Here is a 41,513-nt window from a genome sequence, read left to right on the forward strand (position 1 = left end):
CCCACCCACCAACCCACCCGACACCGCGCCCGACCAGTGGAAGAGTCCATCACCTCAGGCGCCGCACCTCAACCTCAGCATGAATCGTTTTAAGTTTGTGTAGAACCAAGACCGGAACCGGCGCGGACACGACTCTCCGAGCGACTTCCCCTTGCCCTCCCCCGCAGGACTCCCCACCTGCCGTCCCACACGACTTCCAGGTCAGGGCCGATGCGCCGCCGTCGACCCCCGCAGGACGATCTCCGGGGTGAACAACCGCCGCTCGTGCCGATGCTCGGGGTTGTCGAAGTGTCCCTGGAGCAGGCTCATCGCGGTGCGTCCCAGCTTGTACTTGGGCTGGGCGACCGTGGTGAGCCCGGGGTGCACGAGGGCGGCGACGTCGATGTCGTCGTAGCCCATCACCGAGATGTCGTCGGGGGCGCGCAGGCCACGTCGTCCCAGGCCCTTGAGGAAACCCAGGGCGAGCTGGTCGTTGGCGCAGAACACCGCGGTGCAACGCTGGCGCGGCCCACCGGCCAGGACGGCGTCGACGGCCTTCTCGCCCTGCTCGGGGTTGAGCTGGGGCACGTGCACCAGGTCGAGGGCGGTGTCCGGGTCCAGACCCGCCTCGCTGACGGCCTGGGTCAGGCCCAGGTGGCGGCGGTGGACCTGGTCGATGGAGAAGGGGCCGGTCAGGAACGCGATCCGTTCGTGGCCGAGTCCGATGAGGTGGCGCCCGGCGGCCAGCCCGCCCGCCTCGTTGTCGACGCTGACGCTGCATCCTTCCTCGGTGGGCACGTCACCGCGGTCGAGAGCCACCCAGGGGATCCCCTGCTTGCTCAGCCAGCGCAGGTCGGACAGGTCGTCGTCGATGGGCATGACCACCGCGCCGGCGGCGCGCTGTCCGGCGAGCAGGCGGAGGTTGCGCTCCTGTCTGGTGTGCTCCTCGGCGGAGTTGAGCAGCAGTACCGCCAGTCCGGCGTCCACGGCCTCGTCCTCGACCCCGCGCGCGACCTCCGTGAAGTAGGGGTTGGTCACGTCCAGGACCAGCAACCCCACGCAGTCGCTGCGTCCGGAGCGCAGGCTGCTGCCGGAGGAGTTGCGCACGTAGTCGAGTTCGCGGATGGCGGCTTCGACGCGTTCCCTGGTCTCCGTCGCCACCCGTTCGGGCCGGTTGAGGACGTTGGACACCGTCCCGGGCGAGACCCCCGCGTGGCTGGCGACCTGGGTGATGCCGACGGAACGCCGGGTCGCGGTGGGGTTCGGGTTGTCGGGCACGTGCGGTACTCCCAGCCTGAGGTGTGGAGGATGAGCTCATGGTCACACCGTGATTGAAACGTGTCAATGACAATCGTACAAGCGGGTCCGGTGCCGTGGGCGCTCTTCTCGGTTCCGAGCGGTGCCGGTTGGCGTTCGGAGCCTGCCGCTCGTTTTATCAGGTTGTTTCCTGGATGCCTTGACGGCTGTCTGTGTTCTAAATAACATCACCCTCACCTTAAAACGTTTTGTTCGTCGGTCCGATCCGGCGTGTCGACCTCAACGTAAGTCCTCAACGGAAGGAGGACAGCATGGCGGTACGAGGCCCCACCGGTCCGCCCGTCCTCTCCCTCGCCGACGTGAGCAAGGCCTTCGGTAACGTCCGCGCCCTTCGGGACATGTCCCTCGACCTGCACGCGGGAGAGATCCACGCCCTGGTCGGGGAGAACGGGGCCGGTAAGTCCACCCTCGTCAAGATCCTGGCCGGGGTGCACCGCCCCGACAGTGGACGTCTCTTGGTCGACGACGGCCCCGTCGCGTTCACCGCGCCCGTCGACGCCCAGCGTGCCGGGGTCGCGGTCATCTACCAGGAACCCACCCTCTTCCCGGACCTGTCCGTCACCGAGAACATCTTCGTTGGTCGCCAGCCCCGCACCCGTTGGGGCACCATCGACAAGGCCCGCATGCGCCGACAGACCAGAGAGGCCTTCTCCCGTCTGGGTGTGGAGGTCGACCCCGAACGTCCCGCCCGCGGGCTCTCCATCGCCGACCAACAGCTCGTGGAGATCGCCAAGGCCCTCACCCGCGACGCCCGGGTCCTGATCATGGACGAACCCACCGCCGCGCTGTCCGGTGTGGAGGCCGAACGTCTGTTCCGGGTCGCCCGTTCCCTGCGCGACGCCGGGGCGGCGCTGCTGTTCATCTCCCACCGCTTCGACGAGGTCTTCGCCCTCAGCGACCGGGTCACGGTCGTGCGCGATGGAGCCTTCGTCTCCTGCGACCCCACCGATGACCTGGACGTGGACATCGTGGTGCGCCGCATGGTCGGCCGCGACGTCGACGACCTCTATCCCAAACAGGAGGCGTCCATCGGCGACACCGTCCTGGAAGTGGAGGGACTCACCCGGCAGGGGGTCTTCGCCGACGTCTCCTTCACGGTGCGCGCCGGCGAGATCGTCGCCTTGGCCGGGCTGGTGGGCGCCGGACGCAGCGAGGTCGTACGCGCCGTGTTCGGGGTGGACCGCTACGACCTCGGCTCGGTTCGCGTATACGGTCGGCGGCTGCCCGCGGGCCGGCCCAAGGCCGCCATGGCCGCCCACATGGCCCTGGTCCCCGAGGACCGCCGCCAGCAGGGGCTGGTCATGGAGTCCTCCATCGCCCGCAACGCCACCGCCACCCGTCGCCGTCCGCTCAGCCGCGCCGGCCTGCTGACCTCGCGGGCCGAGAACGAGGCGGCCCACCACTGGGGTGAGCGCCTGCGCCTGAAGTTCGGCGACCTGGCCGACACGGTCTCCACTCTGTCCGGCGGCAACCAGCAGAAGGTCGTCCTGGCCAAGTGGCTGTCCACCGAACCGCGGGTCCTGTTCGTGGACGAGCCCACCCGCGGGATCGATGTGGGCACCAAGGCCGAGGTCCACCGCCTGCTCACCACCCTGGCGGGGGAAGGGGTGGCGGTGGTGATGGTCTCCAGCGAACTCCCCGAGGTCCTGGGCATGGCCGACCGCGTCCTGGTGATGCACGAGGGCCGCGTCACCGCCGAACTCGACCGTTCCGAGGCCACCGAGGAGTCCGTCATGTACGCGGCCACCGGCACCACTTCCGGGAAGGGGGCGACGTGACGGTGTCCGACACCCAGACCCCGGCCGCCACCACCACGACCGAGCGCGTCCGACGTACCCGCAGGGTCCGTGAACTCGGCGTGCTCCTGGCCGTGGTCCTGCTCATCGCCGCCACCTGGCTGAACAACCCCGGGTTCCTCTCCAGCCAGGGCGTACGCGACCTGTTCCTCGGCGCGACCGTGCTGTCCGTCCTGGCCGTGGGCCAGGCCCTGGTCTTGATCACCAAGAACGTCGACCTGTCGGTCGGTTCGGTCATGGGTTTGGCGGCGTTCGGCACCGGCACCCTCTTCGTCGCCTTCCCCGGGCTCCCCATCCCCGTGGTGCTCTTGGCCGGGGTGGCTCTGGGCGCTCTGTGCGGCCTGGCGAACGGCTTCCTCGTCACCTTCGCCCAAGTGCCGGCCCTGGTCGTCACCCTGGGCACGCTCTACGCCTTCCGCGGGATCGGCCACTGGTGGGCGGACGGCGGCCAGATCAACGCCCACGACATGCCCTCGGCGTTCCTGAGCCTGGGGCGCGTGAGCGTCCTCGGCGTGCCGCTGCCCGCCGCCGTCGCCATCGTCGTGGTCGTCGGTGTGGGTCTGTTCCTGTCCCACTACCGCTCGGGCCGCGAGCTGTACGCCATCGGCTCCAACGGGGAGGCCGCACGCCTGTCCGGCATCCCCGTGAGCCGTCGGGTCCTGGCCGCCTTCGTCGCCAACGGCGCACTGGCCGGCCTGGCCGGGGTGCTGTTCGCCGCCCGCTACGGCACCGTCGACTCCACCGTCGGTTTCGGCATGGAGTTGCAGGTCGTGGCCGCCGCGGTCGTGGGCGGCGTGGCCATCGCCGGGGGCGTGGGCACCGTCTACGGCGCGGCCCTGGGCGCCATCCTGCTCACCACCATCACCGCCGCCCTGCCCATCTGGCAGATCGACCAGTTCTGGCACCAGGCCGTCGTCGGCGCGCTGATCCTGGCCGCCATCGGCCTGGACCGGCTGCTGGCGCTGCGCTCGGCGCGCAGGCTCCGAGGAGGTCCCCGTGGCTCTTGAGACCATCGCCAAGAGGCTCCGGGCGCGTGAGGCCCCCGTGGTCGGCGCGTTGCTGGTGGCGCTGCTGTGCGCGTCGATGTTCGTCGACGTGTTCGCCACCGGACGCAACACGAGCTTCCTGTTGCTGAGCGTGGCCGCCATCGCCCTGATGGCCCTGCCGATGACCCTCATCGTCATCACCGGGGAGATCGACCTGTCGGTGGCCTCCACCTTGGCCCTGACCAGCGCCACCCTGGGTCTGCTGTGGGAGTCCGGGGTCCCGATCGAGACGGCCCTGGTGATCTGCCTGGTGGTCGGCGCGCTGTTGGGCGCCCTCAACGGGGTCCTGGTCACCGTGATGGGGTTGCCCTCCCTGGCGGTCACCATCGGCACCATGGCCCTGTACCGGGGTCTGGCCTATGTGCTGCTGGGCGATCGGGCCGTGGCCAGCTATCCGCAGAGCTGGGTGAGCGGGGCCCGCGCACCCTTTCCCGGCGTCGAGGGATTGCCCTGGATCGCGGTGGCGATCCTGGTGCTCGCCCTGCTGTTCGCCGTGTTCCTGCACGCCACCGGGGCCGGCCGTTCCCTGTTCGACATCGGCAACAACGACGAGGCCGCCCGGTTCTCCGGGGTCCCGGTCAAGTGGACCAAGTTCTGGCTGTTCACGCTCAGCGGCGTGGTCGCCTCCTCCGCCGGGGTCTTCTGGACCCTGCAGTACGGCACGTCCCGCGCCGACACCGCCTTCGGCCTGGAACTCCAGGTCGTGGCCGCCGTCCTGCTCGGCGGGGTGTCCATCTTCGGTGGGGTCGGGTCGATCCTGGGCGTGATGAGCGGCGTGCTGTTGCTCGGCGTCCTGCGCAACGCCCTGCAGCTGTTCGGCATCAGCAGCGACGTCCTGCTCATCGTCACCGGCGCGATCCTCATCGCCTCCGTCGTCACACCCAATCTCGCGGCCCGGGTCCGATCCCGGCGCGCACGCCCGCTCACGTCCCGTACCTCCAAGGGAGACACACCATGACCGATCCGCGACGCCACCTGTTCCTCGCCGCGACCGCGGCGGCCGTGTTGCTGGCCACCGCCTGCGGCGGCACCACCATCGACGACGCCCAGGACGAGGGCGCCCAGGGACCCACCGGTACCGCCGACCCGGACGCGGAGATCCCCGAGGGCCTGGCGATCGACTTCCTGCCCAAGCAGCTCAACAACCCGTTCTTCGACCTGGTCAACGCCGGGGGAGAGGAAGCGGTCGAGGCGGTGGGCGGTGTGGCCACCGAACGCGGCGGCACCGAGGCCACCGCCGACTCCCAGGTGGAGTACATCAACGCCGCCAGCCAGGCCGGCAGCGACGTCATCGTCATCGCCGCCAACGACCCCGACGCCGTGTGCCCGTCCCTGAACGAGGCGCGCGACAACGGTGCGGTCATCGTGGGCTACGACTCCAACGCCAACTGCACCGACGTGTTCGTCAACCAGTCCAACAACCAGCTCATCGGGCAGACGCTGGTGGACATGGCCGAGGAGCAGCTCGACGGCGAGGGCACCTTCGCGGTCCTGTCGGCCACTCCCAACGCCACCAACCAGAACGCGTGGATCGAGGAGATGGAGCAGATCCTGCAGGAGGACGAGTACGCCGACCTGGAGTTGGTGGACACCGTCTACGGCAACGACGACGACCTGGAGTCCTTCCAGGAGATGCAGGGGCTGATGCAGTCCCACCCGGACCTGGACGCGGTCGTCTCGCCCACGACCGTCGGTCTGGCCGCCGCGGCCCGTTACGTCAGCGACTCCGAGTACCAGGGCGAACTGGTGGTGACGGGCCTGGGCACGCCCAACCAGATGCGCGAGTTCGTGCACGACGGCACCGTCGGGCAGTTCGCGCTGTGGAACCCGCACGAGCTGGGCTACCTGGCCGGGTACACCGGTGCCGCGCTCAAGGCCGGGCAGATCACCGGCGCGCAGGGGGAGACCTTCACCGCCGGTGACCTGGGCGAGTTCACGTTCGAGACCGACGGCGAGGTCGTGCTGGGCCCGCCGCTGGTCTTCGACGCCGACAATGTGGACGACTTCGACTTCTGACCCGGGAAGGGGACGCATGCGACGAGTGTGTTTCGTGCTGAAGGTGCGCCAGGACCGGTTGGCGGAGTACCGCGAGCGTCATGCCCAGGTGTGGCCCGAGATGCGTCGGGCCCTGTCGGAGAGCGGTTGGCACAACTACTCGCTGTTCGCCGATGAGCGGGGCATGGTGGTCGGCTACCTGGAGACCGAGGACTTCGACGCGGCCCGTGCGGCCATGGCGAAGACCGAGGTCAACGCCCGCTGGCAGGCGGAGATGGCGCCCCTCTTCGAGGGCCTGGACGGTCGCCCCGATGAGGGGATGCTTCCCCTGACCGAGCTCTTCCACCTTCCCTAGACAGCCGTACGCCCCGGTCGGGCCCGCCCGACCGGGGTTTTCCCGTGTCCGTGGCGTGAGCGCTAACAAGCCGGGTGGAGAACCCATACTTCCAGACCTTCCCGACCATTGCCCCGGGAAAGGCGGTGGAGTATGTTAACGCCCACCAACCCCGGCAAGGAGTTTTTGGGTGGACCATACTTCCCCGCCCGTCCGGGTGAACCGCGACCCCGCGATGACGGACGTCGCTCGGCTCGCCGGTGTCTCCCACCAGACGGTGTCCCGTGTGCTCAACGGGCACCCCAACGTCCGTGAGCAGACCCGGTTGCGTGTGCGCGCCGCCATCGAACAACTCGGTTACCGCCCCAACCGGGCCGCCCGCACCCTGGCGACCGGGAAGTCCCAGCTCCTGGGTGTGGTGGCGCAGAACTCCACGCTCTTCGGGCCCTCGTCGCTGCTGGCCGCCTTCGAACTGGCCGCCACCGCGCGGGGGTTCGTGGTCAGCGTGCGCCGGGTCCGGGTCCTGGACCACGGTTCCATCGCCGCCGCGGTGGAACACCACCGCGAACAGCGGGCCGCCGGGATCGTGGTGATAGCCCCCACCGGCGCGGCGGACGAGGCCCTGGCCGAGGTGCCCACCGACGTTCCCGTGGTGACGGTGGACGGCGACCCCGAACGTGACGGCACCCTGGTGACCGTGGACCAGGAGGCCGGGGCGCGACTGGCCACGCGGTGTCTGCTGGAGGCCGGACACGAGACGGTCTGGCACGTGTCGGGCCCGGCGGACTGGTTCGACGCCGCCGGGCGACTGCGCGGCTGGCAGCGGACCCTGGAGGAAACCGGCGCGGAGGTTCCTCCGGTCAGCCAGGCCGACTGGAGCGCCGCCTCGGGCTACCGGGCGGGGCTGATGTTGGCCCGAATGCCGGAGGTCACGGCGGTGTTCGCGGCCAACGACCACCTGGCCCTGGGGATCCTGCGAGCGATGCACGAACGCGGTCGTTCGGTGCCCGGCGACGTCAGCGTCGTGGGTTTCGACGACGTGCCCGAGGCCGCCTACTTCATTCCGCCGTTGACCACGGTGCGGCCCGATTTCGACACCGTGGCCACCGAGGCGCTGAGCGTGTTGTTGTCCCGGGTCTCGGGTGAACGGACCGGTTCCACGCGAAGCGTCATCACCCCCACCCTGGTCGAACGCGACAGCGTGGCGGCGCCGCCGCCGACTGCCTAGGGCGTGTTCCGCCCCTCGCCGGCTAAACTGAGCGCCGTCGAACGCAGGAGGCGGCCGGGGAAGACGCCGCCAGGGGCACGGAGGCGTGAGGATGGTCGAGGGCGCGGAGACCGTGGCGGGGGCGCGACGTCGTGGCGCCCGGGTCTCCATGGCCGATGTGGCCCGGCTGGCCGGGGTCTCCTCGCAGACCGTCTCGCGGGTCTCCAACGGCAGCACCAGTGTGGTGCCCGAGACCCGTGAACGGGTGTTGGCCGCCATGCACGAGCTCGGTTACCGGCCCAACAGCGCCGCGCGCGCCCTCAAAAGCGGCGAGTTCCGCACGCTCGGGGTCATCGTGTTCACCTTGTCGACCACGGGCACGCTGCGCACCCTGGAGGCGATCGCGGGCTCCGCCGCCCAAGAGGGATACGCGATCACGCTCATCCCGGTGGCCGTGCCCACCCAGGACGGGGTTCTGGGCGCCTTCACCCGGTTGGGCGAGCTGGCCGTGGACGCCGTCATCGTCATCATGGAGGTCCACCTGATGGACGCGGCCGACGTCCGGTTGCCGCCGGGGTTGCACGTGGTCGTGGCCGACTCCGACGCCGACGACCGGTACGGCATGGTCGACACCGATCAGAGGGGCGGGACGTGGACCGCGGTGTCGCACCTGCTCGACCTGGGACATCGGACGGTGCACCATCTGGCCGGTCCCGAGGAGTCCTTCTGCGCCGAACGTCGGGCCCGGGCCTGGCGGGAGGGGCTCGGGGAACGGGGGTGCGCCGTCCCCGCACCGGTCTACGGCGACTGGTCGGCGGAGAGCGGGTACCGGGCGGGGCTGGCCCTGGCAGCCGACCCCGAGTGCACGGCGGTGTTCGCGGCCAACGACCAGATGGCGTTGGGTCTGCTGCGCGCGCTGCACGAGCGGGGCCGGTCGGTCCCCGAGGACGTGAGCGTGGTGGGGTTCGACGACATCCCGGAGGCGGGATCGTTCCTGCCGCCGCTGACCACCATCCGGCAGGACTTCCACGAGGTGGGGCGCCGACTCGTGGCCCGTGCGCTGCGTCGGCTGCGCGGAGAGGCGGACGGACCCGGGGCCTCGCTGGTGCCCACCGAACTGGTGGTACGCGCCAGCACCGCGCCGCCCCCGAGGTGAACCCCGAAGGTTTCCCACCTCCGCCCCCTTGACCCCCGGGCAACGCCGGTGCAACACTCCCGACATCGCAATGTTTGCGTAAACATCGCTCGGTGTCCACCCTCCGCCCCCACCCACCAGGGGCGTCGCCGCGGTCGACACGGAGTGCTCGACGAGGGACCCCCATGACGCCGACGACCGCACCCACCTCACCCTCACCGAACAGGCCGTCGGCGCGCGGCCGACCCCGACGACGCTGGACAGGGTGGGGTTTCCTCGCCCCGTTCATGACCGTCTTCGCGTTGGTCTTCGTGGCACCGATCCTGTACTCGCTCTACCTGAGCGTGTACCGCGACCAACTGGTCGGCGGTACCTCCTTCGTGGGTCTGGAGAACTACCGCGGCGCCCTCACCGATCCGGTGTTCTGGGACTCGGTGTCCAGGGTGACGCTCTTCCTCGCCGTTCAGGTGCCGATCATGCTGTTCCTGGCGCTGCTCCTGGCCTTGGTCCTGGACAGCGGGCGACTCTACGGGCGCGACTTCTTCCGCATCTCGATCTTCATGCCCTACGCCGTCCCCGCCGTGGTGGCCACCCTGATGTGGGGCTTCATGTACGGCACCCGGTTCGGGCTCGTGGGCAACGTCAACGACCTGCTGGGCGTGACCCTGCCCGACCCGCTCGCCCCCGGGGTCATCCTCGCCGCCATCGGCAACATCGTCACCTGGCAGTTCGTCGGCTACAACATGCTCATCCTCTACTCGGCCCTGCGCACGGTCCCGCACGACCTGTACGAGGCGGCCGAGGTCGACGGTGCCGGCCAGCTGAGGGTGATCGCGGCGATCAAACTCCCCGCCCTGCGCGGGGCCATGGTGATCGCCGCGATCTTCTCAGTCATCGGCAGCTTCCAGCTGTTCAACGAACCCAGCATCCTGCAGAGCCTGGCGCCCAACGCCATCACCTCGGGCTACACGCCCAACCTCTACACCTACTCGTTGGCCTTCTCGGGCCAACAGCAGAACTACGCCGCCGCGGTGGCCATCATCATGGGGCTGTTGACCATGGTCATCGCCTACGCGGTCCAGCTGTTCGGCATGCGAAAGGCCGCGTGAACCATGGGCACCCCCACCCCGATCCGCTCACCCCGGCTCCGCCGCCCCGCGCCCGGCCCGTCGCGTTCTCGCCGCAGCATCACCCTGACCCTGGTCACCGGGCTGGCCCTGCTGTACTCCCTGGTGCCCCTGATCTGGTTGTTCGTCAACGCCACCAAGGGCCGGGAATCGTTGCTGGACAGCTTCGGTCTGTGGTTCGGCTCCGACTTCGCGTTGCTGGACAACATCGCCGCCACGCTCGCCTACGACGACGGGGTGTTCGTGCGCTGGCTGCTCAACACCGTGCTGTACGTGGTGCTGGGCGCGGGCGGAGCCACCCTGCTGGCGATGCTCGGCGGCTACGCCCTGGCCAAGTTCGACTTTCCCGGGCGCCGCGCCGTCTTCGCCGTGGTCCTGGGCGCGGCCGCGGTACCCGGCACGGCGCTGGCCGTGCCCACGTTCTTGATGTTCAGTCGGATGGGCCTGACCGACACCCCGTGGGCGGTCATCGTGCCCTCCCTGATCTCACCCTTCGGCCTGTACCTGATGTGGGTGTTCGCCGCCCAGGCCGTGCCCACCGAACTCATGGAGGCCGCGCGCATCGACGGCTCCGGGGAGCTCCGCACCTTCTTCACCGTGGCGTTGCCGCTCCTGGCCCCCGGAACCGCCACGGTTCTGCTCTTCACCATGGTGGCGACCTGGAACAACTACTTCCTGCCGCTGATCATGATCCGTGACCCCGACTGGTTCCCGCTCACGATCGGCCTCAACGCCTGGAACGCCCAGGCCGCCACGATCGGGGGCGAACCCGTCTTCCACCTGGTCATCACCGGATCGCTGTTGACCATCGTGCCGTTGATCGCCGCCTTCCTGATGTTGCAGCGCTACTGGCGGTCCGGTCTGACCGCCGGAAGCCTCAAGGGTTGAACACCGACCACCACGACCGAGGAGACCCCCCATGAACAGCAGAGCACCCCGAGTCGCCGCCGCGGCGGGCGCCTTGTGTCTGGCGTTGACCGCCTGCGGCTCCGGTGACGGAACCGACCCCGACATCGGCGCCGAGGACGTCGAGGCCGCATTGGAGGAGGGCGGAGAGATCACCGTCTGGGCCTGGGAACCCACCCTGGAACAGGTGGCGGAGGACTTCGAGCAGGCCCACCCCGGGGTCACCGTCGACGTGGAGAACGTCGGCACCGGAGACGACCAGTACACCGCGTTGCAGAACGCGCTTTCCGCCGGATCGGGGTTGCCCGACGTCGCCCACATCGAGTACTTCGCGCTGGGTCAGTTCACCATCGCCGGGAACCTGGTCGACCTGGCCCCGCTGGGAGCGGCGGAGCTGGAGGGGGATTACACCCCCGGCCCGTGGGAGGCCGTCCAAGGCGAGGAAAGCGCCATCCACGGTCTGCCCATGGACTCCGGACCCATCGCCCTGTTCTACAACCAGGACGTCTTCGACGAGCTGGACGTGGAGGTCCCCACCACCTGGGAGGAGTACGTCGAGGCGGCCCGGGAGATCCAGGAGGCCGACCCCGACGTGTACGTCGCCGCCGACAACGGTGACGCCGGCGCCACCACCACCGGGATCTGGCAGGCGGGCGGACAGCCCTACCAGGTGGAGGGGGAGGAGGTCACCGTCGACTTCACCGACGAGGGCACCGCCCGCTACGTCGACACCTGGCAGCGGCTCATCGACGACGAACTGCTCCTGCCGGTGACCTCCTGGAGCGACGAGTGGTACCAGGCGTTGGGCGACGGCAGTGTCGCCACCCTGGTCACAGGCGCGTGGATGGGACTGAACCTGGAGTCCGGGGTCCCCGAAGGGGCCGGCTCCTGGCGTGTGGCCCCGCCGCCCGCCTGGGAGGAGGGCGAGACCTCCAGTGCCGAGAGCGGCGGCAGCGCCCTGGCCGTTCCGGTGGGCGCGGAGAACCAGGCGCTCGCCTACGCCTTCATCGAGTACGCCAACTCCGGTGACGGCGTCCAGGCCCGGATCGACCAGGGCGCCTTCCCGGCGACCGTTGCCGACCTGGAGTCGCAGGAGTTCCTGGACAACGAGTCCGAGTACTTCGGTGGGCAGACGGTCAACCGGGTCTACGCCGACTCCGCCGCCAGTGTGCTCCAGGGGTGGACCTACCTGCCCTACCAGGCCCACACCAACTCGCTGTTCAACGACACCGTCGGTCAGGCCTATGTCTCCGACACCACCCTCGCCGAGGGGCTGGCCGACTGGCAGGACGCCTCGGTCCGCTACGGCGAGGAACAGGGCTTCACCGTCACCACCGGCGACTGACCGCGCCGCGACCCGTAGGGGGGCGGCCTCGGCCGCCCCCCCCCCCCCGTTGTCCTTCGAAGGGAACCATCATGACCGACGCCGGTTCGCTCGACTGGCCGCGTTGGCCCGACGAGCCCGCCCGCCCCCGCTTCGGCTACGGCGCCGACTACAACCCCGAGCAGTGGCCGCGCGGGGTGTGGGAGGAGGACCTGCGCCTGATGCGCCGCGCCGGGGTCAACATCGTCACCCTCGGGGTGTTCTCCTGGTCCCGGCTCCAACCGGCATCCGACATCTGGGACTTCGGCTGGCTGGACGAGATCATGGACCGGCTGCACGAGAACGGCATCGCCGTCGACCTGGCCACCGCCACCGCGTCGCCGCCCGCCTGGCTCACCACCGCCCACCCCGAGATCCTGCCGGTCACCCGCACCGGCGAGACCGTCTGGCCCGGTGCCCGCCAGCACTGGCGCCCCACCTCACCGGTCTTCCGTCGCCACGCGCTGGAGGTGACCACCGCCCTGGCCGAACGCTACGGCGGCCACCCCGCTCTGGCCGCCTGGCACGTGTCCAACGAACTGGGCTGCCACAACGTCCACGACTACTCCGAGGACGCCGCGACCGCCTTCCGCGCCTGGCTGCGCGAGCGCTACGCCACGGTCGACGGGCTCAACCACGCCTGGGCCACCGACTTCTGGTCCCAGCGCTACACCGACTGGGAGCAGGTCCTGCCGCCCCGGTTGGCCGCATCGCACGTCAACCCCACCCAACAGCTCGACTTCGCGCGCTTCTCCTCCGACGCCCTGCGGGACCACCTACGGGCGGAAAGCGCTATCCTGCGTCGCCTGTCGCCCGGCGTCCCCATCACCACCAACTTCATGGTCATGGGTCACGTCGCGGAGATGAACTACGCCGACTGGGCCCACGAGGTCGACTTCGTCTCCAACGACCACTACGTGCGTCCCGAACCCGGCGGCGCCGACGAACTCTCCTTCAGTGCGAACCTCACCGGGGGTCTGGCGCGCGGGCGCCCCTGGTATCTGATGGAGCACTCCACCGGTGCCGTCAACTGGCGGACCGTCAACCCGCCCAAGGCCCCCGGCGAGATGGCACGCGACTCCCTGCTGCACGTGGCGCACGGCGCCGACGCCGTGAGCTTCTTCCAGTGGCGCCAGTCGGCGGCCGGTGCGGAGAAGTACCACTCGGCGATGGTGCCGCACACTGGAGCCGAGAGCCGGATCTTCCAGGACGCGGCCGAGCTGGGGCGGGTCCTGGCCCAGGACCTGAGGGAGGTCGCCGGATCACGCCGGCTGCCCGCCCGGGCCGCCATCGTCTTCGACTGGGAGTCCCGATGGGCGGTGGGTCGCGACTCGCTGCCCAGTTCGCTGCTGGACGTGCACCGCGAGGCCCTGGACTGGTACACCGCGTTCCTGGAGGCGGGCGTGCGCGTGGACGTGCTGCCCACCGACGCCGACTGGGAGGCGTACGACCTCGTGGTCGCGCCCCTGCTCCACGTATTGCCCGAGACCACCGCCAAGCGTCTGAACGACTACGCCACGGGCGGCGGCCACCTGGTCACCACCTACTTCTCCGGGATCGTCGACGAGAACGACCACGTGTACCTGGGCGGTTATCCCGGGCCGTTGCGCGACCTGTTGGGTCTTCGGATCGAGGAGTTCGCGCCCCTGCCCGAGGGAGCCCGCGTGAGCCTGGACGACGGTTCCACCGGAACGGTGTGGTCGGACCGGATCACCGTCACCTCGCAGGAGACCGAGGTCCTGGCCCGCTACGCCGACGGTCCCCTGGCGGGGGGAGCGGCGCTGACCCGGCGTCCGCTGCCCGGCGGTGGTGGCGCCGCCTACGTCTCGACCCGTCTGGACGAGATCCACCGTGTCTCCTTGCTGGGCCGGTTGCTGGCCGACGCCGGGATCGACGGCGAACTCCCCGAGGAGCTGCGCGGCCGGGTGGAACTGGCCGTGCGCGTCGACGAGGACGCCCAGTACCGTTTCCTGACCAACCGCACCGACGAACCCGTCGAGCTCCACGGCCTGCCGGGCAGCCCGTTGACGGGGGCCACCACGTCCGAGGAGGGGACCCACGTCCTCCCGCCGCACGGCATCACCGTGTGGCGCTTGTCGGCGACATGAGGAACAGACTCAGTAGGAGATGTCGGGGACGAGCAGGCCGAAGGACACGGCGAACCAGCCGCAGCCCGCCAACGCGGCCAGGACCAGCACCCCGCCCGCGCACCGGAGCCATCCGGCCCGGCGGCGCACGTCGTCGAGGACCACCATCGCGGCGGGGACGACGCCGAGCACGCCCACCGCCTGAGCGACCTGGACAGCCCTCAGCGTCAGCGGGGACACGTCCCGCAGGTCCATGATCGTCATGATGGCCAGGACCCAGCCGGCGCAGGCGGCCACCGTCGCCGTCACCGCGATCCGGGTGATCACACGTGCCGGGCGTCCGGCTCGGTCCCGCCCGGGCAGGGACAGGCGCCACCGTGTCAGCGCGCCGATCGACCAGGACAGCAGGGCCAGGACCAGCACTCCCACGGAGAGGAACAACACCGGCAGGGCTATCGCCGCCGACCGCTCGGGTTCGACCGGCAGCAGGCTGAAGGCCGAACCATAGCCGAGGGCCTCGACCTCGCCCTCCGCCACCCGGGCGGTCAGGATCCGCTGGCCTTCGACCTCGCGCCACACCCAGGGCTCGATCTCCTCGTAGGCGGTGGGCCGCCCGGTCTCGGGGCCGGGGGAGACGAGGATGCTCAGGTCCATGCGAACCGTCACCTCGGTCTCCTGGAACACGTCGAGGGCCTTCAAGAAGGTGCTCCGCGTCGACCCCGAACCGTTGTAGGAACCCGCCACGGCTCGGGCACGCTCCTCCGGCTCCGGGGAGACCAAGCCTCCGGCCGGCGGATCCTCCTCCTGTTCCTCCTCGGGGAAGTAACGGTCGGCGAAACCGAACATGAGGGCCTCGCGCAGCCGCAGCGTGGAGGTCTTCTCGTATCCACTGCTGTTGAAGGCGACGAAGATCCCGGTGCCCTCCTCCGGGTAGATCTGCGTGTGGGTGTGGAAGGGGCCGATGTCGCCACCATGGCCGATGATCCGCTGCCCGTTGCGGTCCTCTTCGAAGAAGCCCAGGGTCATCCGCGGACCCTCGGCCAGTCCGCCCAACGTGTCCTCGTCCAGGGCCGGGGCGTGCATGAGGTCCAGGGTTCGCCGTGACAGCACGGAGGGATCGCCGTCGTCTCCCGCGTCCAGGTGGGCGAGCATGAAACGGGCCATGTCGGTGGCGGTGGTGGACAGCGACCCGGCGGGTGCGTTCGCCATGGTCTCGAACCCCTGGGGCCTGCTGTCGTCGGTGGCGTAGCCCACGGGCATCGACTTCAGTTCGTCGAGGAGCGGATACCAGGTGGTGGAGGTGTCCATCCCCAGTGGGGCGAGCACGTTCTCGTCGACGTACTCCTGGTACGGCACACCTCCGGTCGCCTCGACGACGTATCCGGCCAGGGCATACCCGTAGTCGGAGTAGGAGGGGACCGTCCCGGGCTCGTAGACCTGTTCGGGGGGAGCGTCGACGACGTCGGCGCGCAGGTCCGGTTCCGACCCCGAGGGCACGACCGTGTCCGCGACCGTCTCCTCGAACCCGGCGGTGTGCGTGAGCAGGTGGCGCAGGGTGACGGGTTCGTCGAAGGAGGTGTTCAAGGAGAAGTCGACGTACTCGTTCACGTCGGTGTCCAGATCGAGCTCACCGGCCTCGACCAGCCGCATCACCGCGGTGGCGGTGAAGAGCTTGGTGACCGCCCCAGCTCGGAACATGGTCTCGTCGGGGTCGACCGGTGTGGTCACGATGTCGGCGGCCGCGGTCTCCTCGTACTCGTAGCCCACCCCGGTGTCGGAGTTGCCATAACCACGGCTTGTGAGGATCTCGCCGTCGTGGACCACACTCACGGCGGCGCCCGCGATGCCCTCCGTCTCCAACGCGGCGGGCACGAGCCCATCGAGCCAGGCGTCGACGTCCGTCTCGGTGAGTTCTCCCTCGGAGGCGGGACCGGTGACCGGGGGCGCGGGGGAGGTTCCGGGCATGGTGTCGCCGCAACCGGTGATGAGGGCGATGACCGCGCCGGCGGCGGCGAGGAATCGAAGAGACGGCAGCCCCGCCCGAGAACGTGCACGGGCGGGGCTGGAGGCCGTTGCGTCGAAGGTCAAAGAGGTCCTTATCGGATTCTTCCGGGAGCGAGAGTGTCAGGCCTGGACATTCTCCTCGGTTTCCTTCGTGGTCGGGTCCTCGACCGCGGGCACGTACCCGAGCCTGCCCTTGGTGGTGATGAGGATGACGACGGCCGCGATACCGAACGCGAGGAGCATGACGTGGGCGCCCAACACCCGGGTGTCGATCGAGGGGAACATGGGGCCGTAGGCGATCGACATGAAGTTGTTGACACTGGCGTGCAGCAGGATCGCTACCGGCAGGCTCTCTCCGGTGCGGTTGAACACCCAGGTCATCACGATGCTGATGGCCACGCACGAGATGGTGAACTCCACGGGGGAGAGCCAGGTGACCTCGTCCGGGTAACCGGCCCACTGGGTCAGGAACAGCGGGAAGTGCCACAATCCCCAGATCAGACCGAGGATGACGGTGCCGAGCAGCGGACCGAAGAGGGGCTGCATCCGGGGCAGGGCGAAGTCGCGCCAACCCGGCTCCTCGGCGATACCGGTCGTCAGGAACTGCAGCACCAGGCCGGGAATGATCATCAGGAACATCATGGTCGGCGGTGCCTCGATGGCCCCACCGGAGAACACGAGGCTGCGCAGGATGAGCGCGGCCGGGACGCCCAACAGGGCCAGCGCGTACCAGCGCGGACCGACCCGCCACTTGAACAGGCGACCCACCCACTTGCGGACACCCTCTCGTCCGTCGGCCACGGCGGTGACGAGGAAGGCGGAGAAGATCGGCCCGAGGTAGGCGCCGGGCAGCATCAGCAGGATCTGAGCGGTCCCTGGGTCGCCGACTCCGATGTTCTCGATTCCCAGACCGTGGCGTCCTTCCTGACGCTCGCGCTCCAGTTCGTGCACTGCCTTCCGCAGACCAAACGGATGCGCGGCCTGTGGACACTCGCGGCCCAAGCGGCATTGTTCCCCTGGAGCGAACCGAAGGCCTTCCTGGCCGCCTCGGTGTTGCTGCTCGTCCCCGGTCGCGTGCGCTGGGTCCTCTTCGGGGCCGTGGCCGTCGCGGCCGGAGCGCTGTCGTACACCGACTTCTACGTCGCCGTGAGCGCCGCCGGGAACACCCTGATCCTGGGGCTGATCATCTTCGGCCTGACCCGGCTCAACGACCTGCACAGCGAGTTGCACGCGGCCCGCAGGGAACTGGCCGCGCAGTCGGTGGCCGCCGAACGCGAACGGATCTCCCGCGACCTGGACACCGTTCTCGGCACGGCCCTGTCGAAGGTGATCGACCTGGCCACGAAGAGGAGCCCCCAGGAGATCCTCGACGTGACCCGCCGGGCGAGCGAACAGGTCCGACGCATCCCCACGACCTCACCGCAGGACGTGCCCCGCGCCGACATGACGCCCAGGCCCGCCCTACCGATCGTCCTCAGCGGACTGGCCATCCGGATGTCCGGAGCCGTGGTCTTCACGATCGTGGATCCCACCCCGACCACCACCATCGGCTGCGCGATCGCGCTGTCCGTCGTGGGTCTGTACGTCCACCACCTGTTCCCTCGAAAGGGGGAGGACACCCGCGGTACCTGGCCCTGACCCTGCCCCTACAGCTGGGGCTGGCACTGGTGCCCCTGGTCCGAGCCGAATTCGATCTCGTCCACAACCTGGCCAGCCTCGTGGTGGCCTCGGCCCTGAACACCGTGTCCCACAGGGTGATCCGGTGGGGCCTGGTCGCCGCCATCGTTCTGATCGAGTTCCTTGTGCTCGTGGCGGTCAAACCCGACCCCGTCGTCGTCATCATGGTCGTCTCGGTCGTCAACATCTCCGTCGCGGTGATGTTCTACGGCCTGGCGCTGCTCACCAAACTCGTCGCCCAGGTGCACGAGACGCGACGGGCGCTCGCGGCGATCGCCGCGACCAAGGAACGCCGCCGCATCACGGCCGACGTCCACGACCTGCTCGGCTACGGTCTGGCCGCCATCACGGTCAAGGCCGAACTCTCAGAGCCAGCCCGCCTCGGTCGCGATACGCACCGCGTCCAGGCGGTTGCGGGCGTCGAGCTTGGTGACGACCGTCCCGAGGTAGTTGCGCACGGCACCCCGGGCCTCGGGGTCCACGACCCGCTCCCCGGCCGCCACCCGCCGAATCGCCTGGGCCAGTTCGGCCGGGGGAGCGTCCTTGAGCATGAACCCCGAGGCCCCGGCCGTCAAAGCGCGGCGCAGTACCTCCGGGCGTGCGAGCCGGGTGAGGATCAGGGTTCGACAAGCGGGTACGCGGCCGAGGATCCGCGCCGCCGCGTCGGTCCCGTCCATCCCCGGCATCTGGACGTCCAGGACGGCGACGTCGGGACGGTGTTCGAGCGCGACGGGAAGCACGTCGTCGCCCGTGCACACGTCCGCGACCACCTCGATGTCCGGCTCCATGCCGAGCAGCGCCCGCAGCGCCCCCGGATCATGTGCATGCCCTCGGCCAGGAGAACTCTGATCATGCCACTTCCTTCACACCTTGCTCACGAACCACGACATGTTATGGCTCCGGTGAGGGTCGGCGGTGCGAGCGCAGCTTCGGCATGATCGGCGTCGAACCGCCTACGCGGCGCTTGTTGTAGATGTCGAAGGCCACCGCCAGCAACAACACCAGGCCCTTGATGAGCTGCTGCCAGTCCACGCCCAGCCCGATCAACGACATGCCGTTGTTGAGCACGCCCATGACCAGGGCGCCGATCACCGCGCCGACGACACTGCCCACCCCGCCTGCCGCGGAGGCACCGCCGATGAAGGCCGCCGCGATGGCGTCCAGCTCGAACATGGTGCCCGCGCCGGGGGTCGCGGCGTTCAATCGCGCGGTGAAGACCAGCCCGGCCAGGGCCGAGAGCACACCCATGTTCACGAACACCCAGAACGTGGTCCGTTTGGTGCGGATCCCGGAGAGCGCGGCGGCTCGCTCGCTGCCGCCCACGGCGTACACGCGCCGGCCCATGGTGGTGGAGCGCATCACGAACGCGTAGCCCACGATGAGCGCGATCAGCAGCACGCCCACCAGCGGAAGCCCGTTGTGATCGGCCAACACGTAGGTGAACGCCAGGATGGTGGCGACCATCAGCGCCGACCCGACGGCGGTGACCGTGACCGGTGCGACCGGCAGGTCGCGGGCGCGTGAACGGGCCCGCGAACGCCACTGGATCCACACGATCATGGCGGCTCCGGCTACCCCGAGGAGGAGGGTGGGAAGGTGCGGCCCCTCGCTTTGGCCGGGCAGGAAACCGCTGGCGATCACTCGCAGCGACTGCGGCAACGGGGCGATGGACTCTCCGCCCAGCACCGCGAGCGTGGCGCCGCGGAACACGAGCATTCCGGCCAGAGTGACGATGAACGCCGGCACCCCCACGTAGGCGACCCAGAACCCCTGCCAGGCGCCGATGAGAGCGCCCAACAGCAGCGCGGCCGGCACCACCACGACGGTCGGTAGCCCCCACGAGTTGAGCATGATCGCGGCCATCGCCCCGGTGAAGGCCACCAGTGAACCGACGGAGAGATCGATGTGTCCGGTGATGATCACCAGCATCATCCCGATCGCCAGGATCAGGATGTAGGAGTTCTGCATGATCAGGTTGGTGACGTTGAGCGGGGTGAGCAGCAGCCCGCCCGTGAGGACCTGAAACAGGATGATGATGGCCACCAGGGCGATGGCCATCCCGTACTGGCGGGTACGGCCCTGGAGCAGTCCCCGCAGGCGGGGGAGAGAGGAGGTCGTTCGGTTCACTTCTTTTCCCCGGTTCGGGTCATGAGTCTCATGAGGGTCTCCTGGTCGGCGTCGGCCCCGGCGACCTCGCCGGTGATGCGTCCCTCGCACATGGCGTAGACGCGGTCGCACATGCCGAGGAGCTCCGGCAGCTCCGAGGAGATGAGCAGCACGCAGGCCCCCTCGGCCGCCAGGCGACGCACGATCAGGTAGATCTCGTACTTGGCGCCGACGTCGATGCCACGGGTGGGCTCGTCGAGGATCAGCAGCTCGGGCCGGGTGAACATCCACTTGCCCAGCACGACCTTCTGCTGGTTGCCGCCGCTGAGGGTGCGCACCGTCTGGTCGACCCCGTGGCTGCGCACCCGCATGTGTTCGCTCATCCATCGGGCCTCCACCGTCTCCAGGCCCGGGTCGATGACCCCCCGGGTGGAGATCCGCCCGAGCGCGGCCATGGTGGTGTTGTGGCGGATGTCGTCGTCCAGGACCAGCCCCAGGGACTTGCGATCCTCGGGCACGTAGGCGACCCCGGCGGCGATCGCGTCGGCGACGTCGCCCACGCGCAGTTCCTCGCCGTCCCGCGACAGGGACCCTCGGACGTAGCGACCGTAGGAGCGTCCGAACAGGTTCATGGCGAACTCGGTGCGCCCGGCGCCCATCAGGCCGGCCAGTCCCACGACCTCACCGGTCCTGATGTCGAGATCGGCTCCGTCCACGACGCGCCGTCCGACCTGGGTGGGGTGGTCCACGGTCCAGTCGCGCACCTCGAAGCGGACCGGGCCGATGGTGCCCTCGCCCTCGGGGTAGCGCTGGTCCAGGTCGCGGCCGACCATGCCGCGGATGACACGGTCCTCCTCGACCGAGGGACGCCCCTCGGCGTCGCGTTCCACCGTCAGCGTCTCCACGGTGCGGCCGTCGCGCAGGATGGTGATCTCGTCGCTGACCCGCATCACCTCGCCGAGCTTGTGCGAGATCAGCACGCAGGCCACACCCTGGTCGCGCAGGTCCAGCAGCAGCTCCAACAGACGTTCGCTCTCGGTCTCGTTGAGCGCCGAGGTCGGCTCGTCCAGCACCAGCAGTCGCACGTTTTTGGCCAGGGCCTTGGCGATCTCCACCAGCTGTTGGGCGCCGATGCTCAGCGCCGATACGGGCAGAGCGGGGTTCTCGTCCAGACCGATCCGTAGCAACAGCTCACGGGCGCGGGAGTGGGTGGCGCCCCAGTCGATGACCCCGTACCGGGTCTCCTCGTGGCCCAACAGGACGTTCTCGCTGATGGACAACTGGGGGATCAGCGCCAGTTCCTGGTGGATGATGGCGATCCCGGCGCGTTCGGCGGCGGCCACGTCGGCGAAGGCCCGTGGTTCACCGTCCACCTCCACCGATCCGGTGTAGGAACCGGCCGGGTGGACCCCGCTGAGCACCTTCATCAGGGTGGACTTGCCCGCCCCGTTCTCACCCATCAGGGCGTGGACACTGCCGTGGGCCACGTCCAGGGAGACCCGGTCCAGGGCCCGCACCCCGGGGAACTCCTTGCGGATGTCGCTCATCCGCAGCAGTGGCCCCGGGGTGTGGGGCGTGGTGTTCACGGTGCTCATTCGAGCTCGGACTCCTCGTAGTAACCGCCCTCGACCAGGACCTCGTGGTAGTTGTCCAGGTCCACCGAGACCGGCTCCAACAGGAAGGAGGGCACGACCTGGACCCCGTTGTCGTAGGACTCGGTGTCGTTGACCGGCACCTCCTCGTCGTTGAGAAGGGCCTCGGCCATGTCCACGGTCTGGGAGGCCAGGGCGCGGGTGTCCTTGAAGACCGTCTGGGTCTGCTCCCCGGCGACGATGGAGCGCACCGACGACAGGTCGGCGTCCTGACCCGTGGTGACGGGAAGGGGCTGCTCCTCGGTCGCGTAACCCACCGCGCGCAGGGACTCGATCACCCCCAGACTGATGCCGTCGAAGGGCGACAGGACCGCGTGCACCTCGTCATCGGAGTAGTTGGCGCTGAGCAGGTTGTCCATGCGGGACTGGGCGATGGAGCCGTCCCAACGGGTGGTGGCGATCTGCTCCATGGAGGTCTGGCCGCTCGGGACCTCCAACGTTCCTTCGTCGATGTGGGGTTGCAGGACCGACATGGCGCCGTCGTTGAAGAAGTAGGCGTTGTTGTCGTCGGGGGCGCCGCCGAACAGCTCGATGTTGAACGGGCCGTCCTCGTTCTCCAAATCCAGGGTGTCGACGATGTACTGCCCCTGGAGGACGCCGACCTCGAAGTTGTCGAAGGTGGCGTAGTAGTCGACGTGCTCGCTGCCCATGATGAGCCGGTCGTAGGCGATCACCGGGATGTCGCTGTCGTCGGCCATGTCCAGGACGTCGCCCAGGGCCTCACCGTCGATGGAGGCGATGACCAGGGCGTCCACGCCCCGGGTGATCATGTTCTCGATCTGGGCGACCTGGTCCTCGACGATGTCCTCGGCGTATTGCAGGTCGGTTCCGTAACCGCGGTCCTCGAACTCGGCGACCATGTTGTCACCGTCGTCGATCCAGCGTTCGGAGGACTGGGTGGGCATGGCGATGCCGATGACGCCGTTCTCGCCGTCGGGGCGGGCGGCGTCGCCGACACCGCCGCAGGCGGTCAGCAGCAGTGCGGCGCCGGAGAGGGCGGCGGTGACGGGCAGGAGTGGTGGTCGGGGCATCGGAGGGCCTTCTTCCGTACTCGGGGGGTGGCGCCGGTCGCTCAGACCGGGACGTACTCGATACCGGCCAGTTCGCACAGGACGCGCCAGTCCTGGGCGATGTGGCCGGAGTTCATGACCATGTGGTGGGTGCCGCCCGCGCGCAGCCAGGCGTCCATGCAGCCTCGTACGCCCGACGCGGGACGGAACTGTCCGTAGGGCATCTCCAGGGCGGGGAGTTCGGGGGAGTCCAGGACCTCGCCCTCGGCCACCACCAGGCGGAACCGCTCCCCGCCCAGGAAGACCAGGGACGCCAGCGTTGCCGGGCCCGGACGGTAACGGAACATCAGGGTGGGCGGGTCGTCCAGACCTCCGATGCCCAGCGAACGTTTGATCAGCCGCACCGGTTCGTCCTCGCGGGCCAGCCGCCAGTTGCCCTCGCCCATGTGGCTCATCAGGATGGAGTCGCTGGGGAAGTCCATCGCGTACATCTCGGTGAAGTGTCCGTCCCCGGCGAGCCGGTGTCCGGCGTAGACGACCGAGGCCGCCAGGACGTCGCCCTCTCCGGCGAAGCCGTACCCCTGCGCCATCAGGGTGGAGGCGGCGGCCATGGGCAGCCGGGCGAAACGCCCGTCCTCACCGATGGCGTCGAAGTGGGTGGAGTAGGCCCCGCACCCCGACTCCACCAGGAGCCGTTCGATGCCCAACTGCATGCGGACGTGGTCCTCGCGCTCTTCCTCGGACAGTCGGGTGTCCACGTCGAACACCTCGTCCTCCCAGGAGAGCAGCTCGCGCACCTCCTGTTCGGGCAGAGCGGCCATGGTGCGGTGCAGGGCGCCGGGCGCGATCACGTGCACCTCGGGGCCGAGTTTGCGCAGCAGTGTCGACTCGTCCACGCGGGCGTCGCCCATGCCGTTCATGGGGTACCCGAACACGCCCACCCTCAGCCGGCGCAGCGCGCTGACGGTGTGGGCGGCCCGTGCCCAGCGGTCCACCCGCGCGACGAAGTCCGGGCTCTGCCACTCACCGGTGATGACGTCGAAGTCGACCCCGGACCGGACCATCGCGTTGGCGGTGTCCTGCGCCCCGTGGATGCCCTGGTTGTAGGTCATGTCGTCCATGTCCCAGGAAGCGCTGACCGCGGGGTCGGGCTGGATGTTGGCCAGGGCGACCGGTAGCCGCAGCTCGGACAGGGCGCGTGTGACGCGTAGCGAGGGGCCGTAGGTGAGCATGACGACCAGGACCCCGTCGAGTCCGTCGGCCTCGAAGGAACGCAGGACGCGTTCGGCGTCCTCACGTCCACGGACCGGGGGAGCGACCGTCCACTCGGCGACGTCGGACAGGTGCTCGGCGACCCGGTCGGCGTAGGCGGCCTGGTGCTCGGTGATCCCGGGGATCATGTCGTCGTAGAGCGGCTGCATGATGCCGAGCAACCCGACACGGGGCCGGTGTGCGCGCACCGCCGGGTTGTCGGTCGCGGGGGGTGTGGGTAGGGGCACGTCGCTTCCTCACTGTCCGTAGGCGTTCTGGTAGCGGTGGTAGAGGGCGTCGACGTCCTCTTGGGGCAGGCGTTCGACGGGGCCGCCCTGGCGGGCGAGGTGCACGGTGCGCGCCACGTCCTCGCACATCACCGCGGCCTTGACGGCGGCCTTGGCGGTGGCACCGATGGTGAACACCCCGTGGCCGCGCATGAGGACGGCCGGGGAACGATGCCCCTCCAGGGTCCGCACGATGCCGCGCCCGATGGAGTCGTCGCCGATGCGCGCGAAGGGGCCCACCGGGATGTCACCGCCGAACTCGTCGGCCATCGCGGTGATGGCGCAGGGGACGGGCTCGCCACGGGCGGCCCAGGCCGTGGCGTAGGGGCTGTGGGTGTGCACGACCCCGCCGATGTCGGGGCGGGCCCGGTAGACGTGGGCGTGGGCGTCGGTGTCGCTGGAGGGTTTGTGCCGACCCTCGACCAGGTCGCCGTGCAGGTCGCACACGACCATGTCCTGGGCGGTGAGGTCGTCGTAGGAGACCCCGCTGGGTTTGATCACCATCAGGTCGGTGCCGGGCACTCGGGCCGAGATGTTGCCGCTGGTCCAGGTGACCAGGTCCCACCGGGTCAGTTCGGTGTGCAGGGCGCACACGTGCTCGCGCACGCGCTCCACCGCGGCGCGATGGTGCGCCGACCGGTCCCGGAGGTCGTCTGTGGAGGTCATCGCGTCCCCTCTGTGGCGTGGCGGGTGGTGAGCGCGTCGTGTCGCAGGGCCCGCAACCGGTGCAGACCGTCGGTGCCGCCCCGCCCGAAGTGATCGTGGAGTTCGGTGTAGACCTCGAACAGGGCGTCATAGGCCGTGGCCCGCTTCGGGTCGGGGTCGACGGTGTCGGGACGGACCCGGCCCATGGCCGCGGAGGCGGCGTGGACGTCGGGGTGGGCCCCCGCGGCGACGGCGGCGTGGACGGCCGCCCCCACGGCGCAGCTGTGTTCGGTCGCCACCACCCGCAGGGGGCGGTTCAGCACGTCGGCGTAGATCTGAAGGACGAAGGGGTTGCGCACCATGCCGCCGCCGATGGTGAGGTCGTGGACCGGGACTCCGGAGTTGGTGAAGGCCTCGACGATGGTGCGGGTGCCGAAGGCGGTGGCCTCCACCAGCGCCCGGTAGACCTCCTCGGGACGGGTCGCCAGCGTCATGCCCACCAGCACACCGCTCAGGGAGTGGTCGACCAGCACCGACCGGTTGCCGCTGTGCCAGTCCAGGGCGACCAGACCGTGCGCGCCCACCGGGGCGTCGGCCGTCTTGACCGAGAGCAGGTCGTGGACGGACACCCCGCGTTCGGCGGCCTCCTCGTGATAGGCCGGGGGCACGTGGGTGTCGACGAACCAGGCGAAGATGTCGCCCACGCCGCTCTGCCCGGCCTCGTAACCCCACATGCCCGGGGTGATGCCGCCCAGGGCCATGCCGCACATGCCCGGCACCTCGGCCAGGACCTCGGAGTTCATCACGTGGCAGGTGCTGGTGCCCATGATGGCGAGCATCCGACCGGGCGCCGTGGTCTGCGCGGTGGCGGCGGTGACGTGGGCGTCGATGTTGCCGACGGCCACAGGGATGCCCTCGGCCAGGCCGGTCCAGTTCGCGGCCTCGGCGGTGAGTCCACCGGCCCGTTCGCCCAGTTGGGACAGGGGGTGGTCGAGTTTGTCGGTGGCGAAGTCGGCGAAGCGGGGGTCCAGCGCGGCCAGGAAGTCCTTGTCGGGCCAGGCGTCGTTTTGGCGCAGGCCCTTGTAACCGGCGGTGGCCACGTTGCGGGTCTCGTGTCCGCACAGTTGCCACACGATCCAGTCGGCGCCCTCGATCCAGCGGTCGGTACGCCGGTAGACCTCGGGGTCCTCGCGCAGCACCTGGAGGGCCTTGGCGAACTGCCATTCGGAGGAGATCCGCCCGCCGTAGCGACCCAGCCAGGGTTCGTCGCGTTCGGCGGCCAGGGCGTTGATCTCGTCGGCCTCGGGTTGGGCGGCGTGGTGGCGCCACAGTTTGGGCCAGGCGTGCGGGCGACCGGTGAGGTCGGGGGTCTCGCACAGGGGGGTTCCGTCGGCGGTCGTGGGCAGGACCGTGCAGGAGGTGAAGTCGACGCCGACGCCGATGACCCGTTCGGGCGCGATCCCGCTCGCGCGCAGGGCGGCGGGGACGGTTTCGCGCAGGACCCGCCGGTAGTCCTCGGGGTGTTGCAGGGCGGTCTCCGGTTCGAGGGGTTCCTCGCGGCCGGGCAGACGGTCGGTGATGACACCGTGCGGGTAGGCGTATTCGGCCGTGCCCAGCTCCGTGCCGTCGAGGACCCGGACCACGACGGCACGTCCGGAGAGGGTGCCGAAGTCGATTCCGACCACTACGGGATCGGGTGGGAGTTCCGTGGAACCGGGTATGTGGGCGTTAACATTCGTGGCCAAGGAGAGGTCCCTTCTCGGCTGCGCGCACTGAATGACCCCCTTGCGCCAGGTGAGGGACGAGGTCGTCAAGGGGAGGTAGTGACCTGGCCAACATTGTTGGCGTTAACAAACGGGGAAGTCAACCCCCGTAGGTAAACGGTTTCCACGGCGAAGCGCCCGTGCCCCGGGACGGGACACGGGCGCTTCCGGGGAGGGATCAGTGGCCGAGCGCGGGTTCGGTGGCCGCCTCCCGCTCCGTCGATCCGGAGCGGTCCAACAGCCCCGCCATGACCGCGATACCCAGGCCCACCACGGCCAATACCGCGCCCAATGCCGCGGGGGAGGCGTAGCCCAGACCCATCGCGATGCCCGCACCGCCGACCCAGGCGCCACCGGCGTTGGCCAGGTTGAACGCGGAGTGGTTGGAGGCCGAGGCCAGGCTGGGCGCGGTGCCCGCCCGGCTCATCACCAGTACCTGCAACGGGGCCGACACCCCGAAGCCGACGGCCCCCAGGACCACCACACCGATCGCGGCGGTCCAAGGGTTGTGCACGGCCAGGGTGAACAGCGCCAGCACGGCCGCCAGGCTCGCCAGGGAGACGTAGATGGTGGGGCGCAGCCAACGGTCGGCCAGCGGGCCGACCAGGAGCGAACCCAGGGTCATGCCCACACCGAACAGGGCCAGGACGACCGGTACGCCGGAGGAGGGCATGCCCGCCAACTCGGTCATCATCGGTGAGATGTAGCTGTAGACGGCGAAGACCCCCGCGAACCCGAACACCGCGGTGAGCAGGCCGAGGACTACCTGTGGCCTGGCCAGGGCGGAGAACTCCCCGCGCAGGCCACCGCTGCGGCCGATCGGCACGTGCGGCACCCAGCGGGCCACACCGAGAACGGTCAGGCCGGCGATGGCCGCCACGACGAGGAAGGCGGCGCGCCAGCCGGCGATCTGTCCCAGCAGGGTGCCGGCGGGCACCCCGACGATGTTGGCGATGGTCAGTCCGAGCATCACCCGCGTGACCGCGGTGGCCTGCCTGCCGGGACCGGCCAGATGGGCGGCGACCAGCGCGGCCACGCCCAGGTAGGCACCGTGGGGAACACCCGCCAAGAAGCGGGAGACCAGCACGGTCTCGTGGGAGGGAGCGAACACGGTGAGCAGGTTGCCCAGCAGGAACACACTCATGAACAGCAGCAGCGCGGTCTTGCGCGGCAACCGGGTGCTCAACGCGGTGAGCAGGGGTGCGCCCACCACCACACCCATGGCGTAGGCGGAGATGAGGTGCCCCGCGGTGGGGATGGGCACGCCGAGGTCGGCGGCGACCTCGGGCAGCAGGCCCATGATGACGAACTCGGTGGTTCCGATGGCGAAGGCCCCGAGGGCCAGGGCGAACAGGGCCAAGGGCATGGCTGTGCCTCCCTCTTGCGCAGAGGTGGGTAGGGCGGTGGGTGAAGTGTGCGGCCGGGCCGCGTGGGAGCGGACGCGCGGCGGGCGCGGGCCGGAATCGGGGGCTGTGCAGTGATGCGGAAAGCAGATTTGGCACGTGCTAAATCAAGAATGTCACCGATGTCCGCTGATCGCCAACGGTGCGGCACGTGATCTGCCTCGCGTCGGGCACGGGGTGTGGTTCGGAAACGGGGGAGAGGGAGAGGGGGGAAACGCGTGTGACTCGGGTAGGTGCGGCTCAGAGGGTCACGGGCGCGGGGGAGCGGTGCTGTCGCGCACCGTCAGCGTGGTGGGCAGCACCACGTGTGTGCTCTCGGTGCGGCCCGCCTCCAGGCGTTCGGCCACCGCCCCGAGGGTGAGCTCGGCGATCCGGGTCACGTCCTGGCGGACCGAGGTCAGCCTCAGGAACGACAACCGCGCGGCCCGGCTGTCGTCGTAACCGACCACGGACACGTCCCCGGGCACGGAGCGGCCCGCCCTGAGCAGCGTCTCCATGAGACCGCGCGCCGACTGGTCGTTGCAGCACACCACGGCGGTGGGCAGCGTCTCCCGGGCCAGCAGCGCGGTCGCGGCGTGAGCCCCCGCCTCCTCGGTGTAGGCGCCCGGAACCAGGTCCACGTACGCGTCCAGTCCGTGCCCGCGCATGCCCTCCAGGTAACCGGTCCGGCGCTCGGGGGCGCTGGGCAGGTCGCCGCCGTACACGTGCGCGATGTGCCGGTGGCCCAGGCCGACCAGGTGGTCGACCGCCTGGCGCACCCCGGAGACGGCGTCGGTGCGGACGCTGTCGGTCCCCGCCGCGTTGGTGCGCTGCCCGATCTCCACCACGGGCACCCGTTCAGCGACCCTGGCCAGGTCCTCCGGGGCCTGCGCGGACATCCCGATCAGCACCAGCGCCTCACAGCGCAGCCCCACGAGCTCGTCGATCGCCTGGCGTTCGGTGCGGTTGGCCAGCATGGCGCTCAGGGCCACGCTGTAGTCGAGCCGGGCCGCCTCCGGGTACAGGGCCTCGACCAGGTCGGCGTCCATCGGATGCTCCATGGTGAAGAGCACCCCCACCTGGCGGCTGCGCGCTCGGCGCAGCAGCTGGGCGGCGGTGTCGGCACGGTAACCGAGATCCTCGGCGGCGCGCAGCACGCGTTCGCGCGTGGCTGCGCTGGGGCCCGGCCGGTCGCCCAGGACCATCGAGACCAGCTGTCGGGAGACCCCCAGGTGCGCCGCGACGTCGGCCATCGTCGGACGTCCGCCGGACGCACCGCCGGCTCTTCCACCACTCGCCACTCGGGTCCCCTCTCACGCAGGCGAATCGTACCGCCGGCAGTCAGCACCGGTGATCATCCGGGCAACGAACCCGAGCCGCCGAACCTACGGCGACCCACACGAACCTTCGATGACACAGCGGCATCAGACTGTCCTGGGCGAGTTCCCCCGACTCACCTCTCCGACCGATCTCCCCCGAAGGGCTCCGATGTCCACTCCCCCTGACACAGTCTCTCCGATCCCCGGGCTCTCACCGTTGGAGCCGGGCGATCCAACCACGATCGGCCCCTACCCCCTGGTCGGCCGAATCGGTGCGGGCGGTATGGGAGCCGTGTACGGGGCCTTGGACGTGTACGGGCGCTGTGTCGCGGTCAAGACCGTGCACGCCGACTTCGCCCGCCAGGACCGGTTCCGTGAGGCCTTCACCCGTGAGGTCGAGATGTTGGGGCGGGCCGACGGGATCAGCACCGCCCGCCTGCACGCCGCCGACACCAGCGCGGCGGTGCCGTGGCTGGCCTTCGACTACGTCCCCGGCCGCGACCTGCGCGCCCATGTACGCGCGTTCGGTCCGCTGACGGGCGCGATGCTCCGGGTGTTCGCGCTGGGGATGGCCGAAGGGCTGGCGGCCCTGCACACGGCCGGGGTGGCGCACCGCGACATCAAACCGGGCAACGTCATCCTCTCCCCGCAGGGACCGAAGATCGTTGACTTCGGGATCGCCGTGGAGATCGGCACCGAACGTTCTCAGGACGCGGCGGCCTCTTACGGCACCCCGGGGTGGGCGGCCCCCGAACGCCACGACGGCGCCGTCGCCGACCCGTCAGCCGACGTTTTCGCCTGGGGCGGGCTGGTGGCCCTGGCCGCCACCGGACACGAACCCTTCGGCTCGGGGGAGACCCAGGAGCGGATCCGGCGCGTGCGCGCGGGGGAGTACGAGGTCGACGGGGTCCCCGACGACCTGCGCGGCCTGGTCGAGTCGGCTCTGGCAGTGGACCCGGCACGGCGGCCGGACGCCGAGGAGCTGGTGCGCGCGCTGCTGCCCGACGACGGGGCGGGCAGGACGCACGGCGTCGCCGAGACCCTGCGCCGGATGCTGGGCGACTACTGGCGGGGGGTGGACGACGCCGGACACGACCCGACCCGATGGGCGGGCGTCCTGGCCGCGGTCTCCGCCGCGGGCCTGGGGGCGACCGTCTCGGGCGGCGGTGCCGGGGCCGGTATCGGAGCGGGTGTGACGGTGGCCGGTACCCCGGGCATGGCCGCGGGCACCGCGCCCACAGCGGCAGCGGGCACCTTCGGTGGTGGAGCCTCCACCAGCGGGGTCATGAGTGGACTGGCCGGTTCCAAACTCGCCATGACCGGCGCGGGGGTGCTCGCCGTGGCCGCTCTCACCGGCGGCGGCTACTTCGTCTACGAACAGGTCGGCACCTCTCCTGAAGAGTGGGTGACCACCGCCGCGCGGACCCTGGAGGAGGGAGCGGGGTTCACCGCCACAATGGAGCGCGTTCCCGTCGAGGGGGGAGATCCGATCAACGAGGAGTACCTGTACTCGGCCGCGGACCAGAGCTTCCTCATCCGGGGAGCGGCGATGGGCCCGGGTACCACGGCGGTGGCCGACCACCAGGGCGAGATGTACGTGTACGCGCCACGGGAGGAGGACCCCGGGCTGTGGTCGAACTCGCCCCAGCGGCTGAGCGTCGTCTCCGCCGGGGTGAGCCTCTCCTTCGGAGAGGAGGGGGACCACGGGCTGTGGCAGGACTCCCCCGAGTATCTGGAATCCGCTCTCGACGTGGAGGCCGACCACATCGACCCCACCCTGATCACGGCACCGCTGCGGTCTCTGGCGGAGATGGGCGGAGCCGAGGCGGTGGAGGGAGAGGGACGGATGTTCGAGGGGCCCGCCGTGCTCCCGGTCCTGGACGAGGGCGTCCTGACGGAGGAGCAGGCGACCGGCCGGGTCGAAGTCGACGAGGAGGGTGTGCCGGTGCGTGCCGAGTACACCACCGAGCGTTGGGAGGTGCGGGTCGACTTCGAGGAGGTCGATATCGGGGCACCGATGGAGGACCCCCAGGTGTGGGCCGCTGACAACGACGGGTTCGGCTGGTCCGTGGTGCACGCCCCGATCTGCGGAACCGTGTACTTGCCGGAATCGGTGGCGGCGAACGAGGGTGGACAGAAGGAGTGGGACGTTCAGGCCAGTGGTTGGGACATGGACTGCGACCACGCCATGGATGTGGCGCGGCTGCGGGAGGACCGGCTGAGCGACCCGGACCGGGTCGAGACGCTGCACGCCTTCCGGGGCAGGAGGAGTGACGTCTCGCAGTTCGATGATGAGATGGCCTGCGGCATCTTCTGGAGCGAGGACGGGACCGGGGCCGACGGGTACCCCGAGGTCTCCTACACCTATGGTCCGTGTCAGGAGTCCACGGTGCTTTCTCTGGGTGTCGATGGGGACCCCTACAAGGAATCGGAGGTCGAGTTCGGCCCCGCGACCCTGATCGACTTCCACGAACGGGCCTGACCCGGGCACAGAAAAGCGGGGGCGCGCCGTGCGGCGCGCCCCCGCGAAGTCTGGTCGGCCCCACGTCCCCCAACGTGGGGACCGACCGCGCGGCCTACGCACCGAGAACGGTGGGGCCGCTGGGAAGCGAATACGGTGATGGTTTCGTGTCGGAAACCCCCATTTACGACACGAGCACTCGTATTCGCCAGGTCTGGGCCGGGTCCCACGTCCCCCAACGAGGGACCCGACCGCGCGGCCTACGCACGGAGTGCGGTCTGGCCGCTGGGAAGGCGGATGCAGCGATGGTTTCGTGTCGGAAACCCCCATTGCCGACACGAGCGCGTGCATCCGCGCATGGTCTGAAGGTGGTGTCGAAGCCTCTCACGGACTCTGGTGGGTTTTTCGGGGTCGGGGATTCGGTCTGTGATGCTTCACCTGTGAGAACGCTTCGTACAGTTGAAGTGTTCCCACCTGTGGTACCGAATGTACGGGGTCATCGGTAAAAACCGTGTGCATGATGGGGCACGGGTTGTCCATACTCGCCCTGGTCGGGGATTCCGGTTGACGGGAGTGGCCGCCGAATCTGCCCGAACAGCCCATCTTCCACCCGGTCCTGCCGGTCCTGAACGAGGACCACGCCGTTCGGATCGCTCGGGAGTGGAACCTGCCACGCGACGGCGAGGGACACGTCACCCGCTTCCGCGTGCGGTGCCGCCTGGGGAGCTCGCCGAGTTCAACGCCCACATCCACGGAACGATCGAGTCGGGGTGTTCCTTCCTTCGCGCGCGGGTCCTTCAGCGTGGCTCGGCTGCCGACTCGCGTTCTTGGAGGGTGAGCAGGACCTCGCCCAGGGCGTCGGCGAGCACCACAGGCTCTCGGGTGCGCTCCGTGGTGTGCTCCGTGGGCTCCTCATCGGGAAGATGTGGGCGACGCTGTCGGGGCACCGCGCCGTGTGGTGACGGTGAGGTGGTGGTGGGGTGATGGGGCTTCCGTCGGGGGTCGAGGGTCGTGGACATGGGGGTGTCGGGCGCTTCGGGGGCGCGCCCTTCTCCTTTCCCGCACTCGTTCGGCCGGTCGGTGGCCCGCCGTGACGGTGACTTCGCCTGTCTCACCAGGGGTATCACGCGAGAGTGACATTTGGTGGATACGGAGCGTGCCTGTGGATGAACGCGGGCCCTCCGAGACTCGATGGAATACCTGGACCCACGGAGTGGTTCTGCATGATAGTTTCATAGTAAATAATTTCCTTGGAAGCTAGTTGGATCGGGGAACGGCCATGCAGTTCGGAATCTTCTCGGTCAGTGACGTCACCACCGACCCCACGACGGGACGCACTCCGACCGAGCACGAGCGGATCAAGGCGATGGTGGCCATCGCGCGCAAGGCGGAGGAAGTGGGCCTCGACGTCTTCGCCACCGGGGAGCACCACAACCGCCCCTTCGTGGCCTCCTCGCCCACGACCATGCTCGGTTACGTGGCCGCGCAGACCGAGAAGTTGATCCTGTCGACCTCCACCACGTTGATCACCACCAACGACCCGGTGAAGATCGCGGAGGACTTCTCCATGCTGCAGCACCTGGCCGACGGCCGGGTGGACCTGATGATGGGTCGCGGCAACACCGGCCCGGTCTATCCCTGGTTCGGTAAGGACATCCGCGAGGGCATCCCGCTGGCGCTGGAGAACTACAACCTCCTGCACCGTCTGTGGCGCGAGGACGTGGTCGACTGGGAAGGGAAGTTCCGCACCCCGTTGCAGGGCTTCACCTCCACGCCGCGACCGCTGGACGACGTGCCCCCGTTCGTGTGGCACGGCTCCATCCGCAGCCCGGAGATCGCCGAACAGGCCGCCTTCTACGGTGACGGCTTCTTCCACAACCACATCTTCTGGCCGCCCACGCACACGCGTAAGCTCATCTCGCTCTACCGTCGCCGCTTCGAGCACTACGGCCACGGCAGCGCGGACCAGGCGATCGTCGGGCTCGGTGGCCAGGTGTTCATGCGCAAGAACTCCCAGGACGCCGTCAAGGAGTTCCGTCCCTACTTCGACAACGCGCCGGTCTACGGCGGTGGCCCCACCCTGGAGGAGTTCACCCGCGAGACCCCGCTGACCGTGGGCAGTCCGCAGGAGGTCATCGACCGTACCCTGGGCTTCAGGGAGATGTTCGGTGACTACCAGCGCCAGCTCTTCCTGATGGACCACGCCGGTCTGCCGCTCAAGACCGTCCTCGAACAGCTGGACCTCCTCGGCGAGGAGGTCGTCCCGGTGCTGCGCGAGGAGTTCGCCGCGAAGAAGCCGGCCCACGTGCCGGACGCCCCCACCCACGCCTCGCTCCTGGCCGCCAAGGAGCAGACCGCCACGAAGACGGAGGAGACCCGATGACCCGGAAGCTGGTGACCGTCACGGCGGGGCTGAGCAACCCCTCCTCGACCCGCCTGCTCGCCGACCGGCTGACCACCGCCGCCGAGGAGGCCCTGGTCGAACGCGGTGAGGAGGTCCGGACGCGCGTCGTGGAGTTGCGCGACGTGGCCCACGACATCATGAACGCCATGACCACCCGTGTGCCCACCGGGGAGCTCACCGGTGTCCTGGCCGACATGGCCGAGGCGGACGGGGTCATCGCGGTGACCCCGGTCTTCAACGCCTCCTACAGCGGCCTGTTCAAGTCGTTCTTCGACGTGATCGACCCCGGCACGCTGGACGGCACCCCGGTGCTGGTCGCCGCCACCGGCGGCAGCCCGCGCCACTCGCTGGTGCTGGAGCACGCGCTGCGGCCGATGTTCTCCTACACCCGCTCGGTGGTGGTGCCCACGGGCGTCTACGCCGCCTCCGAGGACTGGGGCGCGGGGGACAGCGGTGGGCGTGAGCTGTCCGAACGCATCGGGCGGGCCGCCCGTCAGCTGGCGCTCCTGGCCACCGAGCACACCTCGGACGCGGTCGATCCCTACGAGGAGCCCACGCCCTTCGCGGACCTGATGTCCGGTCTGGGCGCCTGAACGGGGTCGATCCCCGAGAACACGACGTGTGGGCTCCCACGGGAGCCCACACGTGTCCTCCGTCCACCTCAGCCGTGTTCTCTCCGACGCTTCCCGCTCTTCTTCTCCCTGGGGCGGTCGCGCATCTCCACGTAGGGCTCCTCGTCGGGGGGTTGTCCCGCCTCCTCCGCGCGCCCGCGCTCGATCTCGGCGTTGAACTCCGCACCGAGCAGGATCGCGATGTTGCTGATCCAGAGCCACACGAGGAAGATCACCACGGTCGCCATGCTCCCGTAGGTCTTGCTGTAGGAGGCGAAGTTGGCGACGTAGAAGGCGAACGCCAACGAGGCGACCAGCCAGATCAGCACCGCGAGCAGACTGCCCGGGCTGACCCAGCGAAAGCCGCGTTTGGCGTTGGGCGAGGCCCAGTACAGAAGAGCGATCATGAAGGCCATGAGGAGCAGCAGCACCGGCCACTTCGCGATGTTCCACACCGTCACCGCGGTGGGGCCCAGACCGATCAACTGCCCGACGCGCTCGGCGACCCCGCCCGAGACCGCGACGGCGAGCACGGTGACGGTGATCAGGACGACCAGCGTCAGGGTGACGCCGACGCGGATGGGCAGCGTCTTCCAGATGGGGCGTCCCTCCGGTACGTCGTAGACGACGTTGGACGCACGCATGAAGGCGGCGATGTACCCCGAGGCCGACCACAGGGCCACGGCCAGGCTGACGATACCGACGAGACCGGCGACGCCCTGACTGCCCTGGAGATTTTCGATGGCGGTGTTCACCAGCCCGGCGATGTCCGGGGGCAAGAGCGCGGAGGCGTTCTCGGTCAGTGTCCGAGTGGCGTCCGGCCCGGCCAGGCCGAGCAGCGACACCAGCACCAACAGCGCCGGAAAGAGCGAGAGAATCGCGTAGTAGGTCAGCGCGGCGGCCAGGTCGCTCACGTTGTCCGCGCTGAACTCTCGGAACGTCCTGCGCAGGGCACCCCACCACGAGGACTTCGCCATGCGGGTCGGAGCCGTGGCCTCTTCTGTCGGAGCGCGCTCGCCGCCCCGTTTCCGGTCGCTCTGTCGGACCATCGGTCACTTCCCTTCTCCGCTCTTCGCCCTCTCCCCGACGTCGTCGACTGAAGGGCGTGGTCGCGCCCCACCGCCTCGCCCACCGCGGCCGAACCGGGTGGGAAGACGGTGGGGGCGCGACCGGCGGTCGGAGCCTCCCGCGCGGATCAGGAACCGCGCATTTCCTCCGACGCGCTCTTCGCCTCGTCCTGGGCCTGCTCACCGGTGGAGCGCGCCCTCTCCGAGGCGCTCTCCTTCAGGTGCTCTCCGGCGTCGCGGGCCGAATCGGTGGCCTGTTCCTTCACGCGGCCCACGGACTCGGAGACCGCCTGTTCGACCGGCTCGATCATCGCGCCCGCACGGTCCTGGATCTGCCGGGCGGCCCTGCGCTCCGCCCTGCTCTCGGAGATGAGCGAGGCGGCCAGCAGACCGGCGCCGAAGGCGATCAGTCCGGCGGCGAGCGGGTTGCCCTGGGTCTGCTGGACGGCTTGCCGAGGAGCCGACTTGACCGTGTCGGTCATCTGTTCGGCGTTCTGTCGGATCGAGCTCCCGGTGGAGCTCCCACCCGACCCCTGAGACGGAATCGATCCCATGACGCGATCCTTCACTTCCCCGGCCTTGCGGCGCATCCGGTGGGTGCGACGGTCGATCGCCTTACGCGGGTTGGCGCGGTCCACCAGGCGGTCGGTGTCGTGGGTCAGCTCCGCGCGCGTGCGCTCGATGTCCTGCCTTATCCGGTCGGATGTTTCACCCATTGGGCGTCCTCCTTCAGAGTCTCGATGGTGCGCTCGGGTGTGGGTGAGACCTCGCGCATCCGGTTACGTCCGATGACGAACATGACCGCACCCGCGATCCCCCACAACACCGCCACCACCAGGGCGGACCAGCCCAGTCCGATGAGCTCGGCGAGGCCGAACACCGCGGCGAAGCTGAGCAGGATCACCGTCATGTAGCCCGCGAATCCGGCTCCGCCGAGCAGCCCCGCGGCCTTGCCGGCCTTGGCGCCCTCCTCACGGAGTTCGGCCTTGGCCAGGTCGATCTCCTGGCGGAACAGCTTCTGGAGGTCGGACGTCACCACCCCGACGAGTTCGGACAGGGACCTGTCGTCCTGGTCCCACTCCCGCCGGATCCGGTCCTGTGTGCCCGGTGTGGGCCTGGGAACCGTCGCCATCTCAGATTCCTCCTCCTTGCGGATTTCGGCCCAGCCTCTCGGAGGCCACGTCCGGAGGGATCGTCTCGCCCGCGGACGGGCTGCCCTGCCTGGGCAGGGAAGCGGGCTCGCGGCTCCGGGCCGAGGAAGAGCCTCGCTCCGAGCCCTCGGAACCGCCCTGTTCGGAGTCCTCGGGGGACACCTTGAGGATGCGTCCGAGCGCGAACCCTGCCACCGCGGCCCCCACGAGGAAAGCCATCGGCTGGCGCCTGGCGAAGCCTCGGGCCTCGTCCAACAGGCCGTCCACACCCCGCTTGTCCAGGAAGTCCGCGGTCCCGCGACCCCCTTCCGCGACCTGGCGCACCACGTCGCCCACAGGTGAGTCAGTGTCCGAGTGTTCGGCCATGGACTCCAATTCCCGCGACCACTCGCGCAGGTTCCCCGAAGCCTTCCTGGTCCGGTCCTCGGCCTCTTCCCGGAGGCGACCCTGGACGTCGTTCATGACGTGCCCTGTCTCCGAGCGGGCCTCACCGACGAAGGACCGTGCCTGATCCTTCGCGGTGGACGCGACCTCGCCCGCGGCCGCGCGAGCCGCTTCGGTCTTCTGGCCGCCGCCGCTGTCGGGTCCGCTGGACCCATCCTGCGAGTGCATCACCACAACCTCCTCGGATCGGCTGGTCATGCGGTGTGGGAGCGCGCCTACCCTCGCGCTCGTACCGGTACGCATGAGAGGACCGCGGATGTGCATTCCGTGACTTCTTTTGGCATGTGCTTTCCTTCGGGGAGACGAACCGGTGAGGGGGGATAGACCTCGACGAGACCCTGGCCGCGAGGGAAGGTCGAGACAGGGAACCTCGCCGGGGCCGGTGGGCCGGGCCTGTCCCTAACAGTGTTAGGTAGGCTCGGACGATGGACTCCTCGCTCATCTACCAGCAGGCCCAAGACCGTCTCGTCGCCTTGGCCGCCGGCCTCGACGAGGCCTCTCTCGCCACCGTCGTCCCGGCCTGTCCGGCCTGGGACGTGCGCCAGACCTACGCCCACATGGCCGGCCTCTGCGTCGAGGTCGTGCAGGGCCTGGTGACACCCCCGGCCAGTGACGAGGTCACCGCACGTCAGGTCGCCGACCGCGCGGACAAGCGCATCGACGAGCTCACCGCAGAGTGGGTCGAGGCCGCGCCCGCCCTGCTCGAACTCATGCGCACTCGGACCCGGCTGCGCTACTCCCTGCCGGCACTGGACACCTGGCACCACGAGAACGACATCCGCGGCGCGCTGGGGATGGGACCCCAGACCGAGGGCGCCGACCAACTCGCCGACTTCGTCCTGGGCGGCCTGACCCGGGTCTGGTCCACCGACCGCCCCTCGGTGCACGTGAAGGCCACCGACACCGGCCAGGAGTGGCGCCTGGGGGAGGGCGACGCGGAGAAGGGGGCCGACCTCACCCTGAGCGCGAGCGCCTTCGAGCTGGCCCGGGCGATCACCGGTCGGCGCAGCCTCGCCCAGATCCGCGCCCTCGACTGGAGCGGTGACCCCGCCGGGGTGGCGCACCTGCTGCCGACCCTGCCCGCCCCGGAGAAGGACCTGGCGGTCTGAGAACGGTCATGGCGGATCCGTGGAGCCAGGCGGTGCCACGGATCCGCCGCGTCACTTCCAGGTGCCGGTCGTGGGAGCGTTCCGATTTTTCTCCGGTCACACCCATTGTCGAGCCACATCAATGGTGTTAACTTTTCGGCACCGCTTATGGGAGCGCTCCCGAACGGGGGGAGCCCTCCCATAGGCGGCGGACCACATCGACGCCCACACCACGTTCCACGTGCCCGAACGGTCGCGCCAGGCCCCGCCGCGGCCGCATGCGGATCCGCCACGCATTCTCAGACCCGCACCCCCTCGGTCCCCCCGCAGCCGCGCCGAGGCGCCCTACCCCTGGGCCTTTCGCACGGTCCGGAGATAGGTGCCCACCCACGGTTACCGGCAAGGGCATCGAAGGGTCACCTCCGAGGAGAATGATGTGATCAATCAGAAAGCAGGGCGCCGACACGGAAGGCTCCTCGCCCTCCCCGCGGCCATGGGCACGACGCTGCTGACGAGCGGCTTCATGGTCGTCCCCCAGAACACCCCCGCCACCTACCCGGACGGCGGACCCTCCCCCGAGTCCACCCACCACCGCTCCTGGTCGAAGGTCGACGTGGCCACGGCGCCGGCGTCGCACGGCGCGCTGTTCGGCGACGAGGACGACACCGAAGAGGAGGGCGCCGAGGACTGACGTCCCATCGGCCCCGCGACCCTTTCCACCCCCCCCGCCCGGCCGCGTGAACACCCCCCGCACGCGGTCGGGCCCCGTACCGAAGGGACACACGCCATGCGCACACCCACCATCCTCGGGACGGTCGCGACCGCCGCGGCCGTCGGCGGCATCGCCGTCGCCGGGGTGCTCGTCGCCCTGCCCGACACCGCCGAGGCCCACGGCGCGTTCACCTACCCGGCCAGTCGCACCTACGCCTGTTTCGACGACGCCACCGGCGGCACCGGCGGAGGCGCGCTGGACCCCACCAACGAGGCCTGTGCCGATGCCTTGGCCGAGGGCGGGGACTACGCGTTCTGGAACTGGTACGGCAACCTCGTCCCCGACTCCGACGGACGACACCGTGAGTACGTGGCCGACGGGGAACTGTGCGGACCCGGCGAGGACTTCGCCGCGTTCAACACACCCCGCACCGACTGGCCCACCACACACCTGCCGGCGGACGAGACGGTCGAGTTCCGGCACAACGCCTGGGCCTCGCACCCGGGCACCTTCTTCACCTACGTGACCGAGGACGGCTTCGACCCCGAGGCCCCGCTCACCTGGGACGATCTGGAGCTCATCGACGAGGTCGTCGACCCGCCGCTGCGCAGCGGCGGCGACGCCGGAGCCGAGTACCACTGGGACGTCGACCTGCCCGACAAGGAGGGGCGCCACATCGTCTACGTGGTGTGGGAACGCTCCGACAGCCCGGAGGCCTTCTACAACTGCTCCGACGTGGTCTTCGGCGACGAGGAACCGGCACCCACCGACGGACCCACCACCGAACCCTCGGAGGGGCCCACCGCGGAACCCGAACCCACGGAGGCGCCGGCCGAGGAGTACTGCACCGCCGAGTACACGGTCGTCGACCAGACCGACGACCGGTTCGAGGTGGAGGTCGAGGTCACCGCCGGACCCGAGGGCGTGGACGGTTGGATGGTCGACTGGGTGTTCGCCAACCGCCAGGAGATCCTGGACATGACCGGCGCCACCTGGGTGAACCACGGCGCCCACTTCGAGGCGACCGGGACCGAGGAGCACAGCGCCCTGGAACCGGGGGAGAGCACTGTTTTCGAGTTCGCCGGGGCCCACCAGGGCGTCAACATCGAACCCAGGGTGGCCTGCCAGGAACCCGTCGACCACGAGCACGACCACTAAAGCCCCGGGGGCGCGCGCACGGGGCGCGCCCCCGGCCCCTTCGGGCGTCCGGCCCGCCCACTCCTCCACGGGTCGGACGCCCACCACAGGGCGCGGTTTTCGAGGCCGAGGACCTCAGGGATGGTAGGGCAGGCGGTCGATCGCCCGTACCTCGCCCAACGTGGACCACTCGTTGCGTCCGAGCCGGGCCAGGGGTCGCAGCAGGGTGACCTCCGGGCGCCCGTCCGCCAGGGCTTCCGGCGCCACGGCGATGCGCAGCACTCGGCCGAACACCACGGTGGAGTCGCCCAGTCCCACGGTGGAGTGCAGCCGGCATTCCAGGGCCGCGGGTGAGGCGGCGACCCGGGGCGGACGCACCTGCGCGCTCGCCTCCCGCTCGATCCCCAGCGCGTCGAACTCGCTGGTGTTCGCCGGGTAGGAGGTTTATTCGGTTCGCATCACACCCGAGTATTCCGTGTGCGGCGACCGGACGGGGGCATACTCGCCGCATGCGACTGGTCTCCGTCGAGGACGTCCGTGCCGCCGCCACCAGGATCCAGGACCATGTGGTGCGCACACCCCTCACCGCCGGGCCGAGCACCGAACGGCCCTTCCTGCTCAAACCCGAGAGCCTGCAACCCACCGGAGCCTTCAAGCTGCGAGGGGCCACCAACGCCGTGGCACGGCTCAACGACACCCAGCGCGAACGCGGGGTCATCACCCACTCCTCGGGCAACCATGGTATGGCCTTGGCCCACGCCGCCGCCCGGCAGGGGGTGGCCTGCACCGTGGTGGTGCCCGAGGGCGCACCGCGGATCAAGGTGGAGCGCATTCGGGCGATGGGCGCGCGGGTGGTGCCCGTGTCCCCGGCCGAACGCCTCTCCGCCGCCGAGGACCTGGTCGAACGCGAACTCCTGGCGTTCGTGCCGCCCTTCGACGACGCGCGTGTGATCGCTGGTCAGGGCACCGTCGGCCTGGAGATCCTGGAGGACTCCCCGGAGGTCACCACCGTGGTCGTGCCGGTGGGCGGGGGAGGGTTGGCGTCGGGGG

General features: G+C 69.7%; 36 protein-coding genes and 3 pseudogenes. 20 read left to right on the forward strand and 19 right to left on the reverse strand.

Annotation, left to right across the window (positions count from 1 at the left end; translation table 11 throughout):
• Window positions 1-201: 201 nt before the first annotated feature.
• Window positions 202-1,257: a LacI family DNA-binding transcriptional regulator gene (locus BQ8420_RS28190; protein WP_087102993.1), complete on the reverse strand. Its 1,056-nt coding sequence runs from the start codon at window positions 1,255-1,257 to the stop codon at window positions 202-204.
• Between the two features lie 290 nt (window positions 1,258-1,547).
• Here BQ8420_RS28190 and BQ8420_RS28195 point away from each other — a divergent pair, with 290 nt between their 5' ends.
• The 11 genes from BQ8420_RS28195 (at window position 1,548) to BQ8420_RS28245 (ending at window position 14,313) form a co-directional block, all read left to right on the forward strand.
• Complete coding sequence (locus BQ8420_RS28195) at window positions 1,548-3,074, forward strand: sugar ABC transporter ATP-binding protein (protein ID WP_200816131.1); 1,527 nt, start codon at window positions 1,548-1,550, stop codon at window positions 3,072-3,074.
• A 2-nt stretch (window positions 3,075-3,076) separates the two neighbouring features.
• Entirely contained in the window at window positions 3,077-4,099 is a 1,023-nt protein-coding gene (locus BQ8420_RS28200) for an ABC transporter permease (protein ID WP_143847636.1), read from the forward strand.
• Complete coding sequence (locus BQ8420_RS28205; RefSeq protein ID WP_235006539.1) at window positions 4,089-5,096, forward strand: ABC transporter permease; 1,008 nt, start codon at window positions 4,089-4,091, stop codon at window positions 5,094-5,096. Before BQ8420_RS28200 ends, BQ8420_RS28205 begins: the two co-directional genes overlap by 11 nt.
• Window positions 5,093-6,154: a rhamnose ABC transporter substrate-binding protein gene (gene rhaS / locus BQ8420_RS28210; protein ID WP_087102995.1), complete on the forward strand. Its 1,062-nt coding sequence runs from the start codon at window positions 5,093-5,095 to the stop codon at window positions 6,152-6,154. Before BQ8420_RS28205 ends, rhaS begins: the two co-directional genes overlap by 4 nt.
• Window positions 6,155-6,170: 16 nt before the next feature.
• Window positions 6,171-6,488 carry an L-rhamnose mutarotase gene (locus BQ8420_RS28215; protein WP_087102997.1) on the forward strand — a complete coding sequence of 106 codons (318 nt, stop codon included), beginning with the start codon at window positions 6,171-6,173 and terminating at the stop codon, window positions 6,486-6,488.
• Window positions 6,489-6,657: 169 nt separating this feature from the next.
• A complete protein-coding gene (locus tag BQ8420_RS28220; RefSeq protein ID WP_235006540.1) occupies window positions 6,658-7,695 on the forward strand; it encodes a LacI family DNA-binding transcriptional regulator in 1,038 nt (345 codons plus the stop codon).
• Between the two features lie 91 nt (window positions 7,696-7,786).
• Complete coding sequence (locus BQ8420_RS28225) at window positions 7,787-8,830, forward strand: LacI family DNA-binding transcriptional regulator (protein WP_200816134.1); 1,044 nt, start codon at window positions 7,787-7,789, stop codon at window positions 8,828-8,830.
• Between the two features lie 266 nt (window positions 8,831-9,096).
• On the forward strand, window positions 9,097-9,918 hold the full coding sequence (locus BQ8420_RS28230; protein WP_200816132.1) for a carbohydrate ABC transporter permease: 822 nt from the start codon (window positions 9,097-9,099) through the stop codon (window positions 9,916-9,918).
• Between the two features lie 3 nt (window positions 9,919-9,921).
• Complete coding sequence (locus BQ8420_RS28235) at window positions 9,922-10,824, forward strand: carbohydrate ABC transporter permease (RefSeq protein WP_087103001.1); 903 nt, start codon at window positions 9,922-9,924, stop codon at window positions 10,822-10,824.
• A gap of 31 nt (window positions 10,825-10,855) precedes the next feature.
• Entirely contained in the window at window positions 10,856-12,187 is a 1,332-nt protein-coding gene (locus tag BQ8420_RS28240; RefSeq protein ID WP_087103003.1) for an ABC transporter substrate-binding protein, read from the forward strand.
• Window positions 12,188-12,258: 71 nt separating this feature from the next.
• Window positions 12,259-14,313 carry a beta-galactosidase gene (locus tag BQ8420_RS28245; RefSeq protein WP_087103006.1) on the forward strand — a complete coding sequence of 685 codons (2,055 nt, stop codon included), beginning with the start codon at window positions 12,259-12,261 and terminating at the stop codon, window positions 14,311-14,313.
• Between the two features lie 9 nt (window positions 14,314-14,322).
• On the opposite strand, the gene BQ8420_RS28250 is transcribed toward BQ8420_RS28245, so the two are convergent.
• Together BQ8420_RS28250 and BQ8420_RS28255 are read right to left on the reverse strand one after the other, a co-directional pair.
• Entirely contained in the window at window positions 14,323-16,380 is a 2,058-nt protein-coding gene (locus BQ8420_RS28250) for a serine hydrolase (RefSeq protein WP_235006541.1), read from the reverse strand.
• A 36-nt stretch (window positions 16,381-16,416) separates the two neighbouring features.
• On the reverse strand, window positions 16,417-17,247 hold the full coding sequence (locus BQ8420_RS28255; protein WP_235006542.1) for a CPBP family intramembrane glutamic endopeptidase: 831 nt from the start codon (window positions 17,245-17,247) through the stop codon (window positions 16,417-16,419).
• On the opposite strand from BQ8420_RS28255, the gene BQ8420_RS28260 reads away from it, so the two are divergent.
• Entirely contained in the window at window positions 17,209-17,934 is a 726-nt protein-coding gene (locus BQ8420_RS28260; protein WP_087103008.1) for a hypothetical protein, read from the forward strand. The genes BQ8420_RS28255 and BQ8420_RS28260 overlap by 39 nt on opposite strands.
• A gap of 8 nt (window positions 17,935-17,942) precedes the next feature.
• On the opposite strand, the gene BQ8420_RS28265 is transcribed toward BQ8420_RS28260, so the two are convergent.
• From BQ8420_RS28265 to BQ8420_RS28310, 10 genes and pseudogenes are all read right to left on the reverse strand, one after another.
• The gene (locus BQ8420_RS28265) at window positions 17,943-18,290 is read right to left on the reverse strand and encodes a hypothetical protein (protein WP_087103010.1); all 348 of its coding nucleotides are present in this window, start codon (window positions 18,288-18,290) and stop codon (window positions 17,943-17,945) included.
• A 48-nt stretch (window positions 18,291-18,338) separates the two neighbouring features.
• A pseudogene (locus BQ8420_RS28270) lies at window positions 18,339-18,826 on the reverse strand (response regulator).
• A gap of 38 nt (window positions 18,827-18,864) precedes the next feature.
• Window positions 18,865-20,100: a multiple monosaccharide ABC transporter permease gene (mmsB, locus tag BQ8420_RS28275; protein ID WP_087103012.1), complete on the reverse strand. Its 1,236-nt coding sequence runs from the start codon at window positions 20,098-20,100 to the stop codon at window positions 18,865-18,867.
• On the reverse strand, window positions 20,097-21,674 hold the full coding sequence (locus BQ8420_RS28280; RefSeq protein WP_087103014.1) for a sugar ABC transporter ATP-binding protein: 1,578 nt from the start codon (window positions 21,672-21,674) through the stop codon (window positions 20,097-20,099). The genes mmsB and BQ8420_RS28280 overlap by 4 nt, the downstream gene beginning before the upstream one ends.
• Window positions 21,671-22,762, reverse strand: coding sequence for a multiple monosaccharide ABC transporter substrate-binding protein (chvE, locus tag BQ8420_RS28285; RefSeq protein WP_087103016.1), 1,092 nt, complete (start codon window positions 22,760-22,762; stop codon window positions 21,671-21,673). Before chvE ends, BQ8420_RS28280 begins: the two co-directional genes overlap by 4 nt.
• Before the next feature lie 41 nt (window positions 22,763-22,803).
• Window positions 22,804-24,240, reverse strand: coding sequence for an L-fucose/L-arabinose isomerase family protein (locus BQ8420_RS28290; protein WP_087103018.1), 1,437 nt, complete (start codon window positions 24,238-24,240; stop codon window positions 22,804-22,806).
• Between the two features lie 9 nt (window positions 24,241-24,249).
• Entirely contained in the window at window positions 24,250-24,945 is a 696-nt protein-coding gene (locus BQ8420_RS28295; protein WP_087103020.1) for an L-ribulose-5-phosphate 4-epimerase, read from the reverse strand.
• Window positions 24,942-26,669 (reverse strand): ribulokinase, encoded by a 1,728-nt coding sequence (gene araB / locus BQ8420_RS28300; protein WP_235006543.1) that lies wholly within the window; start codon window positions 26,667-26,669, stop codon window positions 24,942-24,944. Before araB ends, BQ8420_RS28295 begins: the two co-directional genes overlap by 4 nt.
• A gap of 196 nt (window positions 26,670-26,865) precedes the next feature.
• The gene (locus BQ8420_RS28305; RefSeq protein WP_087103025.1) at window positions 26,866-28,053 is read right to left on the reverse strand and encodes an MFS transporter; all 1,188 of its coding nucleotides are present in this window, start codon (window positions 28,051-28,053) and stop codon (window positions 26,866-26,868) included.
• Between the two features lie 285 nt (window positions 28,054-28,338).
• The gene (locus tag BQ8420_RS28310) at window positions 28,339-29,322 is read right to left on the reverse strand and encodes a LacI family DNA-binding transcriptional regulator (RefSeq protein WP_087103027.1); all 984 of its coding nucleotides are present in this window, start codon (window positions 29,320-29,322) and stop codon (window positions 28,339-28,341) included.
• Between the two features lie 235 nt (window positions 29,323-29,557).
• Here BQ8420_RS28310 and BQ8420_RS28315 point away from each other — a divergent pair, with 235 nt between their 5' ends.
• Both BQ8420_RS28315 and BQ8420_RS32965 read left to right on the forward strand, forming a co-directional pair.
• Entirely contained in the window at window positions 29,558-31,870 is a 2,313-nt protein-coding gene (locus BQ8420_RS28315; RefSeq protein ID WP_087103029.1) for a serine/threonine-protein kinase, read from the forward strand.
• A gap of 565 nt (window positions 31,871-32,435) precedes the next feature.
• Window positions 32,436-32,632 (forward strand): annotated as a pseudogene (locus BQ8420_RS32965) (ADP-ribosylation/crystallin J1); the annotation flags it as partial.
• Window positions 32,633-32,646: 14 nt separating this feature from the next.
• On the opposite strand, the gene BQ8420_RS28325 reads toward BQ8420_RS32965, so the two are convergent.
• Entirely contained in the window at window positions 32,647-32,868 is a 222-nt protein-coding gene (locus BQ8420_RS28325) for a hypothetical protein (RefSeq protein ID WP_087103031.1), read from the reverse strand.
• A 260-nt stretch (window positions 32,869-33,128) separates the two neighbouring features.
• On the opposite strand from BQ8420_RS28325, the gene BQ8420_RS28330 reads away from it, so the two are divergent.
• Both BQ8420_RS28330 and BQ8420_RS28335 read left to right on the forward strand, forming a co-directional pair.
• Window positions 33,129-34,232, forward strand: coding sequence for an LLM class flavin-dependent oxidoreductase (locus tag BQ8420_RS28330; RefSeq protein ID WP_087103033.1), 1,104 nt, complete (start codon window positions 33,129-33,131; stop codon window positions 34,230-34,232).
• Window positions 34,229-34,846: an FMN reductase gene (locus BQ8420_RS28335; RefSeq protein WP_087103035.1), complete on the forward strand. Its 618-nt coding sequence runs from the start codon at window positions 34,229-34,231 to the stop codon at window positions 34,844-34,846. The genes BQ8420_RS28330 and BQ8420_RS28335 overlap by 4 nt, the downstream gene beginning before the upstream one ends.
• Before the next feature lie 68 nt (window positions 34,847-34,914).
• On the opposite strand, the gene BQ8420_RS28340 is transcribed toward BQ8420_RS28335, so the two are convergent.
• The 4 genes from BQ8420_RS28340 to BQ8420_RS28355 all read right to left on the reverse strand — a co-directional run bounded on the left by BQ8420_RS28340 (window position 34,915) and on the right by BQ8420_RS28355 (window position 37,694).
• Complete coding sequence (locus BQ8420_RS28340) at window positions 34,915-35,913, reverse strand: YihY/virulence factor BrkB family protein (protein ID WP_087103037.1); 999 nt, start codon at window positions 35,911-35,913, stop codon at window positions 34,915-34,917.
• A 146-nt stretch (window positions 35,914-36,059) separates the two neighbouring features.
• Window positions 36,060-36,647, reverse strand: a complete 588-nt coding sequence (locus tag BQ8420_RS28345) for a DUF3618 domain-containing protein (RefSeq protein WP_087103039.1) — start codon at window positions 36,645-36,647, stop codon at window positions 36,060-36,062.
• A complete protein-coding gene (locus BQ8420_RS28350) occupies window positions 36,623-37,063 on the reverse strand; it encodes a phage holin family protein (protein ID WP_087103041.1) in 441 nt (146 codons plus the stop codon). Before BQ8420_RS28350 ends, BQ8420_RS28345 begins: the two co-directional genes overlap by 25 nt.
• A 1-nt stretch (window position 37,064) precedes the next feature.
• Window positions 37,065-37,694 carry a hypothetical protein gene (locus tag BQ8420_RS28355; RefSeq protein WP_200816133.1) on the reverse strand — a complete coding sequence of 210 codons (630 nt, stop codon included), beginning with the start codon at window positions 37,692-37,694 and terminating at the stop codon, window positions 37,065-37,067.
• A gap of 257 nt (window positions 37,695-37,951) precedes the next feature.
• Between BQ8420_RS28355 and BQ8420_RS28360 the strand changes: the two genes are divergently transcribed.
• From BQ8420_RS28360 to BQ8420_RS28370, 3 genes are all read left to right on the forward strand, one after another.
• Window positions 37,952-38,635, forward strand: coding sequence for a maleylpyruvate isomerase family mycothiol-dependent enzyme (locus BQ8420_RS28360; protein ID WP_087103043.1), 684 nt, complete (start codon window positions 37,952-37,954; stop codon window positions 38,633-38,635).
• A 415-nt stretch (window positions 38,636-39,050) separates the two neighbouring features.
• Window positions 39,051-39,305 (forward strand): hypothetical protein, encoded by a 255-nt coding sequence (locus BQ8420_RS28365; protein ID WP_143847632.1) that lies wholly within the window; start codon window positions 39,051-39,053, stop codon window positions 39,303-39,305.
• Window positions 39,306-39,401: 96 nt separating this feature from the next.
• On the forward strand, window positions 39,402-40,484 hold the full coding sequence (locus BQ8420_RS28370) for a lytic polysaccharide monooxygenase (protein WP_087103047.1): 1,083 nt from the start codon (window positions 39,402-39,404) through the stop codon (window positions 40,482-40,484).
• Between the two features lie 114 nt (window positions 40,485-40,598).
• Here the strand turns inward: BQ8420_RS28370 and BQ8420_RS28375 are convergent.
• Window positions 40,599-40,907, reverse strand: a pseudogene (locus BQ8420_RS28375) (flavin reductase family protein); the annotation flags it as partial.
• A 65-nt stretch (window positions 40,908-40,972) separates the two neighbouring features.
• Here BQ8420_RS28375 and BQ8420_RS28380 point away from each other — a divergent pair.
• The coding region (locus BQ8420_RS28380) for a threonine/serine dehydratase (RefSeq protein WP_143847634.1) at window positions 40,973-41,513 on the forward strand (541 nt) is incomplete at its 3' end.

This window comes from Nocardiopsis sp. JB363, assembly GCF_900143625.1.
Classification (GTDB): domain Bacteria; phylum Actinomycetota; class Actinomycetes; order Streptosporangiales; family Streptosporangiaceae; genus Nocardiopsis.

Bases quoted from the DNA above. Each gene is read 5' to 3' on its own strand.
- BQ8420_RS28195 (WP_200816131.1), top strand. From the start codon at position 1,548: ATGGCGGTACGAGGCCCCACCGGTCCGCCCGTCCTCTCCCTCGCCGAC.
- rhaS (WP_087102995.1), top strand. From the start codon at position 5,093: ATGACCGATCCGCGACGCCACCTGTTCCTCGCCGCGACCGCGGCGGCC.
- BQ8420_RS28215 (WP_087102997.1), top strand. From the start codon at position 6,171: ATGCGACGAGTGTGTTTCGTGCTGAAGGTGCGCCAGGACCGGTTGGCG.
- BQ8420_RS28225 (WP_200816134.1), top strand. From the start codon at position 7,787: ATGGTCGAGGGCGCGGAGACCGTGGCGGGGGCGCGACGTCGTGGCGCC.
- BQ8420_RS28230 (WP_200816132.1), top strand. From the start codon at position 9,097: ATGACCGTCTTCGCGTTGGTCTTCGTGGCACCGATCCTGTACTCGCTC.
- BQ8420_RS28235 (WP_087103001.1), top strand. From the start codon at position 9,922: ATGGGCACCCCCACCCCGATCCGCTCACCCCGGCTCCGCCGCCCCGCG.
- BQ8420_RS28240 (WP_087103003.1), top strand. From the start codon at position 10,856: ATGAACAGCAGAGCACCCCGAGTCGCCGCCGCGGCGGGCGCCTTGTGT.
- BQ8420_RS28245 (WP_087103006.1), top strand. From the start codon at position 12,259: ATGACCGACGCCGGTTCGCTCGACTGGCCGCGTTGGCCCGACGAGCCC.
- BQ8420_RS28280 (WP_087103014.1), bottom strand. From the start codon at position 21,674: ATGAGCACCGTGAACACCACGCCCCACACCCCGGGGCCACTGCTGCGG.
- chvE (WP_087103016.1), bottom strand. From the start codon at position 22,762: ATGCCCCGACCACCACTCCTGCCCGTCACCGCCGCCCTCTCCGGCGCC.
- BQ8420_RS28295 (WP_087103020.1), bottom strand. From the start codon at position 24,945: ATGACCTCCACAGACGACCTCCGGGACCGGTCGGCGCACCATCGCGCC.
- BQ8420_RS28305 (WP_087103025.1), bottom strand. From the start codon at position 28,053: ATGCCCTTGGCCCTGTTCGCCCTGGCCCTCGGGGCCTTCGCCATCGGA.
- BQ8420_RS28310 (WP_087103027.1), bottom strand. From the start codon at position 29,322: ATGGCCGACGTCGCGGCGCACCTGGGGGTCTCCCGACAGCTGGTCTCG.
- BQ8420_RS28315 (WP_087103029.1), top strand. From the start codon at position 29,558: ATGTCCACTCCCCCTGACACAGTCTCTCCGATCCCCGGGCTCTCACCG.
- BQ8420_RS28325 (WP_087103031.1), bottom strand. From the start codon at position 32,868: ATGTCCACGACCCTCGACCCCCGACGGAAGCCCCATCACCCCACCACC.
- BQ8420_RS28330 (WP_087103033.1), top strand. From the start codon at position 33,129: ATGCAGTTCGGAATCTTCTCGGTCAGTGACGTCACCACCGACCCCACG.
- BQ8420_RS28335 (WP_087103035.1), top strand. From the start codon at position 34,229: ATGACCCGGAAGCTGGTGACCGTCACGGCGGGGCTGAGCAACCCCTCC.
- BQ8420_RS28340 (WP_087103037.1), bottom strand. From the start codon at position 35,913: ATGGTCCGACAGAGCGACCGGAAACGGGGCGGCGAGCGCGCTCCGACA.
- BQ8420_RS28345 (WP_087103039.1), bottom strand. From the start codon at position 36,647: ATGGGTGAAACATCCGACCGGATAAGGCAGGACATCGAGCGCACGCGC.
- BQ8420_RS28350 (WP_087103041.1), bottom strand. From the start codon at position 37,063: ATGGCGACGGTTCCCAGGCCCACACCGGGCACACAGGACCGGATCCGG.
- BQ8420_RS28355 (WP_200816133.1), bottom strand. From the start codon at position 37,694: ATGCACTCGCAGGATGGGTCCAGCGGACCCGACAGCGGCGGCGGCCAG.
- BQ8420_RS28360 (WP_087103043.1), top strand. From the start codon at position 37,952: ATGGACTCCTCGCTCATCTACCAGCAGGCCCAAGACCGTCTCGTCGCC.
- BQ8420_RS28370 (WP_087103047.1), top strand. From the start codon at position 39,402: ATGCGCACACCCACCATCCTCGGGACGGTCGCGACCGCCGCGGCCGTC.